We start from the raw sequence: 57,671 nt of genomic DNA on the forward strand, positions 1-57,671 counted from the left end.
ATTTCATGCTCAATTCGTCGAGCGAACAGCATCTGCAGCAACGCCAGCTCGTCGTCGAGCAATTGCGCAAGTCCACCGGCCCTACCTTGATCGGGGGCGATTTCAACGTCAGCAACCGCGATTCGCTGGTCCACCAGTTCGCCGATGCCGGTTACCAGCCCGTGCAGACCACCGAAGTGACCTGGCGTTACCGTCCTTTCGTGCTCGACCATATCTTCCACAGTCCGCATCTTCAATCGGTGCGCTATACCGTCAAGCCGACCAAGGCATCAGACCATCACATCCTGCTCGCGGAATTCGAGTTCGCACATTAGAACGGATCGGCTCCCGGCCAGTCGCCTTACTCCTGCAGCATCCGCAGCCCCCACGCCACGCCAAAGCCGTTCACGTCATGCGCGACGATACCGAGCCCGCCTTCGCAGCGGCTGGCGGACAGATCCACATGCACCCACGGCGTGTCGTGTTCGACGAAGCGCTTGAGGAAGCGTGTGGCAAGGATGTGATCGGCATCGCCGTCCAGCGTGCACTGCTTGATGTCGGCGACCTTGGAATCGAGCGCGGCTTCGTAATCCTCGTCCTGCGGGAAGGCACACAACCGTTCGCCGGTTTGTTTGCCAATACTTACGGCGCGTTGTGCCAATTCGTCGCTGGTGCCGAACACGCCGCTGTAGCGCGCGCCCAGCGCCATCGCCATGCTGCCGGTGAGCGTGGCGAAGTCGATAATGAGATTTGGCTTGGCACGCGAGGCCAGCGTGAGCGTATCGGCCAGCACCATGCGGCCTTCGGCATCGGTGTGCATCACTTCGATGAAGGTGCCGTTGAGCGCCTTGACGATATCGTTCTGCTTGTAGGCTTTCGGGCTGATGTGGTTCTGCGCCAGCGCCAGCCAGCAGTCGATGTTCACTGCCAGTTTCTGCTGCGTCGCCGCGAGCAGGATGCCCAGACTCACCGCGGAGCCGTTCATGTCCTCGTGCATGTTGTGCATGTAGCGCGACGGCTTGAGGTTGTGGCCTCCGGTATCGAAGCAGATGCCCTTGCCCACCAGCGCGATGGTCTGTTTGGCTTTGGGATGTTTGTAGGACAGATGCACGATGGCCGCATCTTCCGGATCGCTGCCCTGCGCCACGGCGACGAATGCACCGGCACCCATCTTGCGCAGTTTCGGCATGGTGAGCTCTTCGTGCTTCCAGCCATTCGCCGTGGCCAGCTTCTTCACGCGCTGGCGGTAATTGCCCGGCGTCAGCTCGTTCGGCGGCAGCACGGTCAGCTCGCGGCACAGCAGGTTGCCGGCGGCTTGCGCCTTCAATGCATCGAACACCTTCTTGTCATTGAAGCCGTACAGCTCGATCTTCTGCAGCGACTTGCGCTCGTCCTTCTTCTTGTGCACTGGCAACAGTGCGCCGTTGACCCAGGCGCCGTACACAGCCAGTTCAGCCATGCGCTGTCGTTGCGCCGCATCACCAGACACCGACACCGCGATGACTTTGGGTTGCTCTTCCAGCAGCGGCTGCAGTGCTTTGCGCACCTGCACTTGCTGGGCAAAGGTATCTTTCTCGAGATCCACCATTACCCAGGCCACCAGCGTGCCATTGGCAGCATTCGCTGCGACGGGCGATTTCCCCAGTTCGTCCGCCTTCATGTCGCGGCGCTTGAGCACGGCGGCCAGCAGTTCGCCGTGCGGCGCATCTTTGGGAAGCATCTTCGCCTTGGGTAGCAGCACCAGCAGATGCGTAGCGCTCAGTGTCTTGGGCAGGGAGGGAGTCAGGGTCAGTTGTGCTAGCATTACGTCCTCGATAAATGATGTGTGTTGTCATTATCTCGTAAAAAACCATTTGCCACAGAGGACACAGAGATCACAGAGAAACCCCGGCGCTTCACCACTTTCTCCGTGATCTCTGTGTCCTCTGTGGCTTGAATTGATTTTGTCCAAGTTCACATGCGCCAATACCTAGACCTGATGCAGCACGTTCTCGAACACGGAACGAAGAAATCCGACCGCACCGGCACCGGCACCACCAGCGTGTTCGGCTACCAGATGCGCTTCGACCTCTCCCAGGGCTTTCCGCTGGTCACCACCAAGAAGTGCCATCTGAAATCCATCATCCACGAATTGCTGTGGTTCCTGCAGGGCAGCACCAACACCAAATACCTCAAGGACAACGGCGTCAGCATCTGGGACGAGTGGGCCGACGAACAGGGCAATCTTGGGCCGGTGTACGGCAAGCAATGGCGCTCGTGGGAGACCGTGGATGGCCGCGTGATCGACCAAATCAAAGTCGCCGTCGAGCAGATCAGGAACAACCCGGATTCGCGCCGCATCATCGTCTCGGCCTGGAACGTGGGCGAGCTGGACAAGATGGCGCTGGCGCCCTGCCATGCCTTCTTCCAGTTCTATGTCGCCGACGGCAAACTGTCTTGCCAACTCTACCAGCGCAGCGCGGACATCTTCCTCGGCGTGCCGTTCAACATCGCTTCGTATGCCTTGCTCACCATGATGATGGCGCAGGTGTGCGGGCTGAAATACGGCGATTTCGTGCACACCTTCGGCGACGCCCACCTGTATTCCAACCACATGGAACAGACCGCAACGCAACTGTCGCGCGAGCCGCGCGCGCTGCCGACCATGAAGATCAACCCGGACGTGAAGGACATCTTCGGCTTCAAGTTCGAAGATTTCACGCTGGAAGGTTACGACCCGCACCCGGCGATCAAGGCTCCGGTGGCGGTCTAGGATTTAAACATCAAGATTTTGGAATTGGGATCTGGGATTTAGTGGGGACGGCGGATGAAATATAGTGATCTGGTTGTCTGGCAAAAGGCGATGGATTTGGTGACTTCCATCTATAAAATCACTGCCGTTTTTCCCAATGACGAGCGTTTCGGACTGACCTCTCAAATCAGACGCGCCGCGGTCTCTGTTCCATCCAACATCGCCGAAGGTCATGGTCGCAAGGCAACCGGGGCATATCTCAACCATATTTCCATTGCCCTCGGTTCTGTGATGGAGCTCGAAACACAGTTACAGATTGCTCTGCGTCTGAATTTTGTTGATTCTGACACCTGCATTGTGCTGCTGTCTCAAACGGACGAAATAGGAAGGATGCTTGGCGGACTGAAGAAATCCATCGCAAACCAAGTGGAATAATAATGACCTCAAACACCCCGCCCAAATCCCAAATCCCAAATCCCAAATCCTCGTCGTTGTCATTGATTGTAGCCATGGCGCGTAACCGCACCATCGGCGTCAACAACACCTTGCCCTGGCGCTGTCCGGAAGACCTCAAGCATTTCAAGACGCTGACCATGGGGCATCACATGATCATGGGACGCAAGACATTCGACTCCATCGGCAAGCCGTTGCCGGGACGCACCACCGTAGTGATCACGCGCAACAACGATCTGGAGATCGAAGGCTGCATCGTCGCACACTCGCTGCAAGAGGCGCTGGTCACCTGTGCAGGAGATGAGGAGATATTTGTCGTGGGTGGAGCAGAACTCTACCGGCAAGCCATATCGCTCGTGGATACACTCTATGTCACCGAGATCCAGCAGGATGTGGCAGGCGATGCGCACTTCCCCGAGATCGACAAAGCCTTCTGGCAGGAAACATCGCGCGAGATGCGCTCGCAGGAAACGCCGCAACCGATGGACTTCCATTTCGTGACTTACCGCAAGATATAGCTACCGCAACTCGTTGGGGCTGAAGTACGCCGCACCCATCCATTGTTTGCGACAAAGTGTCGCAGGAAGCCATCCCGGCAACCTCGTCGCCGAACGAATCCCGGACATTCAATGATCGAACGTAATAAGTCTTTGCGATATTTCATATACAATGTATTTAGATAAATATACTTGTTCGCAAATCGCATCGAACAAATTGCCGCGCCTGATCCGGTAAATCACGGCGCAATATGTCACTCTCATGTGACCTGCCCGAGAAGTTCAGATGTGTGCGCCTGAACTCATGGGTACCACATAAACCCGGGATCGCGCGCAAACTGGAACATCAGTATCGCCCGTCCCGCCAGAACCATTTTTTTTACTTGCCTCCATTTGCACGGGCTTTTTCAGCAACTTGATGTGAAACGCATGCTGCAGTTGCATCTCTTTCATGGCGATCAGTGCTCACTGGCTTGGGTGGGCCACACGAAAGGAAATGAGAACATATGAAACTCTCACTGCGCTTCGTACTCCCTTTGATCCTCGTTCTGGCGGCCATTGCTTACATTGTCGCACCGCTGGTCGACCAATTGACTTTGCGCTGGTTCATGCGCGATCTCGACATGCGGTCATCATTGATTGCCCGAACCATCCAGCAACCCCTGCTGGAACAGCTTGATGCCGGCAAAAAAAACAAGGTCGTAGCGCTCTTCAACACCATCACCAAAGATGAACGGTTGTATGCTATCGGCTACTGTGCTTCGCCAACCGCAAAGGCATTGGTCAGCCGCTCTTTTCAACACCTTATCCATTGTGAAAATCTTGATCGATGGGCAGATTCGAATGAGCTTCTGTTGCCAAGCACCCAGGGACCGCTGCATGTATCGGTATTGCCTATGGCCAGCACTGCAGCACCCGAAGGCCGTCTGGTGCTGGTGCACGACATGAGCTTCATCACCCACCGCAGCGAGGAAACCAAGCGTTACCTGTTCTACTTCTTCATGGGATTGGCACTGGTGATCTCGCTGATCACGGTGATCATCGCGCAGCTTTCCTGGCGCGGCTGGATGTCCGGCATGCGTTCGCTGTTGCGCGGCGAAGGATTGCTATGGCAGCTGGCATCGGGTGAGCAGCCGAGCCCGCCGGAATTCAAGCCGATCGCACGGGACTTGCAGCGGCTGGTTCGCGAGCTTGAATCCGAAACCCGTGCGCGTGATGAGGAGCAGATCACCTGGTCGCCGGAAAGCCTGCGCTCCATCCTCCACAGCGAGTTGCGCGGCGAAGACATCATCGTGGTGTCGAACAGGGAGCCGTATATCCACCAGCGCATCGATGGCCGGATCGAAGTGCAAAGGCCGGCCAGCGGCCTGGTCACTGCCCTGGAACCCATCATGCGCGCATGCTCCGGCACATGGATCGCGCATGGCAGCGGCACAGCCGATCGCGAGGTGGTCGACAGATTCGACCGGGTCGCGGTACCGCCCGAGACACCCGCATACCAGATCCGCCGCGTATGGCTGTCCAAGGAAGAGGAGAAAGGCTATTACTACGGCTTCTCCAATGAAGGACTATGGCCGCTCTGCCATATCGCCCATGTGCGGCCCACTTTCCGCACCAGCGACTGGACCCAGTATGTCGCGGTGAACCGCAAGTTCGCCAAGGCCGTGGTGAGCGAGTCCAGAACAAAGAATCCCATCGTCCTGGTACAGGACTACCATTTCGCCTTGCTGCCCAAGATGATCCGCGAGGTACTCCCCGATGCCACCATCATCACTTTCTGGCATATCCCGTGGCCCAATCCGGAGTCGTTCGCCATCTGCCCCTGGCGAGACGAGGTACTCGAAGGGATGCTTGGCAGCAGCATCCTCGGTTTTCATACGCAGTTTCACTGCAACAATTTCGTCGACACTGTGGATCGTTTCATCGAGGCGCGCGTCGATCGCGAGTCTTTCACTGTCTCCTATGGCGGCAAGCTCACTGCCGTGCGCCGCTACCCGATCTCCATCGAATGGCCGCCGGCTCCGGAGATGGTACAAAAACCTGTGCCCGATTGCCGCAGCAACATACGGCAGCTGCATAAGCTTCCTGCGGAGCACAAGCTCGGCGTCGGCGTCGACCGGCTCGATTACACCAAAGGCATCACGGAACGTTTCCACGCCATCGAACGCCTGTTGGAGCTGAATCCCGAGTGGGTCGGCCGTTTCACTTTTGTGCAGATCGCAGCGCCGACGCGCTCGGGTATCGAGGAATACCAGCATCATGAATCGCAGGTGCGGGATATGGCCATGCGCATCAACAGCCGTTTCGATAGCAACTTGCCTCCGCCCATCGTGCTCAAGGTAGAACACCACGAACCGCGCGAGGTATACGAGTATTTCCGCGCCGCCGATCTCTGTTTTGTCAGCAGCCTGCACGATGGCATGAATCTGGTCGCCAAGGAATTTGTCGCGGCTCGCGACGATGATCGAGGTGTGCTCATCCTCTCCCAGTTCACCGGTGCGGCGCGTGAACTGCCCGAGGCGCTGATCGTCAACCCGTACGATGCTGACCAATGCGCCGCTGCCCTGCATCTGGCACTTACCATGCCGGCAGACGAACAGCGCGACCGCATGCGCCTGATGCGCGGCCTGGTGGCCGAGTTCAATGTTTTCCGCTGGGCCGGCCGCATGCTGCTGGATGCCGCCGCGATGCGACGCCGCAGCCGCCTGTTAGACAAGAATGGACATGGAGAGATATGACGATGCGTACCAGTTCTCCACCCTCGGCGAGCGTTGACTGGGCATATTTCCTCGATGTCGACGGCACCTTGATCGACATCGCCGACACACCGGGTGCTGCCTTTGTGGATACGGAGCTGCTTGATCTCATAGCACGCCTGTATCAGGAAAGCGGCGGCGCGATGGCGCTGGTCAGCGGCCGCTCCATCTCGGACCTTGAACATCTGCTCGGCTCGCTGCATCTGCCACTGGCCGGGCAGCACGGACTGGAACGGCGCGATGCCGCCGGGCGTCTATGGATACATGCCGCAACGCCTGAAGCCAAATGCACCATCAAGGAAGCGCTGGCGCCGGTTCTGGTGCAGTATCCCGGCCTGTTGCTTGAGGACAAGGGACTGACGCTGGCACTGCACTATCGGCAAGCCCCGCATCTGGCTGCTTATGCACACCGCCTGATGGGCCAGCTGGCAAACGATGCCGATGCCGGCCTTGAAGTGCAACCCGGCAAGCGCGTCGCGGAAGTCAAACCGTCCGGCATCGACAAAGGCACGGCGGTGTCGGAATATCTCAAGGAATCGCCGTTCAAGGGACGCCGACCGGTGTTCATCGGCGACGACCTCAACGATGAGCACGGCTTCGCCGAAGTGAACAGACTGGAAGGCATCTCCATCAAGGTCGGCAAGGGCCGAAGTTGCGCCCGCTTTCGCCTGCCCGATGTGGCTGCGGTAAGGAGATGGCTGGGCAACATCCTGAAAGGAAGCGAATGAAAAACCTGGACCTGGCCTTGATCGGCAATTGCACCATAGGCGCCCTGGTCGATGGCCGGGCGAACTTTACCTGGGGCTGTTTCCCGCGCTTCGATGGCGATCCTGTGTTCTGTTCCCTGCTCAAGGACACCGATGACTATGGATTCTTTTCCGTCGAGCTCACCGATTGCGAGCAGACCGAACAGCACTATCTGGAGAATACCGCGATCCTGGTAACGCGCCTTTACGATCGCCATGGCGGCGCGGTAGAAGTCACAGATTTCGCGCCCCGCTTCGGCCAATATGGCCGCATGTTCCGTCCCATGATGCTGGTGCGGCGGATCAAGCGGCTCTCCGGCAGCCCACGCATCACCCTGCGTCTGCGGCCCGCCTGCGATGACGGCGCGGGCCGGCCGACAGTCACCTGGGGCAGCAACCATATCCGCTATGTCGCACCGACATTCACGCTCAGGCTGACCACCGATGCATCCCTGACCGCACTGCTGCAGGAAACGCCATTCTTCCTGGAGGACACCATCACGCTGCTGCTCGGTTCGGACGAGACCGTACATGAAGCCGTCAGCGAAGTCGGCCGCCATTTTCTCGAGGAGACCGCTCAATACTGGCGCGAATGGGTCCGCTCCCTGGGCATCCCCTACGAATGGCAGGAAGCCGTGATACGCGCTGCGATCACACTGAAGCTGAATGCCTATGACGACACCGGCGCCATCGTCGCCGCCATGACCAGCTCCATCCCCGAGGCCGCCAATAGCGGACGCAACTGGGATTACCGCTACTGCTGGTTGCGCGATGGCTATTTTGTGGTCAATGCGCTGAATCGCCTGGGCGCGACTCGGACCATGGAGCGCTACCTCAGCTATATCGTGAATATCGCCGCCAATTCCGGAGGCAAGCCGCTGCAGCCGGTCTACGGTATCGACGGCAGGACGGAGCTGGAAGAGCGCGAAGTTCCGGCACTGGCAGGTTTTCGTGGCATGGGTCCGGTGCGCATCGGCAACCTTGCCTATCGCCAGGTGCAGCATGACGTCTATGGCTCGTCCATCCTCGCCGCGACCCATATCTTTTTTGACCAGCGCCTGACCCGGCGCGGAGACGAGGCGCTGTTCCGCCGTCTCGAACATCTCGGTACGCAAGCCATCCGCTGCTACGACCAGCCGGATGCCGGTCTCTGGGAACTGCGCGGCAGTGCGCGCGTACACACTTTTTCTGCCGTGATGTGCTGGGCGGCCTGCGACCGCCTGGCCAGGATCGCCGACGGATTGGGACTGTCCGAACGTGCAGAATACTGGCGCGACCAGGCGCGGCAGCTGCATGAGACCATCAGCCAGCGCGCGTGGAACCAGCAACGCGGCAGCTTCGTCTCCACCTTCGACGGCGACGCGATGGATGCAAGCCTGCTGCTGCTGGCAGAGGTCGGATTCCTCGAAGCGGGCGACCCGCGTTTTGTCGCCACGGTGAATATGGTCGAGAAAGACTTGCGCCGCGGCGATTTCATCTTCCGCTATGTCGAAAAGGACGATTTCGGCGAGCCGGAGAACGCCTTCCTGGTCTGCACGTTCTGGTATGTCAATGCGCTTGCCGCGGTGGATCGGCGAGAGGAAGCGCGAGCACTGTTTGAAAAGCTGCTGGCTCACCGCAACCGTCATGGTTTGTTGGCGGAACACATCGACCCGAACAGCGGCGAACAGTGGGGCAACTTCGTGCAGACTTACAGCATGGTGGGGCTGATCAATGCCGCGATCCGTTTGTCATTGCGCTGGGATCAGGCATTCTAGACAGCATCCGGCTGCACTTCAGATCATTCCCATTGCGACCAGCGCTATGAATGCAGCAAACAGCGCAAAATGGCTGATACCCTCGATGGCGTTGGTCTCGCCGTCATGCAGGTTGTTCATCACGGTGAGGAAGGTGAGCAGCAGCATGCCAGCCTGAACCGGCGTCAGCGCCATCACGATGCGCTCGCCGCTGAAAAGGGCGACGGTCTCGATCACCGGCAGCGTCAGCAATACGGTAGCCAGCGAGGCACCAAGCGCGATGTTGACCGTGGTCTGCATACGATCCTGCTGTGCGGCCTTGAGCGCAGTAAGTATCTCCGGACTGGCAGAGATCAAGGCGACCAGCACCGCGGGGATCGCCTTGGGCAGGCTGCTGCCCGAAAGTCCGGCATCCAGCAGCACCGACAGTATTTCGGAGAGCAGGCCGACCAGCACGATGGCGCCCAGCATCATGCCGACATGCAATGCATTCGGACTGTGCGATTCATCATGCGCCTCTTCGTCGGTCTCGCTGGAATACGCGAAAAAAGTCCGATGTTCGACCGTCTGCAAGCGCAGGAAGGCAACATACATGATCGCCATCGTTGCGATGGAAAAGCACGAATAGAACCGCCACTGCCCGTCGGGCACGAAATCGGGGATGAACATGCCGATGCCGATAGCGACCAGCAACATGGCAATAAAGGAATTGGCCGATGAGATGTTGTATTTTGTCTGGCCGTGCTTGAGCCCGCCGACGATGGCGGCAAGTCCGAGGATGCCGTTGATATCGAACATCACTGCAGAGAACACCGTGTCGCGCGCCAGCGTCGGATTGGGTGTGCCTTGCAGCAAAACGATCAAGATCACCACTTCCACCGACACTGCGGCAAGCGTCAGGATCAGTGTGCCATAGGGTTCGCCCAGTCGCATTGCCAGAACTTCAGCATGATGGGCGATGCGGAACGCAACGCCGATGATTGCAGCAAGAATGAGCATCAACAGTCCCCACAGCGCGACGCCGCCGTGTTCGATGGCGCCATGCTCGAACACAAAGCCCAGCCCGAGCATGAGAAGTGCGGCAGCGACCGGAAACTCCGGTTTCAGATATTTCATGGTTGTTCCTTGTTGTCTTTGTTGGTTCCGGCTTGCCATCCGTTCGATCGCAAGGTGCAATCTTCTCACGATGGATGCCTTTCAGCTAAATGGCGATTTCAAGAATGGGGCCGATTATGGCGCAGAACACGATGACCCGGATGAGGCTGCGCTTGTAACGGAACAGTGCGATCAGGGCATAAATCCAGTCATCTGCCCGACCGGGCCGCCAATGCTGATGAAACCCGGCTTCAGCCGTACCGAAAAGCTTGCGCCAGCGTGACCCGTGCCGGAAGGTCGGCATATTGCCAGTGATCTGTGCGATGCGACCGCGCCCGCTCCTTGGACGGTCGGTCGTCTTGAAGCGGGCAGGCTGCATGATTCCTGGTGGAATGCTGTATCTGGCCATCGCCCCGTCCGGGCAAGCCTTGCTCATGGCGGCGATCCGCCGGTCAGAATTCGTACTCGACCTGCATCCTGAACGTATGGCGGGGTGCCGCGCTGCTGACCCCCGACAACCAGGCTGCGTTGTATCTGATGGCCTGCCTGCCTCCCAGCCCCAACTTACCGAAGACCGCCGGACCGATACGATGGACCTGGTCTGCCTGTCTGTTCCAGTCGTTCCACTTCCCCATCTCGCCGAATCCCTGCAGGCCGAATTCAAGTACAGGTTGCCAGCGGTATTTTGCCTGCCATTGATAACTGAAGTTGGTACTGTATGGCACACCGCTCTCATCCGCTTTGCCGAATGCGCGCTCGAAAAGCAGATTGCCGTTCAGCTGCAGGTTGCCGAATTCCGTTTGCAGCAATGGCCCGAGTTTCAGCTCCCATGGTGCATTGCTGCTCAATGGCGCTTCCAGCTCGGTAACAAGTCCGGCATCCACGGGATATCTTCCGGTTTCGGTGAGCTGGAATTTGTTTTCCCATTCGGCCAGGTTGGCGATCTGGCCGCCGATCTGCTCCTGCTTCAAATATATCTCCGTGAACCAGTATTCTGTTGCGCCGTAACCGACACCGATGCTGGCTCCTTGCGCGAGCGTGCCATCCTTCTGCCTGAAAGAACCGTACTTGAAGTCGACCTCCCGTTCGCCATATTCCACGGTGGGTGTGTAAACATAATCTGCGGGACCGGCGATGGCCTTGCCCGCATTGATCGCGAGCAAACCGAACACCGCAATGAGTCCGATCTTCATCTAGGCACGCATCTTGTTGGAACGGTTCGGCACGTGGGCGCGGCTGACCAGCCACATGCCAAGACCGATGACAGTCAGTGCGGCGATATAAAAGACCAGCTGCATACCGGCCGGTCTGGAGTCGTAGCCAACCAGGCTATGCAGCAGCATTCCCGGCACTCCGTTTTCCGGCAATGTCGCCGAGGTGTCCCACACAGGAGCGGCAAGGCTGGGCAGCAGGTCGGCCTGGATCAGGAATCGCGCAGCCTGTGAAGCCATGCCTGCCGCCAGCAACAGCACCAGGATGCTGGTCGCCGAAAAGAACCAGCGCAGCGGCACGCGCAGCAGTCCGGCGTAGATCGAATAGCCGGCTGCAACGCCGAGCACCATTCCGGTCACCCCGCCGATCAGCATCGAAGATTGCCCGTTTTCCGAAGCGGCGATGCCATAAAGGAACAATACCGTTTCCGATCCCTCCCTGAGCACGGCGAGACCGACGATCAGCATCAGCACCGAACACTCGCTGCGTCCGTCGCGAATGTCTCCTCCGACCGAATGCGCGCTACGCGCCAGTTCAGCTCCGTGCGACGACATCCATATGTTGTGCCAGGCCAGCATCAGCACGGCGATGCCAAGCACGATGGCATTGAACAACTCCTGCCCGATGCCGCTGGCGAACGATCCGATGACGTCCGTGAATGCTGCGACCAGTGCCGAGCCTGCCAGACCCGCGACCAACCCGGCAGCCAGCCAGCGCTTGCTGCCAGGGACGCCGTGCGTCGCGGCAGCAACGATCCCGATGATCAGCGAAGCTTCCAGTACTTCCCGAAATACGATGATGGCGGTTCCAAACATTGATCGCTCTCCTATTGTGCAACGACTGCACCCAGTGCAGTGGCTGCGTTGAACTCACCGATGAACGGATAGCGCCCCTTGTCCAGCGGGCCGATGTATAGCGTTGCACTGCCGTGCCCGGCGATCACTTTCTCCCGGTTCAGCGCATAGCTGTCGAACTCTTCCGGCGTGGCATCCTGGTTCTCGATCAGCAACCTGATCTTGCTGCCAGACGGGATGTTCAGCTCGGCCGGCAGGAAGCGATGATCCTTGATAACCAACCTGTAATCGGTGTCTGCTGCCGAAGCGGCGAACGGGAACAGCAGGACAATCAGACAAAAGATGTTCATGGCACTCCTCAATTGATTTATGCAAACGATAATCGTTCTCATTTGCAATTGCAAGTCCTTTCGGGCATCATGTCGTAAAAATCGAATGGAAGCGTTGCTATGGACAAATCCCAGCCTGAAAACCTGAAGAACGCCGGACTGAAATCCACTTTGCCGAGACTCAAGATCCTGGGCTTGTTCGAATCGGGACAAGAGCGCCACATGAGCGCAGAGGATGTATACAAGCTGTTGCTTTCCACCGGAGATGATGTCGGGCTGGCCACCGTCTATCGCGTGCTGACCCAGTTCGAGCATGCCGGGCTGCTGGTACGCCACAACTTCGAAGGCGGCAAGTCGGTGTTCGAACTCAACGAGGGCAAGCACCACGACCACATCGTTTGCCTGCAGTGCGGCCATGTCGAGGAGTTCTACGACACCACCATCGAGTCGCGCCAGAAGAAGGTCGCAGCCGAACTTGGTTTCGAAGTGCATGACCACTCGCTGCACATCTACGCAGACTGCACCAAAACAAAATGCCCGCATAAACCCAGAAACGTCTAGCCAGTAGCACAGGTTGTCGTTCCCGCATCCGACTGCCCGAGTTCCCGCTGCAAGAGTGAATCCGTACGGGGAACCTGGTCATCACGGACTGGCATCGCCGCTCCCTCCGGTATAATCGCGCCATGCCTGAACACAAATATTCCCAAGCCATCGAACTGCTTGCCCCGGCGAAAACTGCCGCCATTGGGCGGGACGCCATCCTGCACGGCGCGGACGCGGTATATATCGGCGGACCGGCTTTCGGTGCGCGCGACAAGGCCGGTAATTCGATCGGCGATATCGCCGAGCTGGTCGCCTATGCGCACCGTTTCCATGCGCGCATCTACGTCACGCTCAACACCATCCTGCACGACAACGAACTGGAAGCCGCGCGCAAACTGGCTTATGACTGTTACAACGCCGGCGTGGATGCGCTGATCGTGCAGGACATGGGCCTGCTGGAACTCGACCTGCCGCCGATCGACTTGCACGCCTCCACGCAATGCGATATCCGCACTCCTGAAAAAGCGCGCTTTCTTGCCGATGCCGGTTTCTCGCAGATCGTGCTGGCGCGCGAACTCACCATCCAGGAGATCGCCAAAGTGCGCGCGGCCGTGCCTGCCGACACGGTAATCGAACACTTCGTTCACGGCGCCCTGTGTGTAGCCTATTCCGGCCAATGCAACATCAGTCATGCACATACCGGGCGCAGCGCGAATCGCGGCGATTGTTCGCAGGCCTGCCGCCTGCCCTATACCCTGCAGGACGCGAAAGGACAGATCGTCGCATTCGAGAAACACCTGCTTTCGGTAAAGGACAACAACCAGAGCGACAATCTGCACGCCCTGATCGACGCTGGCGTGCGCAGTTTCAAGATCGAAGGGCGCTACAAGGAAGCCGCCTACGTGAAGAACATCACTGGGCACTATCGCCTGCTGCTGGACCAGATACTGAACGAGCGCCCTGAATTGCACGCTGCATCCAGCGGAAAAACAAAACTGCTGTTCACCCCCGATCCGGACAAGACCTTCCATCGCGGTGCGACGGATTATTTTGCACAAGGTCGCAAGGCCGACATCGGCGCATTCGACACGCCCACCTTCGTCGGGCTGGAACTCGGCACGGTGACGCAGGTCGGCGACAAATGGTTCGAGATGGAATCGAATGAGCCGCTCGCCAATAGCGACGGCCTGAACTATCTGCACAAGCGTGAAGTCATCGGCCTGCAGGCGAACGTCGTCGAGTCCAGAAACAAAGTGTGGCGCATCTATCCCAACGAACCGCTGCACACCTTGCCGGGATTTCGCTCCGGCCTCGCCATCAACCGCAACCGCGACCACGCCTGGGAACAGGTGCTCGCCAGGAAATCGGCCGAGCGCCGCATCGGCGTGAGTGCCATCTTCGCCGAAACCATCGACGGCTTCTCGCTCACGCTGCAAGACGAAGATGGCATCACGGCCCCGGCCATCGTTGCCTTCGACAAGCAGCCTGCCAACGATCCAGAGACTGCGGAAGACAGCGTGCGCGAACAACTGACACGCTTCGGCAGCAGCGATTTCGTATTGGACATGCTCACCATAGACTGGACTCTTCCGTGGTTCGTGCCGAGTTCGCTGGCGAACAAACTGAGGCGAGATGCCGTGGAAAAGCTCGAACAAGCCCGTATTGAAAGTTTCACCCGCATCCCGCGCAAGACCGCCGCAGAACCGCCAGCCACTTATCCGGAAGAATCGCTCACCTTCCTCGCCAACGTGTACAACTCGGCGGCACGCACCTTCTACGCCAGGCATGGCGTGAAACTGATGGCTGCGGCCTACGAAGCACACCAGGAAGCCGGCGAAGTGCCGCTGATGATCACCCGCCATTGCATCCGCTATTCGTTGAGCCTGTGCCCCAAACAGGCAAAGGGCGTGATCGGCGTGCAAGGTCAGGTGCGCGCCGAACCGATGACGCTGGTGAATGGGAGCGAGAAACTCCGACTGGAATTCGACTGCCGAGCCTGCGAGATGCATGTGATAGGCAAGATGAAAAAACAAATCCTGAAAATGCCGCCTCCTGCTTCCGTTCCCGTCACTTTCCATCCGCACAGATAGACCCTATCCCCGCCGTCGGGTGCAGTGCGGCTTCTTATCGGCAAGACAACCTTATCAAGCAGTTACGTTTCAACCTCACCAAACCGCCATTTGCCTTATGGATAACGCATGCGGTATTCGGATAAACTGCGCGCCAGTCATGAGATGCATCGAAAAGCTGTACGCTGTCGGCGTTGAATACAGCTCTCAGTTGCACGTTCAATTAGGATGGAGAAATGAACTGGCTTAAGCAACTGAACCCCGGCAACAGCCTGCGTGCGCAGATCAGCTTCGCGAGTGGCGCACTGGCGCTGGTATTGTCGCTCGTGCTCAGTTTCCTGGCCGCGGAAAACAGCAAACAGCAGATCGAGAAACGCGAAGGCGAGGCATTCGCCAGCCGCGCCAGGAATGCACTCGATGTCATGGATCGCGGCATGTTCGAACGCAGCCGCGAGATCCGCAATGCTGCCACCCTTGACGATATCCGCAATCCGCACGTTCCGATCGAACGCAAGCGCAACATTCTCGAGCGCCTGCAGCACAACTTCAATGCCTACGCATGGATCGGCATTTGTAATACGCAAGGCAAGGGGATAGTAGGAACCGGCAAGTATCTGGAAGGCAAGGATCTCTCCAAACGTCCATGGTGTACCAAGGGGCGTGAAGGCGACTACTTCGGTGATGTGCATGACGCCTTGCTGCTTGCCAAGCTGTTGCCCAACCCCAGCGGCCAGACATTCTATCTGGTAGATGTGGCCGCACCGGTGATCGATGCGGAGGGTGTCCTGCAAGGCGTGTTGTGCGGTCATATCTACTGGAACTGGGCAGAGGAAGCGCTGGACAGCACCAGGACCCCGGGTAAGGACATTCTGCTGGTGAGCCGGGACGGCCTGGTGCTGTCGGGGCCGGAACAGCCCCGCAGCGAACTGTCCAGCCTCGCCCCGCTCACCATGCAGGCGATCAGACAAGGCGGCAATGACAGCGGTTATCTGCTGGAAAAATGGAGCAACGGCAAGACCTATCTGGTCGGCTATGCCAAGTCATCGGGTTACCGCGACTATCCGGGTCTGGGCTGGGCCAGCCTGGTACGCCAGGACGTTAGCCAAGCCTTTGCTCCCGCCCACCAATTGCGTCAGCGCATCCTGATGATGGGCGTGGCTCTGGGACTGCTGTTCGCCTGGCTGGGTTGGCTGCTGGCAGAGCATATCGCGCGTCCCATCGTGCGCATCAGCCGGGCGGCCAACAAGGTCGCCACCGGCGATCTGGCTTATGACGTCCCGGAACAGCAAGGAGGCGACGAGGTCGCTCAACTGTCCAGAGCGATCCACGCCATGGTCAGCAACCTGACGCGCGAGATCAGACAACGACGCAAGGCCGAGGAAAGCATGCGCCTTTCCGCTGCAGTGTTCGCCAACAACACCGAGGCGATCATGATCACCGATGCCGATCACAATATCGTGATGATCAATCGCGCATTCACCGAGATCAACGGCTATACCGAGGCCGAGGTGCTGGGCAAGAATCCGCGCCTGCTCGCTTCCGGCAAACAGGGCAAAGAGTTCTACCGGGATTTTTACGCTGCGCTGCACAACAAGGACGCCTGGCGAGGCGAAATATGGAACAAGCGCAAGAATGGTGAGATCTTCCCGGAGTGGGTCACCGTCAGCGTAATACGCGACCAGCAGGCCGCGATCACGCATTACATCGCAATTTACATGGACATCACCGAGCGCAAGAAAGAAGAAGAGCGCATCCAGTATCTGGCCAATTACGATGTGCTGACCGGCCTGCCCAACCGTTATCTGCTGAATGACCGCCTGGAACAGGGGTTGAGCCTGGCGCAACGCCACCAGACCAAGGTGGCCGTGATGTTCATCGACCTGGATCATTTCAAGAACATCAACGATTCGCTCGGCCACGATGTCGGCGATGCCTTGCTCAAGATGGTGTCGCAACGCCTCAAGGGATGCCTGCGTCGCTCCGATACCATTGCGCGCCAGGGTGGGGACGAGTTCGTTGCGCTGCTGGGCGACCTGAATTCGGAAGACGAAGTCACCTTCGTTTGCGAAAAGATGCTCCACTCCCTGCGTGAAGAATTCGAGGTGGCCGAATATCATCTTTCGGTCGGCACCAGTATCGGCGTCAGCATCTATCCGGATGATGGCGAGACATCGGTGCAGCTGTTGCGCAATGCCGACCTGGCCATGTACCGGGCCAAGGATGCAGGGCGTAATCGTTTCGAATATTACAAGCCGGAAATGAACACCAAGGCATTGCAGCGCCTGCATCTGGAGAACGCCCTGCGCAGCGCCATCGCCGAGAATCAGCTCATGGTGTACTGCCAGCCCAAGGTCAACGTGAACAGCGGTGCAGTGGTAGGCCTGGAAGCCCTGCTGCGCTGGAAACACCCGCAGCTGGGCTTTGTGTCGCCGGCGGAATTCATTCCCGTGGCCGAAGAGAGCGGCTTGATCAACGAGATCGGCGACTGGGTGCTGCGGCAGACGGCTTTGCAGCAACGCCTGTGGCAATCGCATGGATACGCGATCGTGCCGATCGCGGTGAACCTGTCGGCACGGCAATGCGGACAGAAAGACCTGGTGGAAAAGATCCAGACGATCGTGCGCGATACCGGCCTGCCTCCCCAGTTCATCGAGTTCGAGCTGACCGAAAGCATGCTGATGGACATGGGCGTGAACTGCCTGGAACTGATGAACAAACTCAGCAGCGCCGGATTCTCCCTGGCGCTGGACGATTTCGGCACCGGCTACTCTTCGCTCAGCCGCCTGAAACTGCTGCCGGTGAAGACATTGAAGATCGACCAGTCTTTCGTGCGCGACATCGCCACCGACGAGAACGACGAGATCATTGTCAATGCCACAGCCGTATTGGCGCATGCGATGGAGATGAAGGTAGTGGCCGAGGGCGTGGAAACGCAACAGCAGCTGGAATTCATCAGGGACCTGCAATGCGAGGAATATCAGGGCTACCTGTTCAGCCGCCCGGTGCCGCCAGATGAGGCGGAGCAGTTTCTGCGCCAAGACTGATCGTTCCCGGTTCGAACTCACCCCCTGCATCCCCGCGCAGGAATCCGCACAGCGTCCTCGCGATCCTTGGCTTTTCCAGCGACGACTTGCAGGCGCGAATAGTCAAAGCCAATGGAATCAGGTACATTGAGCCTGTCCGAGACTTAAAGGAGAGATGCATGAAAAACGCAATTCCGAACCTGATCGCCGTGGCAGTCTTGTCATCCAGCGGCGCATCACTTGCGCTCGAGGAAGCTGGAAGCACGATGCAACCTGCTGCAACGGCAGCGTCTGCAGTGCAGCCCGCGACCGCCGCAGGGGCGGCACAGCATTCCCCCGCTCAACAACCTCAGCCAGCCGTGAAGCAACCGATTTCCGGCAAGCACACCAAAACCAATTCAGTACGCTCCAAGAATCTGGATCTGCGGCATTGCCTGGAGTTGGACAGCAACGCGGCCATTGCCAAGTGCGCAGGCGAATAGACAGCATTTGAGGCCCCATTGTCGTTCGAGACCACCTTGCAGTTTTCTGACTGCATACTGTCTCTGCCTTACGTGTTATTTAGCAGCGTTTACCCCCTCTATTTCTTGCCTTGAAAAGGCCGCGACAGGGTATTCTGCTTGGTAACATACGCGTGAAGCTGAACACGGACATGCCAGGAGTATCCTGAGGCATTCCGGACAACCAGAAGACTCTGACGAAAATTCACAATTGATTACTGCTGACACCGCCATCGATCCAGCCCAGACCGAGACACAGTTCCTGGGACTGGCGCCATACCTGCGCATGAGCATCGCCGGAGTCGATATGCGTCCGCTTGGCCAGGAGACACTGGAGCAGGCTGGACGCAACCCTGCCGATGCCGAACTCTGGATGAACCTGTCCATCATCCTGCAATGCTTCGGGCAACGCGACATCGGCCTGTCGATCCAGTCGCTGGCGCTGGAACACAAGCGCATCTTCCGGCTCGCCGCATCGCAGCAGCCCGCCAAGCTGCGCTTGCTGATGCTATGCGTAGCGGGAGACATCGCCGCGAATACACCGCTGGATTGTCTGCTGGAAAATAGCGATATCGATCTGATCTTCTGTTACGTTTCTTCGGATGCCCCATTGCCCGGCGCCATCCCCGAGCACGATGCCGTATTTGTCGCCATCAGCGAATCAGACGAGAACCGCAGCGTACTGACTGCACTCGAACACGCTCTGATGCATTGGTCCAAGCCGGTGATCAACAGTCCGCAATATATCCCTTCAACAGGTCGCGAAGCGGCCAGCCGGCTATTGCAGGGGGCGACCGGCTTGCTGATTCCGCCCACCTTGCATGCTTCCCGTTCTGTGCTGCAGTCCATTGCAGCCGGTGACACTCGCCTTTCCGCGCAATTTGCCGACTGCGATTTCCCCATCATCGTCCGTCCTGTCGGCTCGCATGCGGGAAAGAACCTGGACAGGATCGAACGCCCCGAGGAACTGGCAGACTATCTTTCCAAAGTGGCTGACGCAGAGTTCTTCCTGTCACGATTCATCGACTATAGCGGCAAGGATGGGCTGTTCCGGAAATTCCGCGTGGTGCTGATAGATGGCAAGGCCTATGCGTGCCACATGGGCGTATCGTCGAACTGGATGATCCATTACGTGAATGCGGGGATGTATGACGATGCGCAGAAGCGCGCAGAGGAAGCCGCCTTCATGGAACATTTCGGCGACTTTGCCGAACGCCACCGCGCTGCGCTGGATGCGATCTATCGACGCACCAGGCTCGATTACCTGTGTATCGACTGCGCAGAAACACAGGATGGACGGTTCTTCGTGTTCGAGATCGACCACACCATGGTCGTGCATGCCATGGACCCGGTTCACTTGTTCCCCTACAAGCAGCCCCATATGCAAAAGATCAAAGATGCATTCCGGGATTTTCTTTTACGGCTGACCACAGAACAGACCCATGCAAATGAACCAGCTCAACAACCTTAACTTTTCCGGCGGTCCGGGCGCTTTGCCGGAGAGCGTGTTGCTCAAGGTTCAGCAATCCATACTCGAAGTGCCGGAAGTCGGTCTGTCGGTGCTCGGTATCAGCCACCGTTCCGACTGGTTCGCGGCAGTCGTCGCCGAACTGGAAGGCAACATCCGCAAGTTGCTGGGCCTGCCCGACAACTATCATGTCCTGTTCCTGCAGGGCGGCGCGACACAACAATTCTCGATGATCCCGATGACCCTGCTGCGCGGAAAGACGACTCCGGCAGATTATCTGCATACCGGCTATTGGAGCGGCAAGGCGCTGGCCGAGGCAGAACGCGAAGGCCCGGTCCGCGTGATCTGGAGCGGAGAATCCGGCGGCTTCAAAGATTTGCCCGGCGACGATGAACTGGCCTATTCGCCGGATGCCCCCTATCTGCACTACATCTCCAACGAAACGGTCGAAGGGCTGCAATTCCACCGGGTACTCGGACGCGACGATGTTCCGCGCGTCTGCGATATGTCATCCGACTTCCTGTCGCAACCCTGCACAGCGGAGCGCTACTCGCTCATCTATGCCCATGCACAAAAGAACATCGGCCCGGCAGGCGTCACCGTCGTTCTGGTGCGCGACGAACTGCTCGAAGATGCGCCAACGGACCTTCCCGGTTTTCTGGACTACCGCAGCCACATCAAGGCGCATTCCATATTCAACACACCGCCCGTGTTCGCGATCTATGTGGTGCTGTTGATCACGCGCTGGCTGCTTGACGAGATCGGCGGCCTGACCCGCATGGCAGAGATCAACCGGCGCAAGGCCGACTTGCTCTACAGCCAACTGGACAACAGCGATGGCTTCTATCGCGGCAGGGCAAAAACCAAAGACCGTTCGCTGATGAACGTCACCTTCAATCTGGCTGACACGGATACAGAAAAGCGCTTCCTCGCCGAAGCCCAGGCCGCCGGATTTTCCGGCCTGGCAGGGCACCGCTCGACAGGGGGCGTGCGCGCCTCTCTCTACAATGGGCTGACACTTGCTGCGGCCGAGCAGCTGGTTGGCTTTATGGAAGATTTCCGGCGCAAGCAGACTCGATAGCTGCGAGTCGCACTGGCTGCAAGACATTCATCCCGCCGACTCGAATCAGGTCTGCCAGGTCACCTCTTGTCGCGACGGCGCTGCTGGCGATCCTTGTGCAGATCGCGCTTGTCCTGGCGGCGCTCCGCTCTATCCTTGCGTACATCGCGATTGTCTTTGCGGATATCCGCATTGTCATGACGCAGTTCCTTGCGCTCCCTGGCCGCTCCGGCAATGTTGCCTTCACGCTTGTCCTGATTGAGTTCGCGGCGGTCCTGATTGCGCTCGCGGACATCTTTGCGCGTTTCGCGTCTATCCTGTCTTATGTCACGGCTATCCTTGATTGCATCTCGTTTGTCTGACCGGATGTTCTGGGTGTCCTGTTTGATATCACCTTCTGCGGCTTGAGCCACAGACAATATGGATACAGCCAATGCAGCACCCAAAGCAACAAACAACGATTTTGATTTATGCATGAAATCCTCCTGTCATTAACGTGGTTGATCCAGAGTAATGCAGTACAACAACGTGTGTCGTTGCCGAGCCGTTGACGCCGAGACCTTGTTTGAATCGTCCTGAAAAGCAGTTGGCTTGAATGGTTCAGATTCCGGCCAGCCAGAGCCGCAATCTGAGCCCGATACTGGTTGTGTAGCCGACCTCGATAAAACTTATCCGGCCATCGGGTGCGATGATGAAGCTGGCAGGCACGCCATGTACCCCCCATGCGTTCGAGATGCTGCCATCCGCATCGTTCACCACCGGGAAATCGATCTGCTGCTCGCCCATATAGCGGGCGACCGCTTCCGGCTTGCCGCTCTGCATGGCGACCGTGATGACATTCGGATCGTCGCGGGCGATAGCGGCGATGGAGCCCTGCTCGGCGCGGCAGATCGGGCACCATGTCGCCCAGAAATGCACCAGCACCGGATGGGCAGGGTGGGTTGGCAACCTGTATGGCTGTCCTGCGAGTGTAGTGCCCTGCAAGGCTGGCGCGGTGCCGCTGACCATGTCGCGGTGCTGCCATGCGCGTATTCCGCCGATGACCGCAACGAACAGCAGCACATTGACGGCGAGGCCGCGCCATCTGGATGTACGGAACTTGCTGACGAGGTCATTCGGCATATAAGTTAAAGTCGTGGTGATGTGGATTATTCGAAGTCGCCCCAGGCGCTCTTGCGTACAGACTTGGTACCGGCTTCGAAACGTTCGATGTCGCGCCGATCGCGTTTGGTCGGCCTGCCCTTGAAAGTCGGTTGCGGCAGCGCCTTGAGGTTGGCGGCGATCTCCGCACGTCGTGCACGGCTCTCGTCAGACTCGCGATAGAGTTTTTGCGCCTCGGCCGCAGGACCGCGCCTGTTGGCAAGTGCCAGCACTTCGATCGCGAAATGATATTGGCCGAGGCGGATATCCAGCTGGTCGCCCACGACGATGGCCTTGGCAGGCTTGATGCGAACCCCACCCATGGTCACCTTGCCGCTTTCCACGGCATCGACAGCCAGGCTGCGCGTCTTGAAAAAACGCGCAGCCCACAACCATTTGTCGATGCGAAGCTTGTCGTCGGCCTGTGGATGACCTTGAGCCATTGCGAGCAGACTACTTCACGCAGTCCACGTAGTACACGCGTTCGCCGTTGGACTTCTCCGCCACCAGACCGTGGATGTCGGTCTCGAAACCGGGGAATTTCTTGTTGAACTCGCGCGCGAACTTGAGGTAATCGACGATGGTCTTGTTGAAACGTTCACCCGGGATCAGCAGCGGGATGCCCGGCGGATAAGGCGTCAACAACACGGCGGTGACGCGACCTTCCAGGTCATCGATGGACACACGCTCGATCTCGCCATGCGCCATCTTGGCGAAGGCGTCGGACGGCTTCATGGCAGGCACCATGCTGGACAGGTACATTTCCGTGGTCAGGCGCGCCACGTCGTTGGCCTTGTAGATGCCGTGGATCTGGTCGCACAGGTCGCGCAGTCCGATCTTTTCATAGCGCGGGTTCTTGGCGATGAATTCCGGCAGCACACGCCACAGCGGCTGGTTCTTGTCGTAGTCGTCCTTGAACTGCTGCAGCTCGGTCACCATGCTGTTCCAGCGCCCCTTGGTGATGCCGATGGTGAACATGATGAAGAAGGAATACAGGCCGCACTTCTCCACCACCACACCGTGTTCGGCAAGGTACTTGGTGACGATGCTGGCCGGGATGCCGCTGTCGGCAAAATCGCCATCGACATCCAGTCCCGGTGTGACCACGGTGGCCTTGATCGGGTCGAGCATGTTGAAACCCTCGGCCAGCTTGCCGAAGCCATGCCAGCGATCGTCGGCGCGCAACACCCAGTCCTCGCGCTCGGCCATGCCCTCTTCCGACAGATAGTCCGGCCCCCACATCTTGAACCACCAGTCCGTGCCGAATTCGGCGTCCACCTTGCGCATGGCGCGGCGGAAATCGAGCGCTTCGGCGATGGACTCTTCCACCAGCGCGGTGCCGCCGGGCGGCTCCATCATCGCCGCCGCCACGTCGCACGAGGCAATGATGGCGTATTGCGGCGAGGTCGAGGTGTGCATCAGGTAGGCTTCGTTGAAACAGTCGCGGTCCAGCTTGCGCGACTCGCTGTCGCGCACCAGTATCTGCGAGGCCTGAGACAGGCCCGCCAGCAGCTTGTGCGTGGACTGCGTGGAAAACACCATGGATTCTTTCGCGCGCGGACGGTCGCGGCCGATGGCGTGCATGTCTTTGTAGAAGTCATGGAACGCCGCATGCGGCAGCCAGGCTTCGTCGAAATGCAATGCATCGATCCTGCCATCCAGCATCTCCTTGAGCGTTTCAACGTTGTACAGCACCCCGTCGTAAGTGCTCTGCGTGATGGTGAGGATGCGCGGCTTTTTCTTCTTGTCCTTGATGAACGGGTTGGCATCGATCTTCTTCTGGATGTTCGCCATCTCGAATTCCGATTTCGGGATCGGGCCGATGATGCCGAAGTTGTTGCGCGTCGGCGTCAGGAACACCGGCACCGCACCGGTCATCATGATCGCGTGCAGGATGGACTTGTGACAGTTGCGGTCCACCACCACGATATCGTCCGGCGCCACCATCGAGTGCCACACGATCTTGTTGGAGGTCGAAGTGCCGTTGGTAACGAAGAACAAATGGTCTGCATTGAAAATGCGCGCCGCATTGCGCTCGGACGCTGCCACCGGGCCGGTGTGGTCCAGCAGTTGTCCCAGTTCGTCCACCGCGTTGCACACGTCGGCGCGCAGCATGTTCTCGCCGAAGAACTGGTGGAACATGCGCCCCACCGGCGACTTCAGGAACGCCACGCCGCCGGAGTGACCGGGACAGTGCCAGGAATACGAACCGTCTTGCGCGTAATCCACCAACGCGCGGAAGAACGGCGGCGCCAGCGAATCCATGTAGGACTTCGCTTCGCGGATCATGTGGCGTGCCACGAATTCCGGCGTGTCCTCGTGCATGTGGATGAAACCGTGCAGCTCGCGCAGAATGTCGTTCGGGATGTGGCGCGAAGTGCGCGTCTCGCCGTACAAGTAGATCGGGATGTCGGCGTTCTTGAAGCGGATCTCTTCGACGAATGCGCGCAAGGTGCGCAAGGCGACTTCCGTCTCTTCCACACTGCCGCCACCGAACTCCTCATCGTCGATGGACAGCACGAAAGCCGATGCGCGGCTCTGCTGCTGCGCAAACGAGGTCAGGTCGCCGTAGCTGGTCATGCCGACGACTTCGATGCCCTCTTTCTCGATGGCCTGGGCAAGCGCGCGGATACCGTGGCCGCTGGCGTTCTCCGAGCGAAAATCCTCGTCGATGATGATGATTGGGAAATTGAATTTCATGGGTAGCTCCCTACAGGGGATTCAGATTAAAGTGGCGCGGATTGTCGCAGTTTTTGCCGGCGACGTGGGGATTACGGAAGGCGTTATTCGCGTGGCGGATAAGGGCTGGCGAGGGTATCCGCCAGTTCGGACAATACGGTGCGGAACTGCTGCTCGTCGCAGCCCATCAGCACGGCATCTTCGAGCGCATCCTGACAGACCTGGCGGATCTCGGCCAGGTTCTCCTGCAGCACCTTGTTCTTCTCCACGCAGGCGACGATCTTGCCTTCGGGAGAACGCCAGACGATTTGTTCGGCCAGCAACATCAGGTCTTCGGCAGGGTCACGCCGACCTGCCCCTGATACTTGCCGCCGCGGTCCTTGTACGAGGTCTCGCACACTTCGTCGCTCTCGAAGAACAGCACCTGCGCCACCCCCTCGTTGGCATAGATCTTCGCCGGCAGCGGCGTGGTATTGGAGAATTCCAGCGTCACATAGCCCTCCCATTCCGGCTCGAACGGGGTGACGTTGACGATGATGCCGCAGCGCGCATAGGTGCTCTTGCCGAGGCAGATGGTCAGCACGTTGCGCGGGATGCGGAAATACTCGACGGTGCGCGCCAGTGCAAAAGAGTTCGGCGGGATGACGCAGTAGTCAGCCTCGACGTTCACGAACGAGTTCGGGTCGAAGTTCTTGGGGTCGACGATGGTGCTGTTGATGTTGGTGAACAGCTTGAATTCGCGCGCACAGCGGATGTCGTAACCGTAGCTGGAGGTGCCGTAGGACACGATCTTCTTGCCGTCCACTTCCTTGACCTGTCCGGCCTCGAACGGCTCGATCATGCCGTGCTGCTCGGCCATGCGGCGTATCCACTTGTCTGACTTGATGCTCATCTGGCTTCCTTGAGGGGTTTGTGCGGGCGCGATTTTACCCAATTCCGCAGCCGTGTGCGGGTTTTGCTACAATCGCGGCCTATTACAGGAACCGCGTCTCATGCCAAGAAAAATCCTCGTCACTTCCGCCCTGCCGTATGCCAACGGCAGCATCCACCTGGGCCACCTCGTCGAATACATCCAGACCGACATCTGGGTGCGCTTCCAGAAGATGCAGGGCAACACCTGCCACTACGTCTGCGCCGACGACACCCACGGCACGCCAATCATGCTGCGCGCGGAAAAGGAAGGCATCACGCCGGAGCAATTGATCGCCCGCGTGTGGCTGGAGCACTACGACGACTTCCGCGCTTTCCATGTCGAATTCGACAATTACGGCTCGACCAACTCGGCAGAGACCAAGGAGTTCGCCGAGGGCATCTATCGCACGCTCAAGGGCGGCAACCTGATCGAAACCCGTTCCATCGAGCAGTATTACGATCCGCTCAAGCAGATGTTCCTGCCGGACCGTTTCATCAAGGGCGAATGCCCGAAATGCGGCGCCAAGGACCAGTACGGCGACAATTGCGAAGTGTGCGGCGCCGCCTATGCCCCCACCGAGCTGAAGAATCCCTACTCCGCGGTATCCGGCACCAAGCCGGAGTTGCGCAACTCCGACCATTATTTCTTCAAGCTCTCCGCCCATAGCTGCCAGCAGTTCCTGCGTCATTGGACACGCAGCGGCACCTTGCAGCCCGAGGCCTCCAACAAGATGCAGGAATGGCTGGGTGCGGAAGGCGACAACAAGCTGACCGACTGGGACATCTCGCGCGACGCCCCCTATTTCGGCTTCCAGATCCCCGATGCGCCGGGCAAGTATTTCTATGTCTGGCTGGACGCGCCGGTCGGCTACATGGGCAGCTTCAAGCAACTGTGCAAGGCCAAGGGTCTCAGCTTCGACGACTACTGGCGCAAGGGCTCGAATGCCGAGCTGTACCATTTCATCGGCAAGGACATCCTGTATTTCCACGCGCTGTTCTGGCCGGCGATGCTGCAGCACGCCGGCTTCCGCACGCCGACCAGGCTGTTCGCGCACGGCTTCCTCACCGTCAACGGCGAAAAGATGAGCAAATCGCGCGGCACCTTCATCACCGCACGCAGCTACGTCGATCATGTGAAGAACACCGAATACCTGCGCTACTACTACGCCGCCAAACTGAACGGCACCATGGAAGACATCGACCTCAGTCTCGACGATTTCGTGGCGCGCGTGAACAGCGACCTGATCGGCAAATACATCAACATCGCCAGCCGCAGCGCCGGCTTCATCAGCAAGCGCTTCGGCGGCAAGCTCGCCGACCATGTGCTGCTGGCGAAATGCGCCGACACCAGCGGCTTGGCCGGCAAACTGGTGGAAGACCATCCGAAACAGAACCTGTTGCAGATATTGCAGGATGCCTCTGCCCAGATCGCCGAACTCTACGAAGCGCGCGACTATTCGAAGGCGACGCGTACCGTCGGCACCCTGCTCGACCTGATCAACGCCTACATCGATGCCACCAAGCCGTGGGAGCTAGCAAAAGACCCGAGCAATGTCGAATGGTTGCAGGGCGTGTGCAGCGTGGCACTGCAGGCGTTCCGCATCATCACCATCTACCTCAAACCCGTGCTGCCGCAACTGGCACGCGACGTGGAGAGCTTCCTCAATGTCGGCGAACTGCGCTGGCAGGATGCGCAAACGCTGCTGCCCGACCAGCACAGCATCAACACCTATCAGCACCTGATGACCCGCCTCGATCCCAAGAGCATCGAAGCGATGGTGGAAGCGAACAAGGAAAGCCTGCAGCCGGCACCGGCTGCACCTTCCACACAACGCCACGCGGAACATCAGCAACATGTCGCCGCGTCGTCCGCCAAGTCTGCGGCTCCTGCTGCGGCAGCTGCAGTGCATGCCGCTCCGGCAAGCGTGGGCGATGCCACCATCCCGCTGCAAAAAGTAGGGGCAGGAATCGCGCCCATCGCCGAGACCATCAGCATCGACGACTTCAACAAGGTCGACCTGCGTGTGGCGCGCATCATCAACGCCGAACATGTGGAAGGTGCGGAGAAACTGCTGAAACTGACGCTGGATATCGGCGAGCCGCAGCCGCGCACCGTGTTCGCCGGCATCAAGTCGGCCTACGATCCGGACTGGCTGAAGGGCCGCATGACGGTGATGGTCGCCAACCTCGCACCGCGCAAGATGAAATTCGGATTGTCCGAGGGCATGGTGCTGGCTGCTTCTGGGGAGGCTCCCGGGCTGTTCATCCTGTCGCCGGATGCCGGCGCACAGCCCGGCATGCGCATCAAGTAGCACGCATCCATCCGACTCGCCCGCATGGACTACGACGTTCTCATCATCGGTTCCGGCCCCGCCGGGCAGCATGCGGCGTGGCAGGCGGCACGTCTGGGCAAACGCACCGCGATCGTCGAGCGCAAACCCAGGATCGGCGGCGCCGGACTGCAGACCGGCACCATCCCCAGCAAGGCGATGCGCGAAGTGGCCTACCTGCTCTCGCGTTCCGGCGGGATGCGCCAGTCGCTCGCGCCGGACAGCCGCAACCGTCATGGCTTGCTGGCAGACGCAGTGCGGCGCAAGGAAGGCGTGATCGCACAGCAGGAATCGGTGATCCTGCAACGGCTGCTGCGCCACGGCGTGGCGCTGATCCCCGGCGAGGCATCTTTCGTCGATGCGCACACGCTGCAGGTCGCGGATGCCGCAGGCAACACGCGCCGCATCTCCGCGGATTTCATCGTTCTTGCCAGTGGTTCCAGACCGCGGCGCCCCGCCGATGTGCCGTTCGATAAAAAGACCGTGCTGGACTCCACCTCCATCCTGAATATCCGCCACCTGCCGGACAGCCTGCTGGTGGTGGGCGGCGGGGTGATCGCCTGCGAATATGTCTCCATCTTTGCCGCATTGGGTGTGCACGTGAGCGTGGTGGACAGCCATACGCAACTGCTGGAATACCTGAGCGAGGATGTGGTGGGCGTACTCGCCGACAGCTTCCTCGGCATGGGCGTCACCTTCCACATGCAGGAACGCGTGGCCGAGATTCGCCGCGAAGGAAGTGGCACTGTCACCTTGCTGGAAAGCGGCAAGCAGATCCGCACCGATGCCGTGCTCTACGCGCAAGGCAGGGAACCCAACAGCGCCGGCTTGCATGTCGACAAAGCCGGCATCCTCGCCAGGGACGGCTGGATCGAGGTCAACCGGCACTATCAAACCAGCGTGCCGCACATCTACGCGGTGGGCGACCTGATCGGCCGTCCCGCCCTCGCCTCCACCGGCATGGAACAGGGACGCGCGGCCGTGCTGCATGCCTTCGGCGGCGCCACCCATGTCGCGGCGGACAACCTGCCGATGGCGGTGTACACCATCCCGGAGATCTCCTACGTCGGCAGAACAGAAAAGGAAGTGCAGCTAGAGGACATCCCCTACGTCGTCGGGCGCGCCTATTTCAAGGACAGTGCACGCGGCCAGATCATCGGCGATGCACAGGGCATGCTGAAACTGATCGTGGATGCGCACAATGAGAAACTGCTGGGCGTGCATATCGTCGGCGAACAAGCCAGCGAACTCATCCACATCGGCCAACTGGTGATGAACCTGCATGGCAGCGTGCATGATCTGGTCAGCAACGTCTTCAACTACCCGACACTTGCAGAGTGCTACAAACTCGCTGCACTGGATTGCACGCACCAACTGGAACAGCGGAAAACTTTATAGCTGTCGGCAGGGATTGCTGAAATATTGCGAAACAAGGCTATTATTTAAAGGTCCGCCTTTAAACCCATAACGGTCATACGAGGCTTCGAGACGCGGATATTCATTGTCAATGTCTACGGCTACGTTTCACCTTTGTCGTCCGTCGGTGTTTTCTTATTTTGGCCTGCTTTATGCGAATGGATGATCAACGATTTACTCTGATCAATCTGAAACTGGTGCTCGGAAAACTGCGTGACAACTTTGTCTTCGGCCGCATACTGTCCAATTCGCCTGGCCGGAACACGCTCTGCCGTACTAGTGGCGGTCACGACAAACGCGATTTGCTTTAGCCGGCGTAACCCGCTGTCGGTATTCACGGAGATATTCTCAGAATTCGTCCCAATTGTGATCGAAACTCGAGTGGGAGTCCCATCGTTCGGAACGTCGCGAAGGTATGGCGATAGAGGATCGGTGCCAATAAAGAAGGTTGCCTTAGCCTTTGGTTGAAGAGTTATGGAGAGGTCATTGGTTGATAATTGGTTGCTAGGTTTAGATTGAGCTCTAGAAAGAAGTTGGATAAGTGATAACGGTGACTGCGAGTTTGCATCGAAAAAGATTGGTGCATCTAATCCCATCGCGTCCCACAACTCGCGCGATTTGACGCAGATATTAGATGAACCCAAAGGCGTTTCCATGAAGGTTAAGGCCATTTCGTTTGTGTCTATAGAGATATTACTGGCCGTTACTTCAAGTGTATCTATTAAGGAACGTAAGTCTTCATCTGTTATTTCCGAGATGAGTCGAATAGAAATGCCATGTGCATTGGCCGCACGAATTGCGGCATCCGTGAATCCAGTTGAAGAAACAGCAATCGTCCGATCTGCTCCGATATGCGCTCGCTTAGTAGCGATTTGCTCAATCCAGGTGACATCTTGGATACGTGATCGGTCGCGACATTCGATGGTGATGAGCAACTCGACACTGCCAACCGTGTAGCGGATTGAGACGTCAACCTCGCGAAGCTGTCCGGTAATCTTGTCTTTGATTCGGTCTGGAGACTTGATGCGTGCTCCAGTCGGGGCAAGTGCGCCCTCTATCCGCGAGGTGAGCAGTTCAAATTCTCGAGACTTCTTTGGTCTGCTTTTCATCGATAGTGAAATCTGAGGAGGCTAAAAACGAAAATGTAAAACGTATCACCATCGCATGCTGACGTGATTCAAATCAAATATCAAGCTGAAGGGCAGAATTTGGCCGACTAGAGACCTTCGCTACTAAGCCGCAATCTCGTCAAGTAACTCAGGATGTTTTTCCAATAGACGGAACAAGTTGACCACTGCAGCCACGGGTCTCGCTTTGCCATTTTCGTATCGAGAAAAGGCATTGACACCGCCACCGGCAATAGCAGCTGCACGGCGTTGCGAAAGCTTAAGTTTTTTCCGAATTCGCGCCAGTTCTGCGGATTCTTCTGCGTCAATTTTCAGCCGCAGCTTTTCCAAGGCTTCTGCATAACGCACACCTTCCTTACCAGCAAACTCGACCTCTCCGCACTCAGGGCAATGCCAACCATCCAGCGCACGAACAATGGCGCGGTGGCCACGATATTCAATCTCTGAATCTTTTTTGGTGCGGACCATGTCGCCTTTTTCGCAATTCAGGCACAGGTGTTTCATTTCATTTCTCCTTAAATTGGATCACAACGGTTCCGTTTTCACGCAAGGTGACTTTGATATAAGCCACCAATCCAGATTTCAACGTTGCGTGATACACGTCTTGCCAGATTTTGTGATCGGCATTTGTGGTCATGCTCTTATACAAATCCTTCTGTTTGAGTCCCAAAACCACAGCCACCGCCTGCTCAACTGAAAGCCCCAATGCGGCGGCGCCAATTAATGCAGTAGCGGTAAAAGCATTGACTCCGCGATCTTCAACGACTCGTTGAACTTCAGATAGTGGGTAATGCGGTTTCTTTTTCTCCATGCACAAATATAACCTATTAGGTTATAAATAACAATTTACGCTTCGCCAGCGTATCTTTGAGTCAGAATTTGGAGGGCACCCTCGACTGGCGGCTTTGGGCGATTTCAGACAAGCGTGGCGGAATAATACTGGATCCAGTTTCACCAGCAATCAGTAGTTGAGCTGCGTCACCATATCCCGACGAACAAGGTGAACACGCATACAGCAAGGAATCATTCCTTCTCCCTGCTCTGCTTGATGTGCAGCTCTATCTGCTTGTCCGCATACTGGATATGCGCGAGCACTCTGGCAAAAGGCCAATGGTTGAACCATTCCGTGAACATCTCCTCCCCGACATAGTTCAGTTTCTCCTTGAGATGGAGCGCCTCATCGATCAGTTGCCTGTGCTTGTCCTTGTGCGCGGCGATCTCTGGATATCCTGACTGGGCCATGATCCGCTCCTCGGTCGCAAAGTGCAGGCGGGTATAGGCGATCACCTCATCGATGAGTTCGTAGATTTCTTCCCGCGATTCACGCTTCCTGACGGCATCGTTCAATCTCTCGAACATGCTGACGAGTTGCTGGTGTTGCTGTTCTATTTCAGGAGCATCGATCATTTTCATTTCTTCCCCCCTTGAAATCTACGTTGTCCGTCTGAAATGTCCTCTCTCTACCCTTCTGCTGCCTCCAGTTGTTCTCGCATGACTTTGAGCTGGAACAAAGTGTTGCGCTCTTCCTCGGACAATGCCGATTCGATGTAACGGATGGTGGCCTGGTAGCGCGGGATGACGTTGTACTTGAGCGCGTTGACGCGCTTCTGCGTCTTGCGCTGTTCGGTCAGCAAGCGCCACAGGGCAGTCTCGGCCTCGCCCAGTTGCGCCAGCAACACGGCGGTTTCGGTCATGCGGCTGCGCGCCTCGTCGAAGCTGGAATCGGTCCACATCAGCCCGATCGGCATCATCGGCGCGCTCTCCACCGACACGGTGGGATATTCGACGCCGATGCTGCTGCGCGGCAGGATGTGCACCGACAACACCGGCTTCAGTCCCAGCACCGCCTGGCGCAACTGGGTGCTGCCCATGCGCATGTGGGCGATGGAGAGCCAGTAGTAGGTGTGCTGCAGCGCCTCGCTGACGGTGACGCGCAACTCGTGGTATTTCTTCAGGCGCTGGTGCACCAGGCGCGTGAGCAGTTCGCGTTTGCGCTCCAGCAGGTCGTGCCCGTGCTGCAGCGACACCAGCTGCTTGCGCAGCGCAAGCAGGGTGTTTTTGGTGGGGCGCACCTTGAGCAGCTTGTTCATGTCGTTTCCGCGGCACCGTGCCAGTGGTGGTATTTGGCCAGATCGGCCTCGCTGACACGCGTCAGCGTTTCCGGCGGCAGCAGCGAAAGCAGCTCCCAGGCCAGGTTCAGCGTCTCGACGATGCTGCGGTCCTCATCTTCGCGCTGGCTGACGAACCGGTGTTCGAACGCTTCGGCAAAGGCGAGAAAATTCTGGTCGGTGCCCGAGAGTTCGTCGGCGCCGATGATGGAAGCCAGGTTGCGCACTTCCAGCGCGCGCGCATAAGAAGCATACAACTGCCCGGAGACGCGGCCATGGTCCTCGCGCGTATGTTCCTTGCCGATGCCATCCTTCATCAGGCGCGACAGCGAGGGCGGAATGTCCACCGGCGGATAGATGCCCTGGTTGTTCAGCGTGCGGCTCAGCACCAGCTGGCCCTCGGTGATGTAACCGGTAAGGTCGGGGATCGGATGGGTGATGTCGTCGGATGGCATCGACAATACCGGCACCATGGTGATCGAACCGTGGCGGTCGCGTATGCGCCCGGCACGCTCGTAGATCTCCGCAAGGTCGGAATACAGGTAGCCGGGGTAGCCCTTGCGCGCAGGCACGTCGCCCTTGGCGGTCGCCACTTCGCGCAGCGCCTCGGCATAGTGTGTCATGTCGGTCATCACCACCAGCACATGCAGGTCGAGGGTGAAAGCGAGATATTCGGCAGTGGTCAGCGCAGCGCGCGGCAGGATCAGGCGTTCGATCGCGGGTTCGTCCGCGAGGTTGAGGAACATCACCACATTGCGCAGCACGCCGCTGTCGGCAAAGGTCTCCTTGAAAAAATTCGCATCGCTGTACGACACGCCCATTGCGGCGAACACCACGGCGAAGTGCGATTCCTCGCCGGGCAGGCGCGCCTGGCGAACGATCTGCGCAGCAAGACGGTTGTGCGGCAGACCGGAGCCGGAGAAGATCGGCAACTTTTGCCCGCGCACCAGCGAGTTGAGGCCGTCCACTGCAGACAGGCCGGTCTGGATGAATTCCCGCGGATAGGCTCGCGCGGCTGGGTTCACCGGCGCACCGTTGACGTTGCGCCTGATCTTGGAAAACAGCGGCGGGCGACCGTCGCGCGGCTGTCCCAGGCCGTTGAACACGCGCCCGAGAATGTCCGGGCTCAACGGGATATCGAACGGCTCGTCGAGGAAGCGCACCCAGGTGCGTTCCAGGTCGAGGTCGTCGGTACCTTCCAGCACCTGGATCAATACCATTTCGTTGGAGGTGCGGATCACCTGGCCGTTGCGGCGGCGTCCGCTGTGGTCGCGCACCACCACGCGATCGCCCAGCCCCACGCCGGGCACGCCGCGCATGAACAGCAATCCGCCGCGCGCTGCCGATGCCAGCCGGTATTCTTTGCCGCTCATGTGCGATCTCCGTCTGTGGTTGTTGCCTTGCCGTGTTGCGCATATTCGTCGGACACGCGATGGAATTCGCTTCTGGTCTTTTCTGCGAACTCGCGCAGCCCATCCAGTTTGTCGTTGCCGTAACTGCTCTTCAGGCGCTGCGCTTGCGCCAGCACGGGCATGCGCAGCAGTTCCTGCACCGGCACGCCCTGTTCCAGCAGTTTCAATCCATCCTGGTAGATCGCCAGCATCTGGTCGAGCAGCGCGAATTGTTTTTTCGGCGAGCAGTAGCTGTCCACCGGATCGAGCGCGCTCTGCTGCAGCACTCCCTCCTTGAACAGCGCCACACCTTCCAGCGCCCAGCGCTGCTGCGGAGACAGTGCTTCCGGCCCGACCAGGTTGACGATGCGCGCCAGTTCGTCGGCCTGCGACAGGATGCCGAGCGCGGTGGCACGGTGCGATTCCCAGCGCGGATCGACGTTCTCCGCCCACCAGCCGCTGCAGCTCGCGACGTATCCGGAAAAACTTTCCACCCAGTCCACCGCCGGGTAGTGGCGCGCATCGGCCAGCTCCTTGGACAGTGCCCAGAAGGTCTTGGTGATCTCCTTGGTGTGGCTGGTGACCGGCTCGGAGAAATCGCCGCCGGGCGGGGATACCGCACCGATCAGCGTGATCGAGCCGCTGTTGCCGGACAGCGTGGTGACACGGCCGGCCCGTTCGTAGAATGCTGCAAGGCGCGAGGCGAGGTAGGCGGGATAGCCTTCTTCCACCGGCATCTGCCCAAGGCGCCCTGCGACTTCGCGCAATGCTTCGGCCCAGCGGCTGGTGGAGTCGGCCACCATCACCACGTCGTAGCCCTGGTCGCGGTAATACTCGGCCAGCGTGGCGCCGACATAGATCGAGGCCTCGCGCGCCACCACCGGCATGTTGGAAGTGTTGGCTACCAGCAGCGTGCGTTCCATCAGCGAACGGCCGGTGTTGGGGTCGGTGAGCTTCGGGAACGATTCGAGGATGTCGACCAGCTCGTTGCCGCGCTCACCGCAGCCCACGTAGATCACGATGTCGGCATCCGACCAGCGCGCGATCTGCTGCTGCACGATGGTCTTGCCGGCGCCGAAGGGGCCGGGTACGGCTGCACGTCCGCCCTTCACCAGCGGGAAGAAGGTGTCGAGGATGCGCTGTCCGGTGAGCAGCGGTTCCACTGCATTGTCGCGGTTGCGGTAGGGCCGCGGTATGCGCACCGGCCAGCGGTGGAACAGCTGCAGCTCGCTGATGTTTCCTTTTGCATCTTTTACCTTCGCCACCACCGCGTCCACGGTGATATCGCCTGCACCTGCGAGCTCAGTCAACTCGCCGTCCTTGCCGGGCGGAACCAGGATGCGGTGCAGGATGGTCTGCGTCTCCTGCACCGTGCCGAGTATGGTTCCGCCTTCGACGTGCGAACCGATCTTCAGTCCCAGTTGCGGCTCGAAATGCCAAAGCTTGCTGCGGTTGAGCGACGGAATGTGCACGCCGCGCGGGATGAAATCGCCATGCTGCTGGGCGTGTTCCAGCAACGGGCGTTGCACGCCGTCGAAGATGTTGCCCAGCAGTCCCGGGCCGAGCTCCACCGACAACGGATGGCCGAGCGCCACCACCGGCTCGCCCGGCCGCAACGATTCGGTGGGTTCGTACATCTGCACCAGCGCATGTGCACCGTTACGTGCGATCACCTCACCGACCAAGTCGAGGCTGCCCATCCTCACCTGCTCGCCGGTGGGCACGTCGGCCAGATCGACCGTGACCAGCGGCCCGTTGACTTCGACCACCTTACCCACGGTGCATCTCCCCGGAAGCAAGTTGTTCGATGATCACGCCATGCAAGGCATCGCCCAGCTTTTCCATGCGTCCCTCGAAGGTGTTGTCGAAGCGGATGTCGCCATCTTCGCTGCTGACAAGTATGCCGCCAATGCAGTCTATGGTCTGTTCCGACAATTCGAGACGCTTGTCGGCCGCGGCTGCCTTTGCATAACTTGCCCAATCTTTTTTCAGATGTTGCAGATCGCGCGGATTGGCCTGCACCAGCAGATGGTCACGCTCGATCGCCTGCGCGGCCTCGCGCAACCAGTCAAGCAGCAGCGGATGGTATTGGGCATCGTCCGCGGCGAGCTCTTTCAGGCGCCCGGGCAGGTATTCCAATATGGTATTGACCAGGTCCCAGCGCACATGGTCGAGCTCGGAGCTCAGTTCGAGTTCAGCCGCCTGTATCCGCTGCTGGTATATCCGCTCGGCATGCGCCTTGGCTGCCAGCACCTCGCGTTCTTCTTCGACACGCAGGCGCTGGTTGGCATCGGCGATGATCTGCTTGTGCACCTGCTGGCCACCCGCCAGGTATTCCGCGGCCAGTTTCTTCGCGCGCTCCAGCAGTGCGGATTCCAGGTTGCCGATTTGCTGGCTGTCGCTCATTCCTGCGCCTCCAGGGCGGATGCGCCCAGTACGCTTTGCACCAGGGCTTCCACACGCGAGTGATAGCTGCCGGAAAGATGCAGTTCCGGAATCTCGGTGATCACGATGCGGCCCGCCTCGCGCTGCGCGCGCAACAGGTGGCGGCCGGGATTCTGCGCCAGGCTCTGCTCGATCACCACCAGCGCGGCCTGCTGCTTGCGCATCAGTTCCTGGAACAGGCTCTCCAGCATTTCCGGCGTCGGATCGGCAATGGTCTCGAAGCCGATCAATTCAAATCCCTCCATCAGTGCTGCGCTGCCCAGCGCGATCATGCGAGCCGGCGCAGTAAGCGGAGTGAATTTTTGTACTGCGATCATGCGATCTTGCCGAGCAGCAGGATGGTCACCACCAGGCCGTAAATGGCGATCCCCTCGGCAAGGCCCAGATAGATCAGCGTGCGACCGAACATCTCCGGCTTCTCCGAGATGACGGCGAGCGAAGCGGCGCCCACCGGCCCAACGGCGAGTCCAGCGCCGAACGCCGCGAGCCCGGTCGGCAGACCGGCACCGAGCAGCGCCAGTCCAAGCCCGGTGGATATTTCGCCGTGCGCGGCTGCTGCCTCCTGGGCCAGCGCACTGTCTATGCCCGAGACCAGCAGGGCGATGCTGGCCGTGGCGAACACCAGCAGGTTGCCGGCCAGCGTGCCTTTCCACCAGCGCGCCACGCGTGCGGCGTCCGTCATCGGACGGAATTCCAGGTAAGCGCCCAGACCGAATGTGCCGAGCAGGGTGAGTCCGATTAATGCGATGAGCCAGTGCATGGTCGTTCCTTTCGTAAAAAATGAATCCTCAATCCTGCAATGCCAGCTGGTTCCCGCTGCCCAGCATGAGCGGGCGGAACGGTCGACCGTCCCCGCCGAAGAAACGCGAGAAACCTTCGTAATATTCTAAGCGCAAAGCCTGGATCGCGACGATCGCGCCTTCCAGAACCAGTATGAAGATGTTGCCGAATACCACGGTCAGCCAGTATCCCGCCGTGTGCATCATCTCGCCGACGGTGAAGATGGCGATGGCCAGCGCCACGTGGTTGAGGCTGAATGCTGCCAGCCGCAGGAAGGACAAGGTATTGGAGATATACGCCATGACCGCTTCGAATCCTTCCACCACCACGATCAGCAGGCGCTCCACGAAGCGGACGCCACCGTTGTGCTGCCAGGCATGGAAGAAGATGGCGGCCAGCGACAAGCACACCAGCAACGGCGAAATGATGCCCGCATGGCCGCTTGCGGAGATGCGCCATGCCCCGGTCAGCAATCCCAGATAGAGTAATAGTCCGGCCACCCCATGGCTGTCCAGCAACGCTTCGCGCAACCTGCCGTCGACGATGCGGTTGTATATCGTCAGTAACGTGGAAAGCAGGATGAAGGTGACACCCCAGCCCAGCGCAATCCCCAGCATCAGCATCGGGTCGGACAGCGGCGGCATCCACAGCGCGGTGATCAGGTGCTCGTAGCCGAACACGCTGCCATAGAGCAGGCCGAACACGGCGGAGGTGAATCCCACCGCCAGTACCAGCGAGAAATAGTGGCCGAGCCTTTTGCGCAACAGCATTCCGGCGAGCGCGATGACGATGCCGTGGCCGAGATCGCCGAACATCATGCCGAACATCAGCACGAAGGAAACTGCAAACAGGATGGTGGGATCGATCTCGCCATAACGCGGCACGCCGTAATTCAACACCAGGCTGGTGAATGGCCGCAGCCAGCGGTGATGGCGGAGCAACGACGGCACCTGCAGACGCTCGTCGTCGCGCGGCGGGCGCGAATGCAGCATGAAATGGCCCGGGAGATTCTGTTCCAGCAGTTCCTGCAGCCGCGGCAATTTCATGTCCGGAATCCAGCCGCTGACCGACACCAACTCTCCGCGTCCGCGCATCAGCGTCGCCAGTTCCGCATAGGGTGCGGCGCGCGCCAGCGTGTGCGCGGCACTGATCAGCTGTGCGTGGAAGTCCGCTTGCGCAGCGCGGGTGCGGCGATCTATTTCCTGTTGTGCATATTGTTCCTCCAGACGCGCCATGCGCGCGGTGAGCTCGCCGCGTACCTCGGCGGGATGGCCATGGAATTCCACCGGGATATCGGTCGAGCGCCAGCCCGCAGCCTGCAGCACGCGCTCCACATCCGCCGCCTGCCCCATGGCACCGGCGATGATCATGTGGATCAGCTCTGTGCTGGTGAAGAAACGGATCGACACATAGCCTGCGAGCTTGAGCGCTTCCTCGAAACGCTGGATGTTGGCGAACGGCAGTGTGCCGACGCGCACATCCAGCAGTTCGCTTTTTTTCTGCAAGCGGGTGAGGTCGATGTTTACGTCCATGAACTGGTCCAGCGCATGCAGCAGTTGCGCGGAATGCCTGCGATCCTCGCGCAGTTGGCGCATGCGTTCTTCGTCGTCCGAACATTGCTCCCATATCTGCTTCAGCCATGTGCCGAGTTCCCTGAGCTGATCCAGGGTGACCGGCTGCATCGGTGCGCTGATGGTATCGGGCGGGACGATCTCGAAGTGGGACAGGATCTTGTCGAGGCGCGACTTGTCCTCGATATAGGCACGGCGGAATTCTTCGCCCGGCAGTTCCGGCAGGTTTTCGGGAATGATCTCGGTGAACTCCGGCGCAAAGTTGCCAAAATTGGCCAGCAGCAGGGCTGCCTTGGGAGCGTCGTCCTTGATCAGGCTGAGATCGATACGCAGCATGGGCAGGGGTCTGAACATGGCTTTATCCGGCCAGCGCCTGCCTGCCGCCTTCCGGCAGCGGCAGGCCCAGCGCGGCGCGGATCATGTCGGGCGCCATCTTCAGGTTGCGGCCGCGGATGATGGCACGCAAGCGGCGCAGGTCGCGTTCGCGCAGCACCATGTAGGCCAGTGCGCGCGCCACGTTGAACGAACTGTGGCGCAGTGCATTGCTCGCGATGCGCCAGGTCTCGAATTCGAGGCGCAGCGTCACTTCGGTGGAATTGCGGGTGCCGGCCAGCAGGTCATCGTAAGGCCGCGGCAGGTTGGCGATGGCTTCATCGAAAGTGGCGCTCTGCGCCAATTGCTGCAGCTGCTGCGGGCTCAGCCGCTGGCTGGCGGGAATCAGCAGGTAATAGGCTTGCGCCGGCGACATGTTGTAGGCAAAACGGTAACGCAGCAGCCACACCATGTTGACCCGGTCGATGACGCTGCCGATGATGGAACGCAGTATCTGGCCCGGACCGCTGCCGATTCCGCTGCCGCGCCGCGCCAGTCCGGCGAAATAGCGCCGGTCGATGGCCGCATCCAGCGCAAACAATGCTTCGCCCTGCTCCAGCAGGTGGCGCGCCTGGCTGGCGATGTCGGCATAGGCGGTCTGTTCCAGGCGGCGGAACAGCTCCTGCGGACTGTCGCTCTGCAACAGCTCCGCGGTGGGCAGGCGGGTGAAACTGCCCATATCCAGCAGCTGATCCTCGATCACGCGCTGCGGCTGTCCCGCCATCTTGCCGCGGATGATCGCCTTGAGATTGCTGAGCTCGAATCGGTGCGCCCAGTAACCAAGCAGGTCGCGCGCGTCGCCGGACAAGGTATTGGCGAGGAGCGCCAGCTCCCGGAGCAGGATGGTGACGTTGTTCTGGTCGAGATCGCCGGTATACAGGGCGGTGATCGCGTTGGTGGATGCAGCAATGTCGGCCGTGCTCATCGGCTGTTCTTCCGGGATGCCCTGGTCGATCAGGGTGTTGAGCTGGTGGAGGTCGAGCAGCCGCTCGGAGAGCAGGCTGGTGCGCGTGTGCAGGTAGGCGAATTGCGCCACATCGCTCATGGTTTGCCTTTGCCGGTTGCCGTCAGCAGTTTGACGGCGGCGTCCAGCGCCAGATGTTCCTGTGCAGCTGCGGAAGTGCGCAGCGCGGCGGAACGTTCAGCATGGCGGCGTCTCAGCTCGGCGATGGTCTGCTGTGCACGCTGTTCGGCCTGGGCGACAAAGGAGGCATGGATTTCCTGGACCCTTTCGGCAAGCTGCTGTTCCGAGGCCTGCACGTCATGCCGGGACTGTTCGATGATCGCCTGCCGCTCCTGGTCGGCGCGCGCGATGATGTTCTCCGCTTCGGCCTCCGCATCCAGCAAACGTTTAAGCGATTCGTCTACCATGCATCCTCCATCACTCGCGTCAGTCAGGAATAATCGCCGATCGTGATAATCCAGCTTATCGGCATCGTCGAGATGTCGTGCCTAGTATAGTCTTGCCTTGTCTGTAATGCAGCCCCGACTTGCGTTTGCAGATGAATCGCCTGCAAGCGTTGCCATCAGGGTTTTCTTGCGCTGATCGCGGTCAGTATCCCTTGCAGGATTGCTGTCGGCGCAGGCGGGCAACCGCTCACCACCACGTCCACCGGGATGACATTGGAGACCTTGCCGCAACTGGCGTAGCTTTCGCCGAATATGCCGCCGTCGCAGGCGCAGTCGCCGATGGCCACCACCAGCTTGGGGTCCGGCGTGGCATCGTAAGTGCGCTTGAGCGCGATCTCCATATGCCGCGACACCGGGCCCGTGACCAGCAACAGGTCGGCATGGCGCGGACTGGCGACGAATTTGATGCCCATCCCCTCGATGTTGTAATAGGCATTGTTGACGGCATGGATCTCCAGCTCACAGCCGTTGCACGAACCCGCATCGACCTGGCGTATCGCCAGCGCTCCGCCGAACACATCCAGGATCTCCTGCTGCAATCGTTGCGTATCGACGCGCATCGACTCGTCGACTTGCGGCGGCGTTTCGGTCTTGATGCCGGTCTTGATGATCTGTTTCAGTATCTGGTACATCAGAGGTCCTGCCCTGAGTAACTGAGGTTGAACGATTTGTTGATCAATGGGAAATCCGGCACGATGTTGTCGATGATGGCGTGCTCAAGCAACGGCCAGTTCTGCCATGACGGATCGTGCGGATGCACGCGCGTGAGGTTGCCCTGCGCATCGGTGTGGATCGCGACCATCACCTCGCCGCGCCAGCCTTCCACCATGCCGATGCCAAAGCCGTTCGGCGGCAGTTTTGCCAGCGCTGCCGGTGCTTCGTCCTCATGGATCAGATTGACCAGTATCTCGCGCTGCAGGCGCAACGACTCGAACAGTTCGCCAAAGCGCACGATGGCGCGCGACGCGACATCGCCGTTGCGATAGGTCGACATCTGCACATCCAGCTTGTCGTAGGGCGCACAAGCGAACTGCACGCGCGCATCCCAGGCCTGGGCACTGGCGCGTCCGGCCAACCCGCACAAGCCGAGCTGGGCAGCCAATTTTGGTGTGACCACCCCGGTGCCGATGAAGCGGTCCTGCACCCCGGCATGTTCGTCGTAGATGCCGCGCAGGATGCGCACCTGCTGTTCCAGCATCGCGCACTCTGCTTCGATGACGCGCTTGCCCTCGGCCGACAGCGTCACCGCGACGCCACCCGGAGCTATCGTGTCCATCAGGTAGCGATGTCCGAACAATGCGGCGTTGTTGCGCAGCACCTGTTCCTTGAGTATCCAGAACTGGGCGAAGCCGAACGCCAGTGCGACATCGTTGCCCAGGTAGCCGAGATCGCCCAGATGGTTGGCGACACGCTCGCGTTCCAGCAACAACGCGCGCATCCACAAGGCACGGCTGGGCGGCGTCACCTTTGCGATGCTTTCCGCCGCCATCGCATATGCCCAGGCATAGGCCACGGTGCTGTCGCCGCTCACGCGGCCGGCGAGTTTTGCGCCTTGCTGCAGGCTCATGCTCTCGAAACGTTTCTCGATGCCCTTGTGCACATAACCGAGTCGCTCTTCCAGACGCAGTACGCGTTCGCCGATGATGGAGAAACGGAAATGTCCCGGCTCGATGATGCCCGCATGCACCGGCCCGACCGGTATCTCGTGCACGCCCTGTCCTTCCACCTGCACGAACGGATAGGCATCCGCCTCGTCGGTACGGCTCGCCGCCGCATCGAAATCCTTGCGCAAGGGAAAACTGCCGCTGTGCCATGCACCGTGGCGCACCCATTTGCGATGGTCGTGCCCTTCCTGCGCGTAGATGCCCAACATGTCGTAAGTCGCCCGTTGCATGCGGCTGGCGGCCGGAAAGATCTGGCTGATATCCGGATACACGGGCTGTTCTGCCGACAGCTGCACGTTCAGGCAGACCATGCCGGTCTCGTTGAGCAACAGCACATGCAACTGGAATCCACGATCCTGCTGCCTTGTGTCGCTGCCCCACAGCGCCACCAGCCTGCCGCCGCCGTCGTGCACTTGCCGGCAGATCTCGTGCAGATCATCCGGCCCGATCTCGCCCGTCCACGCGGGAAGCGCGTCGGTCAGTCGGGTCAGTTTGAGGTTGGGATGTTTGATCGGCATCGCGTTATCCTAACAAAGCCGCCGCCTGGCGATACCAGTCGGCTAGATAAGGCGGCATATACAGGCCGAGCATCAGCACCAGCAGCAAATGGGCGAACACCGGGATCAGCGCGGGCGGATGCGGCAGCGGTTTCGCGGTGGTCTCGCCGAACACGATGGGTTGTATCTTGCCGAAGATGGCGGCAAAGGCGATACCCAGCGCGATCAGCAGGATGGGAGTGGTCCATGGATATTCGTGCATGGCGGTGGTGATGATCAGGAACTCGCTGGCGAACACGCCGAACGGCGGCATGCCGAGGATGGCGAAGGTGCCCAGCGCCAGACCCCAGCCCACCGTCGGGCTGACCTGCAGCAGTCCGCGGATGTTCTCCATCACTTGCGTGCCGGTCTTTTGCGCCGCATGGCCGACCGCAAAGAAGATCGCCGATTTGGTCAGCGAATGCACGGTCATGTGCAGCAGGCCGGCGAAGGTCGCCACCGGACCACCCATGCCGAAGGCGAAGGTGATCAGGCCCATGTGTTCGATGGAGGAATAGGCGAACATGCGCTTGATGTCCTTCTGGCGGAACAGCGAGAACGCTGCCACCACCACCGAGAGCAGGCCGAAACCCATCATCAGGTTGCCCGCGAAGTGCGTCCCCAGCGAACCGTCGACCAGCACCTTGCTGCGCACCACCGCGCACAGCGCGACGTTGAGCAGCAGCCCGGACAATACGGCAGAGACCGGCGTCGGACCTTCGGCATGCGCGTCCGGCAGCCAGCTGTGCAACGGCACCAGGCCGACCTTGGTGCCGTAACCCACCAGCAGGAAGATGAAGGCGAGCTTGAGCACGGTCGGTTCCAGACTGCCCTTGACCTCGTTCAGGTGCGTCCACAGCAGCGCGTTGCCGCCCTCGCCCAGCACGCGCTCGGCGGCGAAGTACAGCAGGATGGTGCCGAACAGCGCCAGCGCGATGCCCACACCGCACAGGATGAAATATTTCCACGCCGCTTCCAGGCTGGCCGGGGTGCGGTACAACGATACCAGCAGCACCGTGGTCAGCGTCGCCGCTTCCATCGCCACCCAGACGATGCCCACGTTGTTGGTGGTCAACGCCACCAGCATGGCAACGGTGAACAGCTGGTACATGCTGTAGTACAGGTGCAGCATGCCGATCGTCAACTTGCCGTGGTGCTGTTCGATGCGCATGTAGGGGCGCGAGAACAGCGAGGTGGTGAAGGCGACAAAGGCGGTCAGCGCGACCAGGAACACGTTGAACTGGTCGATGAAGAATTCTTCGCCGAAGGCGACCTGCGGGCCCGATTCGATCACGCGCATGGTCAATACCATCGATGCGGCGAAGGTAAGAAAGCTCATCAGCGAGTTGAGTTCCGCCGCCCAGCTGCGCGAGCCGAACACGGCCAGCAGCCCGCCGCCCAGCAGCGGGGTGAGCAACAGCGCCATGAGTTGCAGGTCAATCATCCTTCAGCTTCTCCATGTGGGTGATGTCCAGGCTGTCGAAGGTCTCGCGGATCTGGAAGAAGAAGATGCCGAAGATGAAGGTGGCCACCAGCACGTCCAGCGCGATGCCCAGCTCCACCACCAGCGGCATGCCCTGCGTGGCGCTGGTCGCGGCGAAGAACAGGCCGTTCTCCAGCGACAGGAAAGCGACCACCTGGGTGACCGCCTTGCGCCGCGTCAGCATCATCAGCAGCGACAGCAGCACGCAGGCCAGCGCGATGCCGACCAGGCCGCGCGTGAGGCCTTCGGCCAGTTGCGCGATCGGCGCGGCCAGGTTGAACGCGAAGATCACTAGCGCGATCCCCACCAGCATGGTCGCGGGGATGTTGATCAGCGTCTCGACATCCCAGCGCACGTTCAGTTTGCGTATCAGACGGTGCAGCAACCAGGGAAGCACCAGTACCTTCAACAGCAGCGTCAGTCCGGCGGAATAATACAAATGGTGTTGCGCCGTGGAATAGGCGACCACGAAAGTGCTCAGCGCCAGCACGAAACCCTGCAGCGCGAACAGATTGATCAGCGAGAGGATGCGCCGCTGCGACAGCATCGCGAAAGCGATCAGCAGCAGCAGCGCGGCCAGCAGGTTGATCAACTGGAGATTGAGCGGGATCTGCATCAGGCCCCCAGCAGGAAATGGATCAGCAGGCCCAGCACTGCCAGCAGGAACGCGGTGCCCAAAAACTCCGGCGCGCGGAAGATGCGCACCTTGGCCGACACGATCTCCAGCACGGCTAGCGCCGCCCCGGCCAGCATCATCTTCAGCAGCAGCGCCACGATGGCCAGCGTCAGGCCGCCCCAGTTGCCCACCTCGGCGATGCCATGCGGCAGGAACAGCGCGATGCCGATGGAGATGTAGGCGAACAGTTTCAAACTGCTGGCCCATTCGATCAATGCCAGATGGCGCGCCGAATACTCGAGGATCATCGCCTCGTGGATCATCGTCAGTTCCAGGTGTGTGCTGGGATTATCCACCGGGATGCGCGCATTCTCTGCCAGCAGCACGATCACGAAGGCCAGCGCGGCAAAGGCCAGGCTCGGGTACAGCATGAAATGGTGGTGCGCCAGGGCTTCGACGATGCGCGGCAGCTGGGTGGAATGGCTGATCATCGACGCGGTGAAGAACACCATCAGCAGGGCAGGTTCAGCCAGGAAGGACACCAGCATCTCGCGCCTGGCACCAAGCGAACCGAACGCAGTGCCGATGTCCATCGCCGCGAGTGCCAGGAACACGCGCGCCACAGCGAACACGCCGACCAGCGCGATCACATCGGCAGCCTGCGAGAATGGCAGATCCACCGCGATGATCGGGATGATGGCAGCAGCCAGCCACATGCAGCCGAACACGATGTAAGGGGTGACGCGGAACAGCGGCGAGGCGTTATGCGCCATCACTGCATCCTTGTTGAACAGTTTGCGCAACACGCGATAGGGTTGCAGCACGCCCGCGCCGGAACGGTTCTGCAACCAGGCCTGGCACTGGTTGACCCAGCCGGTCAGCAACGGGGCGAGCAATACCACCAGCAGCAGTTGCGCCAGCTGGAACAGAATCGCGAAGATGAGTTCGTAGTTTTCCATCACACGAACACCAGCAACACGACCAGGGTGACGAAGGTGTAGGTCAGGTACAGATGGATACGCCCGTGCTGCAGCACCGACGACCAGGAAGAAAGCTTCTCGGCCAGGGATTTGATCGGCAGGTACAGCAGGTACCACAGGCGGTCGTCGCTTTGCCCGTGATAGCGCGGATGGGTGTCGAAGGGACTCGGCACTTCCCGCTCGATCTTGAAGAACGGTTCGAAGATGCGGCGGATCGGTTGGCCGAAACCTTCTGCGGTATCCTGCATACGCGCATTCTGCGCCGGAAAACCGCAATCCCACGCTGCTCCGCGGCGCAAGCGGCCATGGTACAGACGCCGCACCAGCACCGAGGCGAGCAGCATCACGCCGAGCACCGCCAGCAGGAAATACAGCGGGCTATAGCTGGCACGCGCGGTATCCACCGGTGCCAGGAACACCCAGTTTGCGGCCGCATTCCCCAGGCCGGAGCCGAGCAGCGCGTGCGAGACGAAATCGATCTGATGCACCACGAACACCGGCGCCAGCCCCAGCGCAACGCAGCCGAACACCAGCCAGGCCATGCCGATGCGTTCCCATCTGCCGGCATCGTGCGCGTGATCCAGCACCTTCTCGCGCGGCTGGCCGAGGAAGATCACACCGTAGAATTTGACCATCACATAGGCGGCCAGCGCGGCGGCCAGCGCGATCACCGCGGCGGCCACCGGCACCAGCATGTTGATGTAGCTGTTCGGCAAGCCAGGCGACAGCAGGAACGCCTGCAGCAGCAGCCACTCCGACACGAAGCCGTTGAGCGGCGGCAAGCCGGAGATCGCCAGCACGCCGACCAGCATCAGCACCGCCGCCCACGGCATGTGATGGATCAGTCCGCCCAGGCGCCCCATGTTGCGCTCGCCCGTCGCATGCAGGATGGCACCGGTGCCGACGAACAGCAGGCTCTTGAAGAAGGCGTGGTTCAGGCTGTGATACAGAGTCGCGGTGAGCGACAGTGCGGCAAGTGCATTCTTGCCATAGACGTGAAAGATGATGGTCAAGCCGATACCCACCAGCAGCAGGCCGATGTTCTCGATCGAGGAATAGGCCAGCAGCCGTTTCATGTCGCCCTGCACGGCGGCGAACATCACACCGAATACCGCGGTGATCAGACCCAGCGCCAATGCCAGCACACCCCACCACCAGAGCTGTGTGCCCAGCAGATCGAAGGTCACGCGCAGGATGCCGTAGATCGCCGTCTTCAGCATCACCCCGCTCATCAGCGCCGACACCGGCGAAGGCGCAGCGGGATGCGCCTCGGGCAGCCACACATGCAACGGCAGCACACCGGCCTTTGCACCAAAGCCGAACAAGGCCAGCAGGAACGCCGCCGAAGACCAGAACGGGGTCAGCCCGGCACCGCGCATCGCGTCGAACGTGTAAGCGCCGATGCCATGCCCGCCCTGCATCACGCCGAAGCAAAGCAGGATCGCGATGGCACCGACGTGCGCGATCAGCAGGTAGAGAAAACCGGCCCGGCGAATATCCGGAACGTTGTGATCCGTGGTGACCAGAAAATAGGAAGACAGCGCCATGGTCTCCCACGCCACCATGAACATGTAGGCGTCATTCGCCAACAGCACCAGCGTCATGCCGACGAGGAACAGGTGATATTCCAGGCACAGCAGTCCGAGCGTGCCGCCAGCCATGGTTTTGAAATAGCCCGCGCTGAACAGCGACACACCCAGCGATGCACCACCGAGCAGGATCAGGAAGAACGCGGACAGCGGGTCGAGCCGAAGATGGAAAGGCAGCTCGGGCAACCCGAGCGGCAACACCATGATGTTGGGAGCCGCATCCAGCGCCCACAGGCCTGTGGCAGCCAACAGCAGCGATGTCAGCGCACTGAGCGGGAAGACGACGTTATTGATCAACTGCGGAGCGCGTTGCAGAACCAGACCTGCCACGCCGAGCACGATCCAGAACTGGACTAACCAGCCAACCACATCTAGCGGCAATATTCCAACGGCGTCCATCTGGTGTTACTTATACACCCCTCGATTGTATGTGCATCTTGCAGGCTGGCGATTCTACTCCTGCGCCGGAAAGATGTTCAAGGAACGAATCGCGGTTTTGGTCCATCCACCCCAACGGGGTAGCCCATCGGGATGATCGCTCCCACAGAGACGCGCTCCACGGGTCACAGATTCGCATCGTAGAGGTGGAAACGGTTCTTGCCTGCCTTCTTGGCGACATACATGGCCTGATCGGCATGGCGCAGCAAGGTATCGCCCTCTTCATCGTCGGCAGGGTAGCAAGTTACACCGACGCTGGCTGATACGGCGATCGATCGCTCCTCGAACCATACCGGCATGGCGATGGTCTGCACGATGCGTTCCAGCACCTGGATGCATTCGAGTTCCTGCGACAAGTCGTTGAACAACACCACGAACTCGTCCCCGCCCAGACGCGCCAGGGTATCGCCCGCGCGCAAGACATCCTGCAAACGGCGGGTGATGTCCACCAGCAACATGTCGCCGGTCTCATGTCCGTATCGGTCATTGACGTCCTTGAAGCCGTCGAGGTCGATGTAGCAGATGGCCAGTGTCTTGCCGCTGCGCTGCGCATGCGCGATGGCCTGCCCCAGGCGATCGGACAGCAGGCGCCGGTTGGGAATGCCGGTCAGCGCATCGTGATTGGCGACATGGCTCAGCTCTGCCTCATGTTCCTTGAAATAGGTAATATCCGAGAACACTGCCACATGCCGCTGTACGTTGCCGGCATCGTCGCAGATCACCGAGATCGACAGCAGTTCAGCATATATCTCGCCGCTCTTGCGCCGATTCCATATCTCGCCGCGCCAAGCCCCCTCCCGCTTCAGCGACGCCCACATCGCGGCATAGAACGCCTTGTCCTGATGACCTGAGCTCAGGAGTCCCGGATTCCTGCCCAGCACTTCCGCGCGGCTATAGCCTGTGATCTGCGTGAAGGCGGGATTGACGTTGACAATGATGTTGTCCGCGTCGGTGATGACAATGGCTTCCTGGCTGTTGTCGAACACACTGGCAGTAATGCGCAATCCTGCCTCTGCCTGTTTCAATTCGGTGATGTCGCGCCCGATGATGACCAACCCCTTGCGCCTGCCTTCCTCGTGGAACAGCGGCTTCTTGATGACATCGAAAGTCATCTCGCCGCCGTCCGGCAACGGAATGATCTCCTCCACGCGCGAGATGCCATCCTTGCGCCAGGCTTCTTCGTCGGTCTCATGGCAATGCAGTAGCGCATCCCTGTAATGCGGATCGGCTATCTCGGCCAGCTCCCTATCGGTCTTGCCTGCACAGTCCACCTCCCCGAGGCCGAATGCCTGCCGTGCCGACTGGTTGGATTCCAGCCAGCGTCCTGCGCCGTCCTTGAACTGGATCGGGTCGGGGATCGCCTCGATCAACGTGCGCAGCATCTCCTCGTTCTGGCGCAACCTGGCCGACTTCTCCTCCACCAGACGCATCAGTTCTTCCTTGCTGCGCCGCATCTCGGAGATGTCCACCAGCGTTCCGATGATAGCCGGGCGTCCCTGATATTCGATCCGGCGCCCGTGCGCGTCGACAACGATCATCGAGCCGTCGCGTTTGTAGGCGGTGAAGCTGTAACGAGTCGCGTCCGCCTCTCCTTCGAGCCGGCGCCGGATGTTCTCCTCGACCAGCGGCTTGTCCTCCGTCTTGACAAGCTGGATGGCCGGGACCACATCGACAAGTTCTTCAGCCGAATCGAAACCGAACATATCCAGCAATCCGGGATTGGCATAGCGGAAGAACCCGTCCTGGATGATGTAGATCCCGACCAGCGACTGCTCGACCAGCGCACGGAACTTGGTGGACTCTTCCGCGACCAGTCCCTCCAGACGGCTGCGGTAGTCTTCCAGCAACTGCGAGGTCTGCTTTCTGCGCGTGATGTCGCGCGCCACGCCCAGCACCCCGATCAGCTGCCCCTGATTGTCGCGCATCGGTGTCTTGATGGTCTCGAACAAACCGCGGGAGCCATCGGCAAATTCGAGCCACTCTTCGTTGGCACTCGACTGGTCTTCCGCCATCGCCTTGAGGTCATGCTTGCGGAAGGCATCTGCTTGTTCCCGGCGCACGAAATCGTAATCGGTCTTGCCGATGATGTCTTTCTCGCTGGCCCCATATAAGGCTTCGAAGCGCCGGTTGCATGCGAGATAGAGTCCATCCGCATCCTTCAGCCAGACCAGGTCCGGGATGGTGTCGATGAAGGTTCGCAGGAACAGCTCGTCCACTTCGAATTTCTCTTCCATCAGCCCCGATGCCATGGTCTGGGTCAGATCGTGCTCGCTCACCAGCCCGGCCATCCGCCCCGCACTATCGACCAACACCAGATGGCGCACTTTTCTTGCAAGCATCAGCTCCGCCGCCTCATTGATCGTGGCATCGCTGCGGATGGTCAACACCGGCGATGTCATCACTTCCGCGAGATGAACGCCGACCTGTGCCGGCTCGCGCGAATAGAAACGCACCACATCCCTTTCGGTGACGATGCCGATGGGCCTTTCGTCTTCGACCACCACCACGCAGCTCTCGCGTTGTGCCTGCATCAGGTTGAGCGCCTGCATCAGGCTGCTATGCGGTGGCAGGCTGGTGACAGAGCGCTGCGCCACAGTCATGACCTGCCTGCGCCCGGCCAGCACAGTCAGATTCAGGTGCAGACGGAAATCCGTTTCGCTGACCACTCCCGCAACCACTCCATCATCATCCACCAGCACCAGATGGCGGATACCTTCGCGCATGCAGATCTGATAAGCCTCCAGGCAATCCATCTTTCCGGGAACGACGACGACGGGTGCGGACATGCTGGTACGCAACTGCGTGTCAGGAGGTGAAGAAGCTCGCATCGCATGCAGGATGTTGCGTTCGGTGACGATGCCGACCGGGTGCCCGGCTTCGTCGATGATCACGATGGAGGAGAAACGGCGCTGCGCCATGATGAGCGCAGCCTCGCCGATGGTGGAATCGACCGCAAGGCAGGTGACGGCACGCGTGGCGATGTCGGTCAGGGGATATTGCTTATTGGTCATTGTTGCTGCCCGTTCTGCCAACTGTCACCCCAGGATGCAGGGGTCGCGTCATCGCTCATTTCCCAACAGTCGTGTGAACTCATCTCTCACTACGCTGTAGCACTCGCAGCATTGCTTCTCCAGCCCGGCACGATTCAAAACCTTGACATGCCCCCGGTTGTAATCGATCAACCCTTGCTCGCGCAATTCTCCGGCTTCCTCGGTGATGCTCTCTCTGCGCACGCCCAGCATGTTGGCGATGGCCTCGTGCGTCAGGCGGAAATCGTCGGATAGCGACTTGTCGTTGATCAGCAACAGATGCTGGCACAGTTGCTGCCGCAACGAATGGTGCTTTTCGCAGACTACCGTTTGCGCGATCTGCGTCAGCGAAGCCTGTGCATACAGCAGCAAAATATCGCACAAAGTCGTCAAATTTTTGCTCATCTCGCACAGCCTGTCTGCAGCAACCTGAAAGACATGACCGGATGTCTCTACCGTCGCCCAGTAGGGTATCCCTGCACCGCCCAGCACCTGGGCCACGCTGAACATACCTTCATTGCCGATCACGGCGACCCCGGCCGATCCTCCGTTCTCCAGCCGGTAGAACAGCGAGATGGCACTATCGATGGGGAAGTACACATGGCTAAGACGCTCCCCCGACTCGGCAAGTTGCTCACCCGCCTTGAGGTGGACGACTTGAAGATGTGGGAGCAGTTCTTGAAGTTCGTGCGGATGTAGCGCCGCCAGCAGGCGATTTTGCTCCGGGTTATGACGATGCGGCATTAGTGTCCCTGTCTATTGTCTGACTCGCGCTACGGCACTCGCCGAAGAATCGTTTCAGATGACCACCTAAAACCTCTGTCGAGAGCCCATACGCACGATCTGTGTCGATGGAAAAAACGCGGGCTCCCTTAAAACCCGTCAGGTAGCAAGACTAGCAAGACAGGCCCGATACAGTCTGTACGGTAGCACACACTATTGAGGATGCCGCAAAGTAGCAGAGTAAAAATATGGGTTATGCGTAGATGACCCGCACGTTCCGCTCCCCGCACATGGCTCGCAATCCTTCCAGCAGTTCGTCCGGCAGCGTGACTTGCCACGCCTCGCCAAGAGACAGCGGAACGCTGCCGATCAGGTTGCGGTAATTGATCTGCACCGGGCACTGCCCGCCGCAATAGGGCTTGAGCAGCTCCGCCAGTTGCGGCACGCGCACCTTGTCGTCTATGGAGCAGCAGATGTCCAGCCGCTTGGCGTACGCGGCACGTGCCGAGGCGAAGTCGTAAAGCTCATCCGCGGTAACGCGCATGCTGCCCGAGTAGGCATCCAGTTCCGCCTTGCCGCTCACCACCAACAACTCGTCGTCGCGTATCCAGGTGCGGTTGCTGTCGAACAGTTCGCTGAACACCACCACTTCCAGCGCGGCGCTGCCATCGTCCAGCGTCACCACCGCCATCTTGCCGCGCCGCGTCTGCAGCACGCGCACGCCACTGACCATCCCCGCGAGCACGATCGATTTCGCATTGTTGCGGCGCCCGCCGCCGTAGCCGCTGTTGCCGCCTGCTGGCGTGACGATATCCGGTGTGATATCGGCCAATCTGTGTTTGACGAAGTTCGACAACTCGGCAGCGAATTCCTGGTACGGATGCCCGCTCAGGTAAAAACCCAGCGCGGTCTTTTCCTGCGCCAGCTGCTCGCGCATCTTCCAGCGCGGCACGTCCGCCATCTGTACCGGCATGGCATGGGCTTCGTCATCGCCGAACAGGCTGTTCTGGTTGGCTGCGCGCGCCTTCTGCTCGGCGCTGCCGAGGGCGGCATCCAGCGACGCCAGCAATTGATAGCGATGATCGCTGATGCTGTCGAATGCACCGGCGCGGATCAGCGCCTCGATAGCGCGACGGTTGACGATGCGTTTGTCCACACGATGGCAGAAATCGAACAGATCCCTGAACGGCCCCGCAGCACGCGCCGCCACGATGTTCTCCACCGCCGCTTCGCCGGTACCCTTCACCGCACCGAGGCCGTAGGCGATGGTCTTTTCGTCCACTGGCTGGAAACGGAAGCACGAGGAGTTGATATCCGGCGCCAGTATTTTCAAGCCCTGCTGCACGGCATCCTGATAGAAGAAACTGACTTTGTCGGTGTTGACCATTTCCGAGGTCATGGTCGAAGCCATGAACGCGGCAGGATAGTGGCACTTCAGATACGCGGTCTGATATGCGACCAGCGAGTAAGCCGCCGCGTGCGACTTGTTGAAACCGTATCCCGCGAACTTCTCCATCGTGTCGAAGATCTCGTTCGCCTTCTTCTCCTCGATGCCGTTCTTCGCCGCTCCGGCCACGAAGATACTGCGCTGCTCCGCCATCTCCTCGGCCTTCTTCTTGCCCATCGCGCGGCGCAGCATGTCGGCGCCGCCCAGCGTGTACCCGGCCACCACCTGCGCCGACTGCATCACCTGCTCCTGGTACACCATGATGCCGTAGGTATTGCCGACCACTTTCTCCAGCAAAGGATGCGGCAGGATCACCTGCTCGCGCTTGTGCTTGCGGTTGATGTAATCGGGAATGAAATCCATCGGACCCGGTCGGTAAAGCGCATTCAGCGCGATCAGGTCGTCGATGCAATCGGGCTGCGCCTTGACCAGCGTGTCCTTCATGCCGCGCGATTCGAACTGGAACACTGCGGTGGTATTGGCGGTCCTGAATATCCTGTCGTAGGTCGCCTTGTCGTCGAGCGGGATGTTCTCTATCGAGAAGGATTTGGGATTTTGGATTTGGGATTTAGCATCCCCGCCAGCTCCGGCGTTGCTACTACCTAAATCCGAAATCCCAGTTCCTAAATCCTGAATGTACCGCACCGCCCAATCGATGATGGTCAGCGTGCGCAGACCAAGGAAGTCGAACTTGACCAGACCGACCGCTTCCACGTCATCCTTGTCGTACTGGCTCACCGTGCTCTCGCTGCCTTCGGCGCAATACAGCGGGCAAAAGTCGGTCAGCTTGCCCGGTGCGATCAACACGCCGCCCGCATGCATGCCGACGTTGCGCGTCAGATCCTCCAGCCGTTCGCCCAGCTCCATCAGCTCTTCCACGCCTTCTTCGCTGGCGATGACGGCATTGAATTCCGGCTCCATCTCGCGCGCCTTCCTCAGCGACACCGGCTTCACGCCTTCCACCGGCACCAGCTTGGAAAGCCTGTCGCACAGACCGTATGGGAAATCCAGCACGCGGCCGACGTCGCGGATCACGCCCTTGGACGCCATGGTGCCGAAGGTGGCGATCTGCGACACACACGCCTCGCCGTAATGATGCCGCACGTACTGGATCACCAGTTCGCGCCCGTCCTGGCAAAAGTCGACGTCGAAGTCGGGCATGGAGACGCGTTCGGGATTGAGGAAACGCTCGAACAGCAGTTCGTAGCGCAGCGGATCGAGGTCGGTGATGCCGAGCGAATACGCCACCAGCGAACCGGCGCCGGAACCGCGCCCCGGTCCCACCGGCACGCCGTTGGGGAATCTCGCATCGCGGAAGGATTTCGCCCAGCGGATGAAGTCGGCCACGATCAGGAAGTAGCCGGGGAACTTCATGTTGATGATGGTGTTGACCTCGAAATCCAGCCGCGCCTGATATTCCGCCATCTTCGCTGCGCGCACCGTTTCGTCCGGATAGAGCTGCAGCATGCGCTGTTCGAGGCCGCGCTGCGATTCGCTGCGCAGGAAATCGTCCAGCGATTCTCCGTTGGGGGTGGGGAAATCCGGCAGGTGCGGCTTGCCCAGCTTCAGCGAGATATTGCAGCGCTTGGCGATCTCCACGCTGTTCTGCAGCGCTTCCGGCAGATCGGCGAACAGTGCCGCCATCTCGGCCTGCGTCTTGAAATATTGCTGCGCAGTGAACTGGCGCTGCCTGCGTTTGTCGTTGAGTACATAGCCCTCTGCAATGCAGACCCGCGCTTCGTGCGCCTTGAAATCGTCGATCGTCAGGAACTGCACCGGATGTGTGGCGACCACCGGCAACGCCAGTTTCGACGCCAGCTTTACCGTATCGCGCAGATGCTGTTCCTCGCGCGCTGCGCCGAAGCGCTGCACTTCAAGATAAAAACGTTGCGGGAACAGGTCGGCGTATCCCAGCGCCACGACTTCGGCACTGCTCGCATTGCCGTTCAGCAATGTCATGCCCACCTCGCCGAGATGTGCACCGGACAAGGCGATCAGGCCATCCGTGCCGTCGCGCAGCCATTCTGTGCGGATCTCGGGCCGGCCGCGGTACTGGTTCTCCAGATAGGCCCGCGTCAGCAGACCGCACAGGCGCAGATAACCCGCGTGGGATTGGCACAACAGCAGCAGGCGGAAAGGCTGGTCGCGCACGGCATCGTTGCTGACATACACGTCGCAACCGACAATGGGCTTGATGCCGGCCCCGCGCGCCTCCTTGTAGAACTTGACCAGTCCGAACACATTGGACAGGTCGGTGAGCGCCAACGCCGGCATGGCATCCGCCTTGGCCGCGCTGACCGCTTCGCCGATGCGCACGATGCCGTCGGCGATGGAATATTCGCTATGCAGACGAAGGTGGACGAAGGAGGGTTGCATGACGCTCGTGATAAAAATCCCGGCGGGATTTTACCACTGCAGAAACGCTGCTCCCCGAAGAAATTGGCCCAATGAACATCGCGGTTGCCTGCGCACGCAGCGGCACCGCTATTGGCGCGCAGGCCAGGCATGGGGCTGCGGTACGTACCCCATAGTGGTGGCATTTGCGCTGCCCGCACAAAATATTATTGCAACTCTTCGGCAACTGCCGGGCATTATTGGCTACACTGCGCGGCTGATATTCAGGTTCACCGAGGCCCGGCTGCAATGTTGCCGGGAAACAGGCTTTATTCGATTGGTCATTCAAGGAGACAAAGCATGAAGCGGGCAGGTGCAATATTGTTGCTGGCGTTTGGAATGAACCTGGCATACGCGGACCCCAGCAGGCTATCGACCCCCAGCGATGCGAAATGGAAACAGGAATGCGGCAGCTGCCATGACGCCTATCCTCCGCGACTGCTGTCGGCGGACAATTGGCGACGCCTGATGTCCAGCCTGGACAAACACTTCGGCGCCAATGCGGAACTCGATGCGCGCGACAACAAGAAGATACTCGATTTTCTGGAACGCAATGCGGGCAGCGGCGAGCGCTACAGTTCATCCACCTTGCGCATCAGCGATACGCCATGGTTCATACACGATCATCGCGTGATCAACAAAAAGGAGTGGACCAATCCCGAGGTGAGAAGTCGCTCTAACTGCTCGGCCTGCCACGGCAGGGTCATACTTGGCGATTGATCCTTCAGGCATCTTGATCGCCTGACGAAATCCGCGAACCATGTCTCTGGCCGGATCTGAAAGACAACGCCCTCGCGTCCATTTCAACAAATCAAAAACCGCCCTCGTGGGCGGTTTTTTAAATTGGCGGAGAGGGAGGGATTCGAACCCTCGGTAGGTTATTCGCCTACGCCTGATTTCGAGTCAGGTACATTCAACCACTCTGCCACCTCTCCGTGACTCTTTACTGCTGATACCACGATATAGCCCGCTACTCTCCGAAAAGTACCTGACCAGGTACATTGGCTACGGCCGCCGCTACGCGGCTTAACCTGCAAGCAGGTTAGCCTTCACCGCAACACGTCCACTACGCAGCCGTGTTGTCAACCACTCTGCCACCTCTCCGAAGGGCGCGCATTTTACCAGCAACATATGAATTTCGGGCAGAATGTTACCCATGCGCAACTTGCTTCCTCTTCAACTCGCGGTCGTCTTCGCGCTGTGCGCCTGGCTCTGGATCAAGACCACTGCCGTCGACCCCCTGCCGGATTGGCGCCAGGGCGAGCTGGTGGTCATCGTGCCGCCCGTCGAGATGGAGACCGAAAACGCCTTCCAGACCGAGCTGGCCGAGCAGTTCGCCCAGCAACTGCAGGTGAAACTGAAGACCATTGCGCTGCCGATAGATCAAAAACTGCCCGCCCTGATGACCCACAAGGCACATCTGGCAACCGGAGTGCGGGAAACGTCAGATTATGCCTTGCGCTTCAGCAAGACCTACCAGTCGCTCGATGAACTCGTGATCTGTCACGGCGCCACGCCGGACGACATCGACAATCTTGCCGGGCGAAAACTGGTCGTGGCCGCCGGATCTTCCCAGGAGACCGCCCTGCGCGAGGTTCAGCGCGAGCATGACAAGCTTTCCTGGAAATCGCGCAGAGACACCTCGCCTGTCGAATTGCTGGAAGAAGTTGCTGACGGCAAGCTGGACTGCACGGTCGCGAACGAGGAACAGCTTGCCACTGCGCGCAACTTCTATCCGGAGTTGGGCAATGCGCTCGATCTCGACTCCCCATCCGAGCTGTCCTGGGCCTTCCCCGCCAACGGCGATACCAAACTGTATGACGAAGCGCAAGCGTTCTTCACCCAGATCAAGCAGGATGGCACCTTGCGCCGCCTGATCGACCGCTATTACGGTTACAACGAACGGTTGAATGCAATAAATGCGGAAGCCTTCATCACCCAGACGCGCACCCTGTTGCCGCATTACCGGCGCTGGTTCGAGGAGGCGGCAGACCTCACCGGCATCGACTGGCAGACGCTGGCCGCACTTTCCTACCAGGAATCGCACTGGGACCCCAATGCCACGTCGTACACCAATGTACGCGGCATGATGATGCTGAC

General features: G+C 59.7%; 52 protein-coding genes and 1 tRNA gene (2 of these 53 only partly in view). 18 read left to right on the forward strand and 35 right to left on the reverse strand.

Annotated features, from left to right (window positions below):
- On the forward strand, positions 1 to 314 hold the 3' end of the coding sequence (locus SLIT_RS12580) for an endonuclease/exonuclease/phosphatase family protein (RefSeq protein ID WP_041421342.1). It extends 460 nt beyond the left edge of the window; the window shows 314 of its 774 coding nt (coding positions 461-774); the start codon falls outside the window, past its left edge; its stop codon occupies positions 312 to 314.
- A 26-nt stretch (positions 315 to 340) separates the two neighbouring features.
- Here the strand turns inward: SLIT_RS12580 and SLIT_RS12585 are convergent, their stop codons facing one another.
- Positions 341 to 1,783 (reverse strand): M17 family metallopeptidase, encoded by a 1,443-nt coding sequence (locus SLIT_RS12585; protein WP_013030642.1) that lies wholly within the window; start codon positions 1,781 to 1,783, stop codon positions 341 to 343.
- 153 nt (positions 1,784 to 1,936) lie between these two features.
- On the opposite strand from SLIT_RS12585, the gene SLIT_RS12590 reads away from it, so the two are divergent.
- The 6 genes from SLIT_RS12590 (at position 1,937) to SLIT_RS12615 (ending at position 8,919) form a co-directional block, all read left to right on the forward strand.
- Complete coding sequence (locus tag SLIT_RS12590; protein WP_013030643.1) at positions 1,937 to 2,731, forward strand: thymidylate synthase; 795 nt, start codon at positions 1,937 to 1,939, stop codon at positions 2,729 to 2,731.
- 54 nt (positions 2,732 to 2,785) lie between these two features.
- Positions 2,786 to 3,145: a four helix bundle protein gene (locus tag SLIT_RS12595; RefSeq protein ID WP_013030644.1), complete on the forward strand. Its 360-nt coding sequence runs from the start codon at positions 2,786 to 2,788 to the stop codon at positions 3,143 to 3,145.
- A 2-nt stretch (positions 3,146 to 3,147) separates the two neighbouring features.
- Entirely contained in the window at positions 3,148 to 3,681 is a 534-nt protein-coding gene (locus SLIT_RS12600) for a dihydrofolate reductase (RefSeq protein ID WP_013030645.1), read from the forward strand.
- 485 nt (positions 3,682 to 4,166) lie between these two features.
- Positions 4,167 to 6,398 carry an alpha,alpha-trehalose-phosphate synthase (UDP-forming) gene (locus SLIT_RS12605; RefSeq protein ID WP_013030646.1) on the forward strand — a complete coding sequence of 744 codons (2,232 nt, stop codon included), beginning with the start codon at positions 4,167 to 4,169 and terminating at the stop codon, positions 6,396 to 6,398.
- A 2-nt stretch (positions 6,399 to 6,400) separates the two neighbouring features.
- Entirely contained in the window at positions 6,401 to 7,144 is a 744-nt protein-coding gene (gene otsB, locus SLIT_RS12610) for a trehalose-phosphatase (protein WP_013030647.1), read from the forward strand.
- Entirely contained in the window at positions 7,141 to 8,919 is a 1,779-nt protein-coding gene (locus SLIT_RS12615; protein WP_013030648.1) for a glycoside hydrolase family 15 protein, read from the forward strand. The genes otsB and SLIT_RS12615 overlap by 4 nt, the downstream gene beginning before the upstream one ends.
- An 18-nt stretch (positions 8,920 to 8,937) precedes the next feature.
- On the opposite strand, the gene SLIT_RS12620 is transcribed toward SLIT_RS12615, so the two are convergent.
- The 5 genes from SLIT_RS12620 to SLIT_RS12640 all read right to left on the reverse strand — a co-directional run bounded on the left by SLIT_RS12620 (position 8,938) and on the right by SLIT_RS12640 (position 12,349).
- Positions 8,938 to 10,014, reverse strand: a complete 1,077-nt coding sequence (locus tag SLIT_RS12620) for a calcium:cation antiporter (protein WP_013030649.1) — start codon at positions 10,012 to 10,014, stop codon at positions 8,938 to 8,940.
- A gap of 85 nt (positions 10,015 to 10,099) precedes the next feature.
- Complete coding sequence (locus SLIT_RS12625; protein WP_013030650.1) at positions 10,100 to 10,429, reverse strand: hypothetical protein; 330 nt, start codon at positions 10,427 to 10,429, stop codon at positions 10,100 to 10,102.
- A 16-nt stretch (positions 10,430 to 10,445) separates the two neighbouring features.
- Complete coding sequence (locus tag SLIT_RS12630) at positions 10,446 to 11,186, reverse strand: hypothetical protein (RefSeq protein ID WP_013030651.1); 741 nt, start codon at positions 11,184 to 11,186, stop codon at positions 10,446 to 10,448.
- A complete protein-coding gene (locus tag SLIT_RS12635) occupies positions 11,187 to 12,020 on the reverse strand; it encodes an FTR1 family iron permease (protein ID WP_013030652.1) in 834 nt (277 codons plus the stop codon).
- A gap of 11 nt (positions 12,021 to 12,031) precedes the next feature.
- The gene (locus SLIT_RS12640; protein WP_013030653.1) at positions 12,032 to 12,349 is read right to left on the reverse strand and encodes a cupredoxin domain-containing protein; all 318 of its coding nucleotides are present in this window, start codon (positions 12,347 to 12,349) and stop codon (positions 12,032 to 12,034) included.
- 99 nt (positions 12,350 to 12,448) lie between these two features.
- Here SLIT_RS12640 and fur point away from each other — a divergent pair, with 99 nt between their 5' ends.
- The 6 genes from fur to SLIT_RS12670 all read left to right on the forward strand — a co-directional run bounded on the left by fur (position 12,449) and on the right by SLIT_RS12670 (position 21,012).
- A complete protein-coding gene (gene fur / locus SLIT_RS12645) occupies positions 12,449 to 12,889 on the forward strand; it encodes a ferric iron uptake transcriptional regulator (RefSeq protein ID WP_013030654.1) in 441 nt (146 codons plus the stop codon).
- A gap of 122 nt (positions 12,890 to 13,011) precedes the next feature.
- Complete coding sequence (locus SLIT_RS12650; RefSeq protein ID WP_013030655.1) at positions 13,012 to 14,961, forward strand: peptidase U32 family protein; 1,950 nt, start codon at positions 13,012 to 13,014, stop codon at positions 14,959 to 14,961.
- Between the two features lie 215 nt (positions 14,962 to 15,176).
- On the forward strand, positions 15,177 to 17,984 hold the full coding sequence (locus SLIT_RS12655; protein WP_013030656.1) for a bifunctional diguanylate cyclase/phosphodiesterase: 2,808 nt from the start codon (positions 15,177 to 15,179) through the stop codon (positions 17,982 to 17,984).
- 158 nt (positions 17,985 to 18,142) lie between these two features.
- Positions 18,143 to 18,445, forward strand: a complete 303-nt coding sequence (locus tag SLIT_RS12660; protein WP_013030658.1) for a hypothetical protein — start codon at positions 18,143 to 18,145, stop codon at positions 18,443 to 18,445.
- A 229-nt stretch (positions 18,446 to 18,674) separates the two neighbouring features.
- Positions 18,675 to 19,934: an ATP-grasp domain-containing protein gene (locus SLIT_RS12665; RefSeq protein WP_013030659.1), complete on the forward strand. Its 1,260-nt coding sequence runs from the start codon at positions 18,675 to 18,677 to the stop codon at positions 19,932 to 19,934.
- Entirely contained in the window at positions 19,906 to 21,012 is a 1,107-nt protein-coding gene (locus tag SLIT_RS12670) for a phosphoserine transaminase (RefSeq protein ID WP_150103009.1), read from the forward strand. Before SLIT_RS12665 ends, SLIT_RS12670 begins: the two co-directional genes overlap by 29 nt.
- A 59-nt stretch (positions 21,013 to 21,071) precedes the next feature.
- On the opposite strand, the gene SLIT_RS12675 is transcribed toward SLIT_RS12670, so the two are convergent.
- The 6 genes from SLIT_RS12675 to dcd all read right to left on the reverse strand — a co-directional run bounded on the left by SLIT_RS12675 (position 21,072) and on the right by dcd (position 25,702).
- Positions 21,072 to 21,467, reverse strand: a complete 396-nt coding sequence (locus SLIT_RS12675) for a hypothetical protein (protein ID WP_013030661.1) — start codon at positions 21,465 to 21,467, stop codon at positions 21,072 to 21,074.
- A gap of 124 nt (positions 21,468 to 21,591) precedes the next feature.
- The gene (locus SLIT_RS12680) at positions 21,592 to 22,113 is read right to left on the reverse strand and encodes a protein disulfide oxidoreductase (protein ID WP_013030662.1); all 522 of its coding nucleotides are present in this window, start codon (positions 22,111 to 22,113) and stop codon (positions 21,592 to 21,594) included.
- A gap of 26 nt (positions 22,114 to 22,139) precedes the next feature.
- On the reverse strand, positions 22,140 to 22,574 hold the full coding sequence (locus SLIT_RS12685; RefSeq protein ID WP_013030663.1) for an RNA-binding S4 domain-containing protein: 435 nt from the start codon (positions 22,572 to 22,574) through the stop codon (positions 22,140 to 22,142).
- A gap of 10 nt (positions 22,575 to 22,584) precedes the next feature.
- Entirely contained in the window at positions 22,585 to 24,831 is a 2,247-nt protein-coding gene (locus SLIT_RS12690) for an arginine/lysine/ornithine decarboxylase (RefSeq protein ID WP_013030664.1), read from the reverse strand.
- An 83-nt stretch (positions 24,832 to 24,914) separates the two neighbouring features.
- On the reverse strand, positions 24,915 to 25,136 hold the full coding sequence (locus SLIT_RS12695) for a hypothetical protein (protein ID WP_013030665.1): 222 nt from the start codon (positions 25,134 to 25,136) through the stop codon (positions 24,915 to 24,917).
- Positions 25,136 to 25,702, reverse strand: a complete 567-nt coding sequence (gene dcd / locus SLIT_RS12700) for a dCTP deaminase (protein ID WP_013030666.1) — start codon at positions 25,700 to 25,702, stop codon at positions 25,136 to 25,138. Before dcd ends, SLIT_RS12695 begins: the two co-directional genes overlap by 1 nt.
- Positions 25,703 to 25,802: 100 nt before the next feature.
- On the opposite strand from dcd, the gene metG reads away from it, so the two are divergent.
- The gene (gene metG / locus SLIT_RS12705; protein ID WP_013030667.1) at positions 25,803 to 28,034 is read left to right on the forward strand and encodes a methionine--tRNA ligase; all 2,232 of its coding nucleotides are present in this window, start codon (positions 25,803 to 25,805) and stop codon (positions 28,032 to 28,034) included.
- Positions 28,035 to 28,058: 24 nt separating this feature from the next.
- Positions 28,059 to 29,450, forward strand: coding sequence for a Si-specific NAD(P)(+) transhydrogenase (gene sthA / locus SLIT_RS12710; protein ID WP_013030668.1), 1,392 nt, complete (start codon positions 28,059 to 28,061; stop codon positions 29,448 to 29,450).
- A 119-nt stretch (positions 29,451 to 29,569) separates the two neighbouring features.
- Here sthA and SLIT_RS15385 read toward each other — a convergent pair whose 3' ends face one another.
- From SLIT_RS15385 to dnaE, 22 genes are all read right to left on the reverse strand, one after another.
- Positions 29,570 to 30,577: a hypothetical protein gene (locus tag SLIT_RS15385; RefSeq protein ID WP_013030669.1), complete on the reverse strand. Its 1,008-nt coding sequence runs from the start codon at positions 30,575 to 30,577 to the stop codon at positions 29,570 to 29,572.
- A gap of 123 nt (positions 30,578 to 30,700) precedes the next feature.
- Positions 30,701 to 31,099, reverse strand: a complete 399-nt coding sequence (locus SLIT_RS12720; protein ID WP_013030670.1) for a type II toxin-antitoxin system MqsA family antitoxin — start codon at positions 31,097 to 31,099, stop codon at positions 30,701 to 30,703.
- Position 31,100: 1 nt separating this feature from the next.
- Positions 31,101 to 31,406 carry a type II toxin-antitoxin system MqsR family toxin gene (locus tag SLIT_RS12725; RefSeq protein WP_013030671.1) on the reverse strand — a complete coding sequence of 102 codons (306 nt, stop codon included), beginning with the start codon at positions 31,404 to 31,406 and terminating at the stop codon, positions 31,101 to 31,103.
- A gap of 212 nt (positions 31,407 to 31,618) precedes the next feature.
- Positions 31,619 to 32,008, reverse strand: coding sequence for a bacteriohemerythrin (locus SLIT_RS12730; protein ID WP_013030672.1), 390 nt, complete (start codon positions 32,006 to 32,008; stop codon positions 31,619 to 31,621).
- Positions 32,009 to 32,055: 47 nt separating this feature from the next.
- A complete protein-coding gene (locus SLIT_RS12735; protein ID WP_013030673.1) occupies positions 32,056 to 32,685 on the reverse strand; it encodes a V-type ATP synthase subunit D in 630 nt (209 codons plus the stop codon).
- Positions 32,682 to 34,076, reverse strand: a complete 1,395-nt coding sequence (locus SLIT_RS12740) for a V-type ATP synthase subunit B (protein ID WP_013030674.1) — start codon at positions 34,074 to 34,076, stop codon at positions 32,682 to 32,684. Before SLIT_RS12740 ends, SLIT_RS12735 begins: the two co-directional genes overlap by 4 nt.
- A complete protein-coding gene (locus SLIT_RS12745; RefSeq protein WP_013030675.1) occupies positions 34,073 to 35,872 on the reverse strand; it encodes a V-type ATP synthase subunit A in 1,800 nt (599 codons plus the stop codon). Before SLIT_RS12745 ends, SLIT_RS12740 begins: the two co-directional genes overlap by 4 nt.
- On the reverse strand, positions 35,865 to 36,500 hold the full coding sequence (locus tag SLIT_RS12750; protein WP_013030676.1) for a V-type ATP synthase subunit E: 636 nt from the start codon (positions 36,498 to 36,500) through the stop codon (positions 35,865 to 35,867). Before SLIT_RS12750 ends, SLIT_RS12745 begins: the two co-directional genes overlap by 8 nt.
- Entirely contained in the window at positions 36,497 to 36,856 is a 360-nt protein-coding gene (locus SLIT_RS12755) for a V-type ATP synthase subunit F (protein ID WP_013030677.1), read from the reverse strand. The genes SLIT_RS12750 and SLIT_RS12755 overlap by 4 nt, the downstream gene beginning before the upstream one ends.
- Positions 36,853 to 37,299 carry an ATP synthase subunit C gene (locus tag SLIT_RS12760; RefSeq protein WP_013030678.1) on the reverse strand — a complete coding sequence of 149 codons (447 nt, stop codon included), beginning with the start codon at positions 37,297 to 37,299 and terminating at the stop codon, positions 36,853 to 36,855. Before SLIT_RS12760 ends, SLIT_RS12755 begins: the two co-directional genes overlap by 4 nt.
- A 28-nt stretch (positions 37,300 to 37,327) precedes the next feature.
- Positions 37,328 to 39,244 (reverse strand): V-type ATP synthase subunit I, encoded by a 1,917-nt coding sequence (locus tag SLIT_RS12765; RefSeq protein ID WP_013030679.1) that lies wholly within the window; start codon positions 39,242 to 39,244, stop codon positions 37,328 to 37,330.
- A 4-nt stretch (positions 39,245 to 39,248) separates the two neighbouring features.
- Complete coding sequence (locus SLIT_RS12770) at positions 39,249 to 40,307, reverse strand: V0D/AC39 family V-type ATPase subunit (protein ID WP_013030680.1); 1,059 nt, start codon at positions 40,305 to 40,307, stop codon at positions 39,249 to 39,251.
- Complete coding sequence (locus tag SLIT_RS12775) at positions 40,304 to 40,633, reverse strand: hypothetical protein (RefSeq protein WP_013030681.1); 330 nt, start codon at positions 40,631 to 40,633, stop codon at positions 40,304 to 40,306. The genes SLIT_RS12770 and SLIT_RS12775 overlap by 4 nt, the downstream gene beginning before the upstream one ends.
- Positions 40,634 to 40,788: 155 nt before the next feature.
- On the reverse strand, positions 40,789 to 41,304 hold the full coding sequence (locus SLIT_RS12780) for an NADH-quinone oxidoreductase subunit B family protein (protein ID WP_013030682.1): 516 nt from the start codon (positions 41,302 to 41,304) through the stop codon (positions 40,789 to 40,791).
- A complete protein-coding gene (locus SLIT_RS12785) occupies positions 41,304 to 42,854 on the reverse strand; it encodes a hydrogenase large subunit (protein WP_013030683.1) in 1,551 nt (516 codons plus the stop codon). Before SLIT_RS12785 ends, SLIT_RS12780 begins: the two co-directional genes overlap by 1 nt.
- A gap of 4 nt (positions 42,855 to 42,858) precedes the next feature.
- Complete coding sequence (locus SLIT_RS12790) at positions 42,859 to 44,316, reverse strand: hydrogenase 4 subunit F (RefSeq protein WP_013030684.1); 1,458 nt, start codon at positions 44,314 to 44,316, stop codon at positions 42,859 to 42,861.
- On the reverse strand, positions 44,309 to 44,971 hold the full coding sequence (locus SLIT_RS12795; RefSeq protein ID WP_013030685.1) for a formate hydrogenlyase: 663 nt from the start codon (positions 44,969 to 44,971) through the stop codon (positions 44,309 to 44,311). The genes SLIT_RS12790 and SLIT_RS12795 overlap by 8 nt, the downstream gene beginning before the upstream one ends.
- Entirely contained in the window at positions 44,971 to 45,930 is a 960-nt protein-coding gene (locus tag SLIT_RS12800; protein WP_013030686.1) for a respiratory chain complex I subunit 1 family protein, read from the reverse strand. Before SLIT_RS12800 ends, SLIT_RS12795 begins: the two co-directional genes overlap by 1 nt.
- Positions 45,930 to 47,939: a hydrogenase 4 subunit B gene (hyfB, locus tag SLIT_RS12805; RefSeq protein WP_013030687.1), complete on the reverse strand. Its 2,010-nt coding sequence runs from the start codon at positions 47,937 to 47,939 to the stop codon at positions 45,930 to 45,932. The genes SLIT_RS12800 and hyfB overlap by 1 nt, the downstream gene beginning before the upstream one ends.
- A 164-nt stretch (positions 47,940 to 48,103) precedes the next feature.
- Positions 48,104 to 50,989 (reverse strand): PAS domain S-box protein, encoded by a 2,886-nt coding sequence (locus SLIT_RS15390; protein WP_013030688.1) that lies wholly within the window; start codon positions 50,987 to 50,989, stop codon positions 48,104 to 48,106.
- A gap of 48 nt (positions 50,990 to 51,037) precedes the next feature.
- Positions 51,038 to 51,751 carry a Crp/Fnr family transcriptional regulator gene (locus SLIT_RS12815; RefSeq protein ID WP_013030689.1) on the reverse strand — a complete coding sequence of 238 codons (714 nt, stop codon included), beginning with the start codon at positions 51,749 to 51,751 and terminating at the stop codon, positions 51,038 to 51,040.
- Between the two features lie 232 nt (positions 51,752 to 51,983).
- Complete coding sequence (dnaE, locus tag SLIT_RS12820; protein ID WP_013030690.1) at positions 51,984 to 55,553, reverse strand: DNA polymerase III subunit alpha; 3,570 nt, start codon at positions 55,551 to 55,553, stop codon at positions 51,984 to 51,986.
- Between dnaE and SLIT_RS16135 the strand changes: the two genes are divergently transcribed.
- The gene (locus SLIT_RS16135) at positions 55,552 to 55,875 is read left to right on the forward strand and encodes a hypothetical protein (protein WP_190272134.1); all 324 of its coding nucleotides are present in this window, start codon (positions 55,552 to 55,554) and stop codon (positions 55,873 to 55,875) included. The genes dnaE and SLIT_RS16135 overlap by 2 nt on opposite strands.
- Complete coding sequence (locus tag SLIT_RS12825) at positions 55,872 to 56,291, forward strand: cytochrome c (RefSeq protein ID WP_013030691.1); 420 nt, start codon at positions 55,872 to 55,874, stop codon at positions 56,289 to 56,291. Before SLIT_RS16135 ends, SLIT_RS12825 begins: the two co-directional genes overlap by 4 nt.
- Before the next feature lie 124 nt (positions 56,292 to 56,415).
- Here the strand turns inward: SLIT_RS12825 and SLIT_RS12830 are convergent.
- Positions 56,416 to 56,506: transfer RNA gene (locus tag SLIT_RS12830), tRNA-Ser, on the reverse strand.
- A gap of 221 nt (positions 56,507 to 56,727) precedes the next feature.
- Between SLIT_RS12830 and mltF the strand changes: the two genes are divergently transcribed.
- Positions 56,728 to 57,671, forward strand: partial view of a membrane-bound lytic murein transglycosylase MltF gene (mltF, locus tag SLIT_RS12835; RefSeq protein ID WP_013030692.1) — the 5' portion only. 439 nt of this gene lie beyond the right edge of the window; only the first 944 of its 1,383 coding nucleotides appear in the window; it begins with the start codon at positions 56,728 to 56,730; its stop codon lies off the right edge, out of view.

Origin of the sequence: Sideroxydans lithotrophicus ES-1 (assembly GCF_000025705.1) — a bacterium.
In the GTDB taxonomy this organism is placed as follows: Bacteria; Pseudomonadota; Gammaproteobacteria; order Burkholderiales; family Gallionellaceae; genus Sideroxyarcus; species Sideroxyarcus lithotrophicus.

Bases quoted from the DNA above. Each gene is read 5' to 3' on its own strand.
- SLIT_RS12585 (WP_013030642.1), bottom strand. From the start codon at position 1,783: ATGCTAGCACAACTGACCCTGACTCCCTCCCTGCCCAAGACACTGAGC.
- SLIT_RS12590 (WP_013030643.1), top strand. From the start codon at position 1,937: ATGCGCCAATACCTAGACCTGATGCAGCACGTTCTCGAACACGGAACG.
- SLIT_RS12595 (WP_013030644.1), top strand. From the start codon at position 2,786: ATGAAATATAGTGATCTGGTTGTCTGGCAAAAGGCGATGGATTTGGTG.
- SLIT_RS12600 (WP_013030645.1), top strand. From the start codon at position 3,148: ATGACCTCAAACACCCCGCCCAAATCCCAAATCCCAAATCCCAAATCC.
- SLIT_RS12605 (WP_013030646.1), top strand. From the start codon at position 4,167: ATGAAACTCTCACTGCGCTTCGTACTCCCTTTGATCCTCGTTCTGGCG.
- otsB (WP_013030647.1), top strand. From the start codon at position 6,401: ATGCGTACCAGTTCTCCACCCTCGGCGAGCGTTGACTGGGCATATTTC.
- SLIT_RS12615 (WP_013030648.1), top strand. From the start codon at position 7,141: ATGAAAAACCTGGACCTGGCCTTGATCGGCAATTGCACCATAGGCGCC.
- SLIT_RS12620 (WP_013030649.1), bottom strand. From the start codon at position 10,014: ATGAAATATCTGAAACCGGAGTTTCCGGTCGCTGCCGCACTTCTCATG.
- SLIT_RS12625 (WP_013030650.1), bottom strand. From the start codon at position 10,429: ATGAGCAAGGCTTGCCCGGACGGGGCGATGGCCAGATACAGCATTCCA.
- SLIT_RS12630 (WP_013030651.1), bottom strand. From the start codon at position 11,186: ATGAAGATCGGACTCATTGCGGTGTTCGGTTTGCTCGCGATCAATGCG.
- SLIT_RS12635 (WP_013030652.1), bottom strand. From the start codon at position 12,020: ATGTTTGGAACCGCCATCATCGTATTTCGGGAAGTACTGGAAGCTTCG.
- SLIT_RS12640 (WP_013030653.1), bottom strand. From the start codon at position 12,349: ATGAACATCTTTTGTCTGATTGTCCTGCTGTTCCCGTTCGCCGCTTCG.
- fur (WP_013030654.1), top strand. From the start codon at position 12,449: ATGGACAAATCCCAGCCTGAAAACCTGAAGAACGCCGGACTGAAATCC.
- SLIT_RS12650 (WP_013030655.1), top strand. From the start codon at position 13,012: ATGCCTGAACACAAATATTCCCAAGCCATCGAACTGCTTGCCCCGGCG.
- SLIT_RS12655 (WP_013030656.1), top strand. From the start codon at position 15,177: ATGAACTGGCTTAAGCAACTGAACCCCGGCAACAGCCTGCGTGCGCAG.
- SLIT_RS12660 (WP_013030658.1), top strand. From the start codon at position 18,143: ATGAAAAACGCAATTCCGAACCTGATCGCCGTGGCAGTCTTGTCATCC.
- SLIT_RS12670 (WP_150103009.1), top strand. From the start codon at position 19,906: ATGCAAATGAACCAGCTCAACAACCTTAACTTTTCCGGCGGTCCGGGC.
- SLIT_RS12675 (WP_013030661.1), bottom strand. From the start codon at position 21,467: ATGCATAAATCAAAATCGTTGTTTGTTGCTTTGGGTGCTGCATTGGCT.
- SLIT_RS12680 (WP_013030662.1), bottom strand. From the start codon at position 22,113: ATGCCGAATGACCTCGTCAGCAAGTTCCGTACATCCAGATGGCGCGGC.
- SLIT_RS12685 (WP_013030663.1), bottom strand. From the start codon at position 22,574: ATGGCTCAAGGTCATCCACAGGCCGACGACAAGCTTCGCATCGACAAA.
- SLIT_RS12690 (WP_013030664.1), bottom strand. From the start codon at position 24,831: ATGAAATTCAATTTCCCAATCATCATCATCGACGAGGATTTTCGCTCG.
- SLIT_RS12695 (WP_013030665.1), bottom strand. From the start codon at position 25,136: ATGTTGCTGGCCGAACAAATCGTCTGGCGTTCTCCCGAAGGCAAGATC.
- dcd (WP_013030666.1), bottom strand. From the start codon at position 25,702: ATGAGCATCAAGTCAGACAAGTGGATACGCCGCATGGCCGAGCAGCAC.
- metG (WP_013030667.1), top strand. From the start codon at position 25,803: ATGCCAAGAAAAATCCTCGTCACTTCCGCCCTGCCGTATGCCAACGGC.
- sthA (WP_013030668.1), top strand. From the start codon at position 28,059: ATGGACTACGACGTTCTCATCATCGGTTCCGGCCCCGCCGGGCAGCAT.
- SLIT_RS15385 (WP_013030669.1), bottom strand. From the start codon at position 30,577: ATGAAAAGCAGACCAAAGAAGTCTCGAGAATTTGAACTGCTCACCTCG.
- SLIT_RS12720 (WP_013030670.1), bottom strand. From the start codon at position 31,099: ATGAAACACCTGTGCCTGAATTGCGAAAAAGGCGACATGGTCCGCACC.
- SLIT_RS12725 (WP_013030671.1), bottom strand. From the start codon at position 31,406: ATGGAGAAAAAGAAACCGCATTACCCACTATCTGAAGTTCAACGAGTC.
- SLIT_RS12730 (WP_013030672.1), bottom strand. From the start codon at position 32,008: ATGAAAATGATCGATGCTCCTGAAATAGAACAGCAACACCAGCAACTC.
- SLIT_RS12735 (WP_013030673.1), bottom strand. From the start codon at position 32,685: ATGAACAAGCTGCTCAAGGTGCGCCCCACCAAAAACACCCTGCTTGCG.
- SLIT_RS12740 (WP_013030674.1), bottom strand. From the start codon at position 34,076: ATGAGCGGCAAAGAATACCGGCTGGCATCGGCAGCGCGCGGCGGATTG.
- SLIT_RS12750 (WP_013030676.1), bottom strand. From the start codon at position 36,500: ATGAGCGACAGCCAGCAAATCGGCAACCTGGAATCCGCACTGCTGGAG.
- SLIT_RS12755 (WP_013030677.1), bottom strand. From the start codon at position 36,856: ATGATCGCAGTACAAAAATTCACTCCGCTTACTGCGCCGGCTCGCATG.
- SLIT_RS12760 (WP_013030678.1), bottom strand. From the start codon at position 37,299: ATGCACTGGCTCATCGCATTAATCGGACTCACCCTGCTCGGCACATTC.
- SLIT_RS12765 (WP_013030679.1), bottom strand. From the start codon at position 39,244: ATGTTCAGACCCCTGCCCATGCTGCGTATCGATCTCAGCCTGATCAAG.
- SLIT_RS12770 (WP_013030680.1), bottom strand. From the start codon at position 40,307: ATGAGCGATGTGGCGCAATTCGCCTACCTGCACACGCGCACCAGCCTG.
- SLIT_RS12775 (WP_013030681.1), bottom strand. From the start codon at position 40,633: ATGGTAGACGAATCGCTTAAACGTTTGCTGGATGCGGAGGCCGAAGCG.
- SLIT_RS12780 (WP_013030682.1), bottom strand. From the start codon at position 41,304: ATGTACCAGATACTGAAACAGATCATCAAGACCGGCATCAAGACCGAA.
- SLIT_RS12785 (WP_013030683.1), bottom strand. From the start codon at position 42,854: ATGCCGATCAAACATCCCAACCTCAAACTGACCCGACTGACCGACGCG.
- SLIT_RS12790 (WP_013030684.1), bottom strand. From the start codon at position 44,316: ATGATTGACCTGCAACTCATGGCGCTGTTGCTCACCCCGCTGCTGGGC.
- SLIT_RS12795 (WP_013030685.1), bottom strand. From the start codon at position 44,971: ATGCAGATCCCGCTCAATCTCCAGTTGATCAACCTGCTGGCCGCGCTG.
- SLIT_RS12800 (WP_013030686.1), bottom strand. From the start codon at position 45,930: ATGGAAAACTACGAACTCATCTTCGCGATTCTGTTCCAGCTGGCGCAA.
- hyfB (WP_013030687.1), bottom strand. From the start codon at position 47,939: ATGGACGCCGTTGGAATATTGCCGCTAGATGTGGTTGGCTGGTTAGTC.
- SLIT_RS15390 (WP_013030688.1), bottom strand. From the start codon at position 50,989: ATGACCAATAAGCAATATCCCCTGACCGACATCGCCACGCGTGCCGTC.
- SLIT_RS12815 (WP_013030689.1), bottom strand. From the start codon at position 51,751: ATGCCGCATCGTCATAACCCGGAGCAAAATCGCCTGCTGGCGGCGCTA.
- SLIT_RS16135 (WP_190272134.1), top strand. From the start codon at position 55,552: ATGACGCTCGTGATAAAAATCCCGGCGGGATTTTACCACTGCAGAAAC.
- dnaE (WP_013030690.1), bottom strand. From the start codon at position 55,553: ATGCAACCCTCCTTCGTCCACCTTCGTCTGCATAGCGAATATTCCATC.
- SLIT_RS12825 (WP_013030691.1), top strand. From the start codon at position 55,872: ATGAAGCGGGCAGGTGCAATATTGTTGCTGGCGTTTGGAATGAACCTG.